This window comes from Mesorhizobium sp. WSM4828 (genome assembly GCF_055811175.1).
Map to the genome: position 1 here is coordinate 247 of NZ_JBVVQK010000017.1, position 55,009 is coordinate 55,255.

59 protein-coding genes (1 of these 59 cut by a window edge) are annotated in these 55,009 nt (G+C 62.6%); 19 read left to right on the plus strand and 40 right to left on the minus strand.

Annotated features, from left to right (window positions below; translation table 11 throughout):
- Both AC0L2X_RS19370 and AC0L2X_RS19375 read left to right on the plus strand, forming a co-directional pair.
- Positions 1–200, plus strand: a 200-nt coding sequence (locus AC0L2X_RS19370; RefSeq protein ID WP_473561388.1) for a hypothetical protein, incomplete at its 5' end; no start/stop codon positions are given.
- Positions 201–430: 230 nt separating this feature from the next.
- A complete protein-coding gene (locus AC0L2X_RS19375) occupies positions 431–739 on the plus strand; it encodes a HigA family addiction module antitoxin (RefSeq protein WP_473561390.1) in 309 nt (102 codons plus the stop codon).
- A gap of 42 nt (positions 740–781) precedes the next feature.
- Here the strand turns inward: AC0L2X_RS19375 and AC0L2X_RS19380 are convergent, their stop codons facing one another.
- The gene (locus AC0L2X_RS19380; RefSeq protein ID WP_473600261.1) at positions 782–2,161 is read right to left on the minus strand and encodes a serine hydrolase domain-containing protein; all 1,380 of its coding nucleotides are present in this window, start codon (positions 2,159–2,161) and stop codon (positions 782–784) included.
- 431 nt (positions 2,162–2,592) lie between these two features.
- Between AC0L2X_RS19380 and AC0L2X_RS19385 the strand changes: the two genes are divergently transcribed.
- Positions 2,593–3,390: a glycoside hydrolase family 25 protein gene (locus AC0L2X_RS19385; protein WP_473561393.1), complete on the plus strand. Its 798-nt coding sequence runs from the start codon at positions 2,593–2,595 to the stop codon at positions 3,388–3,390.
- An 80-nt stretch (positions 3,391–3,470) separates the two neighbouring features.
- Positions 3,471–4,643, plus strand: a complete 1,173-nt coding sequence (locus tag AC0L2X_RS19390; protein ID WP_473561395.1) for a lytic murein transglycosylase — start codon at positions 3,471–3,473, stop codon at positions 4,641–4,643.
- A gap of 137 nt (positions 4,644–4,780) precedes the next feature.
- Here AC0L2X_RS19390 and AC0L2X_RS19395 read toward each other — a convergent pair whose 3' ends face one another.
- Positions 4,781–5,674: a LysR family transcriptional regulator gene (locus AC0L2X_RS19395; RefSeq protein ID WP_473561397.1), complete on the minus strand. Its 894-nt coding sequence runs from the start codon at positions 5,672–5,674 to the stop codon at positions 4,781–4,783.
- Positions 5,675–5,797: 123 nt separating this feature from the next.
- On the opposite strand from AC0L2X_RS19395, the gene AC0L2X_RS19400 reads away from it, so the two are divergent.
- Positions 5,798–6,529, plus strand: coding sequence for an SDR family oxidoreductase (locus tag AC0L2X_RS19400; RefSeq protein ID WP_473561399.1), 732 nt, complete (start codon positions 5,798–5,800; stop codon positions 6,527–6,529).
- A gap of 84 nt (positions 6,530–6,613) precedes the next feature.
- On the opposite strand, the gene AC0L2X_RS19405 is transcribed toward AC0L2X_RS19400, so the two are convergent.
- Positions 6,614–7,834 (minus strand): alanine racemase, encoded by a 1,221-nt coding sequence (locus tag AC0L2X_RS19405; protein WP_023721223.1) that lies wholly within the window; start codon positions 7,832–7,834, stop codon positions 6,614–6,616.
- A 225-nt stretch (positions 7,835–8,059) separates the two neighbouring features.
- Between AC0L2X_RS19405 and AC0L2X_RS19410 the strand changes: the two genes are divergently transcribed.
- Entirely contained in the window at positions 8,060–8,977 is a 918-nt protein-coding gene (locus tag AC0L2X_RS19410; RefSeq protein WP_352492722.1) for a DMT family transporter, read from the plus strand.
- Between the two features lie 8 nt (positions 8,978–8,985).
- Here the strand turns inward: AC0L2X_RS19410 and AC0L2X_RS19415 are convergent, their stop codons facing one another.
- The 4 genes from AC0L2X_RS19415 to AC0L2X_RS19430 form a co-directional block, all read right to left on the minus strand.
- Entirely contained in the window at positions 8,986–9,675 is a 690-nt protein-coding gene (locus AC0L2X_RS19415; protein ID WP_473561401.1) for an RES family NAD+ phosphorylase, read from the minus strand.
- Complete coding sequence (locus tag AC0L2X_RS19420; RefSeq protein ID WP_352749581.1) at positions 9,676–10,113, minus strand: MbcA/ParS/Xre antitoxin family protein; 438 nt, start codon at positions 10,111–10,113, stop codon at positions 9,676–9,678.
- Between the two features lie 570 nt (positions 10,114–10,683).
- The gene (metF, locus tag AC0L2X_RS19425; RefSeq protein ID WP_352564450.1) at positions 10,684–11,601 is read right to left on the minus strand and encodes a methylenetetrahydrofolate reductase [NAD(P)H]; all 918 of its coding nucleotides are present in this window, start codon (positions 11,599–11,601) and stop codon (positions 10,684–10,686) included.
- The gene (locus AC0L2X_RS19430) at positions 11,601–12,623 is read right to left on the minus strand and encodes an ArsR/SmtB family transcription factor (protein WP_352564449.1); all 1,023 of its coding nucleotides are present in this window, start codon (positions 12,621–12,623) and stop codon (positions 11,601–11,603) included. The genes metF and AC0L2X_RS19430 overlap by 1 nt, the downstream gene beginning before the upstream one ends.
- Before the next feature lie 142 nt (positions 12,624–12,765).
- Here AC0L2X_RS19430 and tsaA point away from each other — a divergent pair, with 142 nt between their 5' ends.
- Together tsaA and AC0L2X_RS19440 are read left to right on the plus strand one after the other, a co-directional pair.
- Positions 12,766–13,290 (plus strand): tRNA (N6-threonylcarbamoyladenosine(37)-N6)-methyltransferase TrmO, encoded by a 525-nt coding sequence (gene tsaA, locus AC0L2X_RS19435; protein WP_473561448.1) that lies wholly within the window; start codon positions 12,766–12,768, stop codon positions 13,288–13,290.
- Entirely contained in the window at positions 13,287–13,598 is a 312-nt protein-coding gene (locus AC0L2X_RS19440) for a DUF2293 domain-containing protein (protein WP_473561402.1), read from the plus strand. The genes tsaA and AC0L2X_RS19440 overlap by 4 nt, the downstream gene beginning before the upstream one ends.
- A 287-nt stretch (positions 13,599–13,885) precedes the next feature.
- On the opposite strand, the gene AC0L2X_RS19445 is transcribed toward AC0L2X_RS19440, so the two are convergent.
- Positions 13,886–14,503, minus strand: coding sequence for an MOSC domain-containing protein (locus AC0L2X_RS19445; RefSeq protein WP_473561404.1), 618 nt, complete (start codon positions 14,501–14,503; stop codon positions 13,886–13,888).
- A 205-nt stretch (positions 14,504–14,708) separates the two neighbouring features.
- Between AC0L2X_RS19445 and AC0L2X_RS19450 the strand changes: the two genes are divergently transcribed.
- Positions 14,709–15,275, plus strand: coding sequence for a methyltransferase family protein (locus AC0L2X_RS19450; protein WP_473561406.1), 567 nt, complete (start codon positions 14,709–14,711; stop codon positions 15,273–15,275).
- An 84-nt stretch (positions 15,276–15,359) separates the two neighbouring features.
- Here the strand turns inward: AC0L2X_RS19450 and AC0L2X_RS19455 are convergent, their stop codons facing one another.
- The 6 genes from AC0L2X_RS19455 to ettA form a co-directional block, all read right to left on the minus strand.
- A complete protein-coding gene (locus AC0L2X_RS19455; protein ID WP_352709690.1) occupies positions 15,360–16,481 on the minus strand; it encodes a beta-ketoacyl-ACP synthase III in 1,122 nt (373 codons plus the stop codon).
- A 121-nt stretch (positions 16,482–16,602) separates the two neighbouring features.
- The gene (locus AC0L2X_RS19460; protein WP_473600262.1) at positions 16,603–16,941 is read right to left on the minus strand and encodes a hypothetical protein; all 339 of its coding nucleotides are present in this window, start codon (positions 16,939–16,941) and stop codon (positions 16,603–16,605) included.
- A gap of 259 nt (positions 16,942–17,200) precedes the next feature.
- Positions 17,201–17,980: a trans-aconitate 2-methyltransferase gene (gene tam / locus AC0L2X_RS19465; protein WP_473561410.1), complete on the minus strand. Its 780-nt coding sequence runs from the start codon at positions 17,978–17,980 to the stop codon at positions 17,201–17,203.
- Positions 17,977–18,240: a type II toxin-antitoxin system RelE family toxin gene (locus tag AC0L2X_RS19470; protein ID WP_473501666.1), complete on the minus strand. Its 264-nt coding sequence runs from the start codon at positions 18,238–18,240 to the stop codon at positions 17,977–17,979. The genes tam and AC0L2X_RS19470 overlap by 4 nt, the downstream gene beginning before the upstream one ends.
- A 2-nt stretch (positions 18,241–18,242) precedes the next feature.
- Entirely contained in the window at positions 18,243–18,479 is a 237-nt protein-coding gene (gene relB / locus AC0L2X_RS19475; protein ID WP_473561411.1) for a type II toxin-antitoxin system RelB family antitoxin, read from the minus strand.
- Between the two features lie 59 nt (positions 18,480–18,538).
- The gene (ettA, locus tag AC0L2X_RS19480) at positions 18,539–20,188 is read right to left on the minus strand and encodes an energy-dependent translational throttle protein EttA (protein ID WP_352453385.1); all 1,650 of its coding nucleotides are present in this window, start codon (positions 20,186–20,188) and stop codon (positions 18,539–18,541) included.
- A gap of 242 nt (positions 20,189–20,430) precedes the next feature.
- On the opposite strand from ettA, the gene AC0L2X_RS19485 reads away from it, so the two are divergent.
- Entirely contained in the window at positions 20,431–21,726 is a 1,296-nt protein-coding gene (locus AC0L2X_RS19485; RefSeq protein ID WP_473561413.1) for a GGDEF domain-containing protein, read from the plus strand.
- Positions 21,727–21,753: 27 nt separating this feature from the next.
- Here AC0L2X_RS19485 and AC0L2X_RS19490 read toward each other — a convergent pair whose 3' ends face one another.
- The 4 genes from AC0L2X_RS19490 to AC0L2X_RS19505 form a co-directional block, all read right to left on the minus strand.
- Complete coding sequence (locus AC0L2X_RS19490) at positions 21,754–22,365, minus strand: hypothetical protein (RefSeq protein WP_473561415.1); 612 nt, start codon at positions 22,363–22,365, stop codon at positions 21,754–21,756.
- A gap of 73 nt (positions 22,366–22,438) precedes the next feature.
- Positions 22,439–23,452, minus strand: coding sequence for a ribonuclease T2 family protein (locus AC0L2X_RS19495; RefSeq protein ID WP_473561416.1), 1,014 nt, complete (start codon positions 23,450–23,452; stop codon positions 22,439–22,441).
- A 122-nt stretch (positions 23,453–23,574) separates the two neighbouring features.
- Positions 23,575–24,024, minus strand: coding sequence for a MarR family winged helix-turn-helix transcriptional regulator (locus AC0L2X_RS19500; RefSeq protein ID WP_352644767.1), 450 nt, complete (start codon positions 24,022–24,024; stop codon positions 23,575–23,577).
- A complete protein-coding gene (locus AC0L2X_RS19505) occupies positions 24,021–24,806 on the minus strand; it encodes an alpha/beta fold hydrolase (protein ID WP_473600263.1) in 786 nt (261 codons plus the stop codon). Before AC0L2X_RS19505 ends, AC0L2X_RS19500 begins: the two co-directional genes overlap by 4 nt.
- Positions 24,807–25,072: 266 nt before the next feature.
- Between AC0L2X_RS19505 and AC0L2X_RS19510 the strand changes: the two genes are divergently transcribed.
- From AC0L2X_RS19510 to AC0L2X_RS19520, 3 genes are read left to right on the plus strand one after another with little or no spacing between them, the layout of a single operon-like run.
- Positions 25,073–26,053, plus strand: a complete 981-nt coding sequence (locus AC0L2X_RS19510) for an alpha/beta fold hydrolase (protein ID WP_473561419.1) — start codon at positions 25,073–25,075, stop codon at positions 26,051–26,053.
- 34 nt (positions 26,054–26,087) lie between these two features.
- A complete protein-coding gene (locus AC0L2X_RS19515) occupies positions 26,088–27,263 on the plus strand; it encodes a CaiB/BaiF CoA transferase family protein (protein WP_473561420.1) in 1,176 nt (391 codons plus the stop codon).
- A complete protein-coding gene (locus AC0L2X_RS19520) occupies positions 27,260–28,909 on the plus strand; it encodes a thiamine pyrophosphate-binding protein (RefSeq protein ID WP_473561421.1) in 1,650 nt (549 codons plus the stop codon). The genes AC0L2X_RS19515 and AC0L2X_RS19520 overlap by 4 nt, the downstream gene beginning before the upstream one ends.
- 51 nt (positions 28,910–28,960) lie before the next feature.
- On the opposite strand, the gene AC0L2X_RS19525 is transcribed toward AC0L2X_RS19520, so the two are convergent.
- The 6 genes from AC0L2X_RS19525 to AC0L2X_RS19550 form a co-directional block, all read right to left on the minus strand.
- Positions 28,961–29,413 (minus strand): CHRD domain-containing protein, encoded by a 453-nt coding sequence (locus AC0L2X_RS19525; protein WP_352491109.1) that lies wholly within the window; start codon positions 29,411–29,413, stop codon positions 28,961–28,963.
- Between the two features lie 153 nt (positions 29,414–29,566).
- Positions 29,567–30,538, minus strand: coding sequence for an ABC transporter substrate-binding protein (locus AC0L2X_RS19530; RefSeq protein WP_352491108.1), 972 nt, complete (start codon positions 30,536–30,538; stop codon positions 29,567–29,569).
- A 40-nt stretch (positions 30,539–30,578) separates the two neighbouring features.
- Entirely contained in the window at positions 30,579–31,715 is a 1,137-nt protein-coding gene (locus AC0L2X_RS19535) for an ABC transporter permease (protein WP_352491107.1), read from the minus strand.
- Positions 31,712–32,590, minus strand: a complete 879-nt coding sequence (locus tag AC0L2X_RS19540) for an ABC transporter permease (protein WP_352491106.1) — start codon at positions 32,588–32,590, stop codon at positions 31,712–31,714. Before AC0L2X_RS19540 ends, AC0L2X_RS19535 begins: the two co-directional genes overlap by 4 nt.
- Complete coding sequence (locus AC0L2X_RS19545; RefSeq protein WP_473561423.1) at positions 32,590–33,108, minus strand: endonuclease domain-containing protein; 519 nt, start codon at positions 33,106–33,108, stop codon at positions 32,590–32,592. The genes AC0L2X_RS19540 and AC0L2X_RS19545 overlap by 1 nt, the downstream gene beginning before the upstream one ends.
- Entirely contained in the window at positions 33,098–33,889 is a 792-nt protein-coding gene (locus AC0L2X_RS19550; protein ID WP_352491105.1) for an ABC transporter ATP-binding protein, read from the minus strand. Before AC0L2X_RS19550 ends, AC0L2X_RS19545 begins: the two co-directional genes overlap by 11 nt.
- A gap of 161 nt (positions 33,890–34,050) precedes the next feature.
- Here AC0L2X_RS19550 and AC0L2X_RS19555 point away from each other — a divergent pair, with 161 nt between their 5' ends.
- Positions 34,051–34,455 (plus strand): cupin domain-containing protein, encoded by a 405-nt coding sequence (locus tag AC0L2X_RS19555; protein WP_023720850.1) that lies wholly within the window; start codon positions 34,051–34,053, stop codon positions 34,453–34,455.
- A 35-nt stretch (positions 34,456–34,490) separates the two neighbouring features.
- Here AC0L2X_RS19555 and AC0L2X_RS19560 read toward each other — a convergent pair whose 3' ends face one another.
- From AC0L2X_RS19560 to aptA, 5 genes are all read right to left on the minus strand, one after another.
- Positions 34,491–34,859 carry a hypothetical protein gene (locus AC0L2X_RS19560; protein WP_352491104.1) on the minus strand — a complete coding sequence of 123 codons (369 nt, stop codon included), beginning with the start codon at positions 34,857–34,859 and terminating at the stop codon, positions 34,491–34,493.
- Between the two features lie 2 nt (positions 34,860–34,861).
- A complete protein-coding gene (gene hydA / locus AC0L2X_RS19565) occupies positions 34,862–36,313 on the minus strand; it encodes a dihydropyrimidinase (RefSeq protein ID WP_352491103.1) in 1,452 nt (483 codons plus the stop codon).
- A 58-nt stretch (positions 36,314–36,371) separates the two neighbouring features.
- The gene (locus AC0L2X_RS19570; protein WP_473561426.1) at positions 36,372–37,622 is read right to left on the minus strand and encodes a Zn-dependent hydrolase; all 1,251 of its coding nucleotides are present in this window, start codon (positions 37,620–37,622) and stop codon (positions 36,372–36,374) included.
- 3 nt (positions 37,623–37,625) lie between these two features.
- Positions 37,626–38,066, minus strand: coding sequence for an endonuclease domain-containing protein (locus tag AC0L2X_RS19575; RefSeq protein WP_473561427.1), 441 nt, complete (start codon positions 38,064–38,066; stop codon positions 37,626–37,628).
- A gap of 109 nt (positions 38,067–38,175) precedes the next feature.
- Positions 38,176–39,504 (minus strand): omega-aminotransferase AptA, encoded by a 1,329-nt coding sequence (gene aptA / locus AC0L2X_RS19580; RefSeq protein ID WP_473561429.1) that lies wholly within the window; start codon positions 39,502–39,504, stop codon positions 38,176–38,178.
- Positions 39,505–39,747: 243 nt separating this feature from the next.
- Here aptA and AC0L2X_RS19585 point away from each other — a divergent pair, with 243 nt between their 5' ends.
- Entirely contained in the window at positions 39,748–40,389 is a 642-nt protein-coding gene (locus tag AC0L2X_RS19585; protein ID WP_352491100.1) for a TetR family transcriptional regulator C-terminal domain-containing protein, read from the plus strand.
- A gap of 287 nt (positions 40,390–40,676) precedes the next feature.
- On the opposite strand, the gene AC0L2X_RS19590 is transcribed toward AC0L2X_RS19585, so the two are convergent.
- The gene (locus AC0L2X_RS19590; protein ID WP_352709711.1) at positions 40,677–41,549 is read right to left on the minus strand and encodes a helix-turn-helix transcriptional regulator; all 873 of its coding nucleotides are present in this window, start codon (positions 41,547–41,549) and stop codon (positions 40,677–40,679) included.
- A gap of 103 nt (positions 41,550–41,652) precedes the next feature.
- On the opposite strand from AC0L2X_RS19590, the gene AC0L2X_RS19595 reads away from it, so the two are divergent.
- Together AC0L2X_RS19595 and AC0L2X_RS19600 are read left to right on the plus strand one after the other, a co-directional pair.
- The gene (locus AC0L2X_RS19595) at positions 41,653–42,504 is read left to right on the plus strand and encodes an SDR family NAD(P)-dependent oxidoreductase (RefSeq protein WP_473561431.1); all 852 of its coding nucleotides are present in this window, start codon (positions 41,653–41,655) and stop codon (positions 42,502–42,504) included.
- Positions 42,501–43,223, plus strand: a complete 723-nt coding sequence (locus tag AC0L2X_RS19600) for an SDR family oxidoreductase (protein ID WP_473561432.1) — start codon at positions 42,501–42,503, stop codon at positions 43,221–43,223. Before AC0L2X_RS19595 ends, AC0L2X_RS19600 begins: the two co-directional genes overlap by 4 nt.
- Before the next feature lie 27 nt (positions 43,224–43,250).
- On the opposite strand, the gene AC0L2X_RS19605 is transcribed toward AC0L2X_RS19600, so the two are convergent.
- The 6 genes from AC0L2X_RS19605 to AC0L2X_RS19630 form a co-directional block, all read right to left on the minus strand.
- Positions 43,251–43,628 (minus strand): DoxX family protein, encoded by a 378-nt coding sequence (locus AC0L2X_RS19605; protein ID WP_473561433.1) that lies wholly within the window; start codon positions 43,626–43,628, stop codon positions 43,251–43,253.
- A 61-nt stretch (positions 43,629–43,689) separates the two neighbouring features.
- The gene (locus AC0L2X_RS19610) at positions 43,690–44,148 is read right to left on the minus strand and encodes a carboxymuconolactone decarboxylase family protein (RefSeq protein ID WP_352505556.1); all 459 of its coding nucleotides are present in this window, start codon (positions 44,146–44,148) and stop codon (positions 43,690–43,692) included.
- Between the two features lie 14 nt (positions 44,149–44,162).
- A complete protein-coding gene (locus tag AC0L2X_RS19615; protein ID WP_473561435.1) occupies positions 44,163–44,681 on the minus strand; it encodes an RrF2 family transcriptional regulator in 519 nt (172 codons plus the stop codon).
- Positions 44,682–44,781: 100 nt separating this feature from the next.
- Entirely contained in the window at positions 44,782–46,095 is a 1,314-nt protein-coding gene (gene preA, locus AC0L2X_RS19620; protein WP_473561437.1) for an NAD-dependent dihydropyrimidine dehydrogenase subunit PreA, read from the minus strand.
- A gap of 65 nt (positions 46,096–46,160) precedes the next feature.
- On the minus strand, positions 46,161–46,520 hold the full coding sequence (locus AC0L2X_RS19625) for a hypothetical protein (RefSeq protein WP_473600264.1): 360 nt from the start codon (positions 46,518–46,520) through the stop codon (positions 46,161–46,163).
- On the minus strand, positions 46,517–47,866 hold the full coding sequence (locus AC0L2X_RS19630) for an NAD(P)-dependent oxidoreductase (protein ID WP_473561441.1): 1,350 nt from the start codon (positions 47,864–47,866) through the stop codon (positions 46,517–46,519). Before AC0L2X_RS19630 ends, AC0L2X_RS19625 begins: the two co-directional genes overlap by 4 nt.
- Positions 47,867–48,254: 388 nt before the next feature.
- On the opposite strand from AC0L2X_RS19630, the gene AC0L2X_RS19635 reads away from it, so the two are divergent.
- Positions 48,255–49,031: a VOC family protein gene (locus AC0L2X_RS19635; protein WP_473561442.1), complete on the plus strand. Its 777-nt coding sequence runs from the start codon at positions 48,255–48,257 to the stop codon at positions 49,029–49,031.
- A gap of 117 nt (positions 49,032–49,148) precedes the next feature.
- On the opposite strand, the gene AC0L2X_RS19640 is transcribed toward AC0L2X_RS19635, so the two are convergent.
- The gene (locus AC0L2X_RS19640; RefSeq protein ID WP_352491127.1) at positions 49,149–49,655 is read right to left on the minus strand and encodes a hypothetical protein; all 507 of its coding nucleotides are present in this window, start codon (positions 49,653–49,655) and stop codon (positions 49,149–49,151) included.
- A gap of 180 nt (positions 49,656–49,835) precedes the next feature.
- Between AC0L2X_RS19640 and AC0L2X_RS19645 the strand changes: the two genes are divergently transcribed.
- Positions 49,836–50,228, plus strand: a complete 393-nt coding sequence (locus AC0L2X_RS19645; RefSeq protein ID WP_473561443.1) for a DoxX family protein — start codon at positions 49,836–49,838, stop codon at positions 50,226–50,228.
- Here AC0L2X_RS19645 and AC0L2X_RS19650 read toward each other — a convergent pair whose 3' ends face one another.
- The 3 genes from AC0L2X_RS19650 to AC0L2X_RS19660 all read right to left on the minus strand — a co-directional run.
- The gene (locus tag AC0L2X_RS19650) at positions 50,229–51,044 is read right to left on the minus strand and encodes a methyltransferase domain-containing protein (RefSeq protein ID WP_473600265.1); all 816 of its coding nucleotides are present in this window, start codon (positions 51,042–51,044) and stop codon (positions 50,229–50,231) included.
- 152 nt (positions 51,045–51,196) lie between these two features.
- Positions 51,197–53,638 carry a GcvT family protein gene (locus tag AC0L2X_RS19655; RefSeq protein ID WP_473600266.1) on the minus strand — a complete coding sequence of 814 codons (2,442 nt, stop codon included), beginning with the start codon at positions 53,636–53,638 and terminating at the stop codon, positions 51,197–51,199.
- 221 nt (positions 53,639–53,859) lie between these two features.
- Positions 53,860–55,009: the 3' portion of a trimethylamine methyltransferase family protein gene (locus AC0L2X_RS19660; protein WP_473559812.1), read on the minus strand. Its footprint extends 389 nt past the window's final position; 1,150 of the gene's 1,539 nt are visible here — the last part of the coding sequence; the start codon falls outside the window, past its right edge; its stop codon occupies positions 53,860–53,862.

Consider the following 55,009-nt stretch of genomic DNA (forward strand, 5'->3'; position numbering starts at 1 on the left):
AGGTTTCCGCCGGCCGGATGGGCTACAGCTGGAACCAGCTAAATCCACGTTGCCATATGTCCAAAGGAATGGTGCATGCCGTAACGTCAAAGCGCTGCTGCGGTGCAGAATTCCGCTCTGCTGCATTCTTCGACCAAGGTTACGGCATGGATCCCAAGGTCTCCGCGACGGAGCTTCGCTCCTGCTTCGCCCAGGGATGACGAAATCCGGGAGGTTTCCGCCGGCCGGATGGGCTACAGCTGGAACCAGCTAAATCCACGTTGCCATATGTCCAAAGGAATGGTGCATTATCTACGCGCTGAACGCATGTGATGATCATCGGCTTAGAGACGGAATGGCTGCGAGCCCTTCGTGGACGACACCCACTTCCTCAATGTCCGCCCAATTTACAAGCCGCTTGTTTCCGTTAACTTCATAAGTGAGGTGAGACATGTTGATGACCGCACGCAAGCCAGCAACGGTTGGCGAAATTCTTACTGAAGAATTCATGCAGCCACTCGGCCTGACACAGGCGGCTTTGGCCGAAGCCATGGGCGTCCAGCGCAAGCATGTCAACGAATTGTGCAACGGCCGCCGCAACGTAACGGCAGCGACCGCGCTCATTCTGGCGCGGGTGTTTGGCAACAGCCCGGATTTCTGGCTGAACGTCCAGCGCCGCAGCGATCTTTGGACGGTTATGAATTCGCCCGACGAGCGGGCGCGTGTTGATCGCGCCAAGCCTTTGGCGACAGCCGCATAGACAAGACTGCGACCGCCGCATTCCTCTAACGGAGCGCCCCTCTTAGTGTAGTGCCTTGACCAGCGCCGCCACCATCGCCTGCGGCCGGTAGCCGAGCCTGGCCGGCGTCAGGCCGAGCCGGACCACAACCAGCTGCTCCGAGGGGATGATGGCAACCGTTTGTCCGTCATGCCCCTCCATCCAGTAGGTGTCCTTGGGCAGGCCCGCGGCAATGCCGGCGCCGGGTCTTTCTTCGTCGCCCGGTCCTTCGATCCATAATTGCCCCTTGCCGTAGACCTTCGACGCAGTTGCCGGTTCCCGCATCCAGTCGACGAAGCCGGCGGGCAGGATCTCCTTGCCGTTCCAGACGCCGCCCTGCAGCAGGAACTGGCCGAAGCGCGCCCAGTCGCGTGCCGTGGCATAGAGATAGGATGAGCCGACGAAGGTGCCGTGCTCGTCGGCCTCTAGCACCGCGCTGTGCATGCCGAGCGGATCGAACAGCGCGGTCGTCGGCCAGGCCAGCGCCTTGTCCTTGTCGCCGATCGCGTCCTGCCACAATCGGGACAGCATCACCGCCGTGCCGCTCGAATAGGAAAACACCTTGCCGACCTCGCCGGTCAGCGGCTTGGATCCGGCAAAGCCCGCCATGTCCGGTTCGAGATAGAGCATGCGGGTTACGTCGGCGACGTCGCCATAATCCTCGTTGAATTCCAGCCCGCTCGACATCGCCATCATGTCGGCGAGGCTGATCACGGCGCGGCCATCTCCCTTCCAGGGACCGAACAGGCCCTGGTTGGTCATCGCCAGCTTGCCGTCCTTCACCAGCGTGCCGACAATCGCCGCATTCACCGTCTTGGTCATCGACCAGCCCAATAGCGGCGTCTTTTCGGAAAAGCCTTCGCCATAGCGCTCAGCGACGATGCGGCCGTTCTTGACCACCACGACCGCCCGCATGCCGACACCGGTCATTGCTGGATCGTCGAGGACTTTCGCGAGGTCTGGATCCTGCGAGGCATCGGCCTTGTCGCCCTCCGGCCAGATCGCATCGGGCAGTGGCGCCGGCGTCGGTGCAGCTCCGGCGACAGCCTCGGCGGCGGCAATATCGCCGTCGGGAACCGAGGCGCAGCCGAGCCCGTCGCGCGCAACCGCGACACTCTTGCCGAGCACACCGAACAGGCCCGCCGAAACCGTTCCCTTCTCCTTGTCGACCGACACTCTCATCAGCTTCAGCAGCGGATGACCCGGCGCCTGCACATCGACGGCAAGCACATCGTCGGCATCTCGCCCAGCGATGAAGACGTTCGAACAGACGATCTTGGCTGCGTAACCGGAGCCGACGCGGATCAGTTCCGGCGGGGCGAAATACAGCCAGGCGGCGAGTATCGCGGCGGCCAGCACAGCCAGACCGAGCAGCCATTTGACGAACTTCAAAAGGATCTGCATTTTGAGTTCCCCCGGCGCGCTCGATCTATGTCATCGATTTGCCGCCATTGTTTCGGCAAAATCGCGGCTCTTGTCGAGCGCCGTCAACCGAATATCAACCATGATCGGCGATCACAGGTGTATGTCGCCCAAAAGCATGCCCTTGGGCCTGACCCGAGGGTGCGCAGCGGTTCTGGGACAACGACATGCACAGACAAAAGAGCTAAGCGCGTCGAAACGATGCGCTTAGGACAGACCGGGCGATCCTGTGGGGTGACCGTCCGGCGGGGCTTGAATGCATGCGTCCCAAAACTGCGCAACGGTTTGGGAATGCATGAAACGAAGATCAAGGCGCATCGCGTAAGTCGGTTTCAGACACGCCGCGCCCGGTCGAGGGGCCACCCGCGGAAAGACCCATCAGCGGCCGGCTGAAACCGGCTCGGGAAGTAGCGATGCGCCGTTTCGCGGTTCTCATCACGCTGACGCTGCTTGGTGCCTGCTCGACGGTCGAGGATCTGACGCCATCGCTGTCGTCATCCAGCGCCCCGACGGTTGCGGTACGCGCGCCGCGTTTTGCCGATTCCGACCCGCATGAATGGGACAGCGGCGCACCGTGGAGCTATGCCGTCCACGGCACCGACGTCTCCAAATACCAGACCTCGATCGACTGGCCGGCGGCCAGGGCCAGCGGCATCTCCTTCGCCTTCATCAAGGCAACTGAAGGCGGAGACCGGTTCGATGAAGCTTTCAACGAGCATTGGAGCCGCACCAAGGCGTCGGGCATTCCCCGCGCCGCCTATCACTTCTTCTACTTTTGCACGCCGGCCGCTAGCCAGGCGCGCTGGTTCATCCAGAATGTGCCCAAAGACAGCTCGGCCATGCCGCCGGTTCTCGACATGGAATGGAACCCGAAATCGCCGACCTGCAAGCTGCGGCCCGATCCCGCCACGGTACGCAGCGAGATGAGCACATTCCTCGAAATCGTCGAAAAACACTACGGCAAGAAGCCGATCATCTACACCTCGGTCGACTTCTTCGAAGATAATGGTTTATCGGGCTTCCGCAATTACCCCTACTGGCTGCGCTCCGTCGCCGGGCACCCGCGCCAGAAATACGGCAGCCATCCCTTCACCTTCTGGCAGTATACCGGAACGGGCGTCGTGCCGGGCATGGCCGGAAACGCCGACATCAGCGTCTTCAACGGCTCCGAAGCCGCCTGGAAGAAGTGGTTGCGGCAGAACACCCGTTGACACCGGGCCTGTCGCCTGCTTTTCGACACAGCCAATGACGAATGCCTGCAACCGCCGGTAATCTTCTTGGAAGGATAGCGATGCGATTGCGCTTTGGACTTCTCGCGGCGCTGCTCCTGTGCGCCGTACCGGCCGCGGCAGAGCAATGCGGCGGCGATTTCGAGGCATGGAAGCAGGGTGTGGCGGCGGAGGCCAGGGCGGCTGGCGTCGGCGCTGCCGGCCTTGATGCGCTGGAAAACGCCACCCTCGATGAGAAGGCATTGGCACGCGACCGCGCCCAAGGCGTCTTCACCCAGACCTTCATCGAATTCTCGAACCGCATGATCTCGTCGCATCGGCTGAAGCAAGGTGCGGCCAACCTGCAAAAATATGCCGAGGTCTTTGCCCGCGCCGATCGCCAATTCGGCGTGCAGGCGCCGGTCATCGCCGCCTTCTGGGCCCTGGAAACCGATTTTGGTGCCGTGCAAGGCGATTTCCACACACTGAACGCGCTGGTGAGCCTCTCACATGACTGCCGCCGCCCGCAGCTGTTCCGGCCACAGATCGTGCCGCTGCTGATGTTGATCGATCGCGGCGTGGTGCCGGCCGACGTCACCGGTGCCTGGGCCGGCGAGATCGGCCAGACGCAGATGTTGCCCTCCGACTATCTCGGTCACGGCGTCGACGGCGACGGCGACGGCCTGGTCGACCTGCGCGGCAGCGCGCCTGATGTGATCATGAGCACGGCCAGCAAGATCCAGTCGCGCGGCTGGAAGCGCGATCAGCCCTGGATCGAGGAAGTCCGCGTGCCCGACGATTTGCCTTGGGAGCAGACGGGACGCACCAACAAGCTGCCGTTGACGCAGTGGGCGCAGTGGGGCGTTACCAGGCCCGACGGTACGCCGCTTCTCGACAACGGCATGAAGGCCGGCCTGGCACTGCCTATGGGCCGCAAGGGGCCAGCCTTCCTGACCTACGACAATTTCGACGTCTATCTCGAGTGGAATCAGTCCTTCACCTATGCCCTGACCGCGGCAAATCTTGCCGCCCGGCTGGGGGGCGCGCCGCGCTTCGATCCGCGCAACCCCGAACCCGGCCTCAACGGCGACCAGATGAAGGCGCTGCAGACCAAGCTCGAGGCGAAAGGCTATGACGTCGGCACCGTCGACGGCATACTGGGCAGCAACACCCGCGAAGCGATCCGCAAGGAGCAGATGCGGCTGGGCCTGCCGGTCGACGGCTGGCCGACGCCCGAGCTGCTGGCCAGGCTGTGACGGTGGTGAATGGTGAAAAGGAATAGCACCGGAGCCGCACAGAGCACCAGAGCTACTACTATTCACTATTCACTATTCACTATTCACTATTCACTATTCACTATTCACTATTCACTATTCACTATTCACTATTCACATCACTCCCTCGCCAGCAGGAAATCGATAAAGGCTCGCAGCGGCGCGGGAACCTGCCGGGAACTCGCGTGATATAGATAAAAACCCGGAAATCTCGGCGACCAGGCTTCGAGAAAGCGGATTAGCTTTCCCGCTTCGATCCACGGCCGGACCTGATATTCCATCATGTACGCCACGCCGACCCCATCCAGAACTGCCCCGATCATCAGTTCCGTATCGTTGACCGTCAGGCCGCCGCTGACGGCCACTTCCAAGGCACGTTGGCCCCGGGCGAACTCCCATCGATAAAGATTGCCGCCGCTCGGCCACTGGAAATTGATGCACTGGTGCTGATGCAGGTCCGCGGGGTGACGGGGTATCGGGTGATGCTCGAGATAGCTCGGCGCCGCCACTGCGGCCATTTCGAGTTCCTCGCTGAGTTTCACCGCCACCATGTCCTTGTGCAGCCGCTCACCCAGTCTGATCCCGGCATCGAAGCGGCCCTCGACGATGTCGGTGAGCATGTCGTCGACGATGATTGTGAGGGCGATATCGGGATAGGCGCGGCGGAAATCGCCCAGGATCGGCGCGATGAAACGCGTGGCGGCGATGCGCGGAACATTGATGCGCAGCGAGCCTGCCGGCCGGCCGCGTGACGCATGCGCGTCGGCAACGGCCCCTTCCAGTTCGCCGAACGCCGGTGCGATGCGGGCAAACAGCTTCTCGCCCTCGGCGGTCGGCGACATGCTGCGCGTGGTGCGGTTGAGCAGGCGGACACCGAGACGCTCTTCCAGCCCGCGTATCGTCTGGCTGAGTGCTGGAGGCGAAATCCTGAGCTTGGCCGCGGCGCGGACGAAGCTGCCCTCTTCGATGATTGCTGCAAACGCCGTGAGTTCGGAAAACTCGCTTCCTCGCATTATGTACCCCAGGCTTAACAGGTCAGTTAGATAATAGGCTATTCTCTGAGCAATAGCATGCCCCTAGCTTTCCCTGGAACGCCGCTCGATCGAGGCGGCCGTCATCAGACGGAAGGAGAAGCCATGCATCGTCCACTCGAAGGCAAAACCGCACTTGTGACCGGCAGTTCGCGCGGCATCGGACGCGCCATCGCGGAGGGGCTCGCGGCCAAGGGTGCTGCCGTGGTCGTCAACTATGTCGGCAACGAGAAGGCAGCCAGGGAGGTCGTTGCCGCCATTGAGGGAAATAGCGGAAAAGCGATCGCCATCCAGGCGGACGTCTCCGGCATCCCTGATATTCGCAGGCTGTTCGAGGAAACCGAACGGCAGATGGGGCCGATTGACATCGTCGTCGCCAATGTCGGTGTCGCGGTCATAAAGCCGCTCGTCGAGGCCACCGAAGCGGACTTCGATCACGTCTTCGGCGCCAATGCCAAGGGCACCTTCTTCACGCTTCAGGAGGCGGCGCGCCGCGTTCGCGACGGTGGCCGTATCATTGCCGTCTCCACCGGTGGAACCAGGATGTTCTTCACGCACACGGCGCTCTATCTCGGCAGCAAGGGAGCCGTCGAGCAGTTCGTCCGCGTCCTCTCGCGCGAACTCGGCCCGCGCGCCGTTACCGTGAATGCGCTTTCGCCAGGCTTCACCGACACCGACTTGCTCCCCGAACGGGACCGCGCCGTGGCCGCCGGCATGTCGCCCTTCGGCCGGATCGGAGCGCCGCGCGACGTCGCCGATGTCGCGGCTTTCCTCGCCTCGGACGAAGCTCGCTGGCTGACTGGCGCGAATATCCAGGCCGGCGGCGGGGTAGCCTGAGTAGTAAGTAGTAAGTAGTAAGTAGTAAGTAGTGAGTAACGAACTGCTTCTACTCACTACTCACTACTCACTACTCACTATTCCCTAATCCGCCATCGTCTCCAGGCTGGCAAACCCCTGCGGCGCATCGCCTTCGTCGAATGGCGTCGCCACCTCGACGAAAGTATCGGGATAGAAGCCGTTGAACCGTGTTCGGAGCGACAGCGAATAGGCGCCGATATGGCCGATCTCGATCCAATCGCCGGTATCGACGGTTTCGGGCAACCAGAACGGCCGCGACAATATATCGACGGAATCGCAGGTCGCGCCGCAGACCTTGAACGGCACGATGGTCTTGTCCTCGCCATTGCGCGAGCGGATCGCCGGATCGGGGATGAAGCGCGCCGGCAGCGTGATCTTGCCGGTCCATGAATCCGACAGCGACGCCCAGATGCCGTCATTGATGTAGAGCCTTTTGCCCTTGCGCAGCAGCACACGCACAATCAGCGACAGGCAGCGCGCCACGATCACCCGGCCGGGCTCGGCCACCAGCGGCATCTGGTCGAACTGGTACTCCTGCAGGTCGCCCGACAGGCGCGACATGATCTGGCCGAGCGACGGCATTTCCGGTTTGCGGCTGTTCGGATCATGACCGTATTCGGCCGGAAAGCCGCCGCCGACATCGAGCCCGGCAATGTCGAAACCGACGCGGTTGCGCACCCAGTCGGCGGAGGCCAGCGCCCGCTCATAGGTGTCGGGATCCTCGATCTGGCTGCCGACGTGAAAGCACAGCCCGACCTTGTAGCCGGTCCGGTTCAGCCGTTCGGCGAGTTCCACCGCATTGGCAGGCCCGGCGCCGAACTTCTTCGACAGCTCGTAGGCCGCCGAGCCTTTCGTCTGGATGCGGACGAACACGGTGATGGCGCCCGGATCGATGTCGAGCGCCCGCACCACCCTGGTCAGCTTGGTGATCTCGTCCTCATGGTCGAGCGAAATGACGCGGATGGCGTATTTTTCCAGCGCCAGCCTGATGTCCGACTGCGCCTTGACCGGGTGCATGTAGAGCATCTCGGCGTCGGGCGAGACGGCGCGCACGGCGGCGAATTCGCCGGGCGAGGCCACATCGAAGGCGCTGACGCCGGCCTCGACCAGGGCGTTGAGCACGATCTGCTCGCCATTGGTCTTGACCGCATAGGCGGTCTTGCCGGGAAACATGCCCATGAACTGTTTGGCGTCCGCCTTCAGCACTTGCGGGCGGAAGCAATAGATCGGATCGTCCGGGCGAAGCGCCAGCGCTGCCTCGCGGGCATTTTCGAATCGCTGCATGGATGAATCCCTTGACTGAGGCTGCGCACAATTAATCGAAGCTAGCGGCTAATGAAAACAATTCTATGTCTCGCCGCCCCGGCTTCGCGGCGCTACGCCGTTCTGTACCGCCGGTTATGGGCGAGCCAGGCCATCGCTCAGGTTTCGGGTGGCCCTTGCGGCCGGATCGGATATGGCGTGAACAGACGCCTGACGAGCAAGGCATCTCGTCTGGGAGGACGACCAATGGCGATAGCTGCCACCACCACGATGCGCGGGCCGATGGTGCTCAAAGACTGGGCGCAGCTTCTGCTGCTCGGCGCCATCTGGGGCGGTTCGTTCTTCTTTGCCCGCATTGCCGTGGCGGAACTTCCGCCGCTGGTGCTGGTGCTGTTCCGCGTCACCATCGCGGCGGCGGCACTGCAGCTCTATCTTGCGGTCCGCGGCCCGTCCTTTCGCCTCGCTTTGCCGCATGCCGGCCTGTTCTTCCTGCTGGCGCTCGCCAACAATGTCATCCCCTTCTCGCTGATCTTTGCTGGCCAGACCGAGCTTGGCGCCGGCGTCGCCTCGGTGCTCAATTCGACGACGCCGTTCTGGACGCTGATCCTCGCCAACGCCCTGACCAGCGACGAAAAGCTGTCATGGAACAAGCTCGCCGGCATCGCCCTCGGTATCGCGGGAACGGCGGTGATGATCGGTCCCGGCCTGATTGCCGGGCTCGGCGGCCCGGTCTGGGCGAAATTCGCGCTGATCGGCGCCTCGGTTTCCTATGCGGTGGCGCTGATGATTGCCCGCCGCTTCAAGGGTGTGCCGTCACCGGTCATTGCCACCGGCCAATTGACTTGCTCGACCATCATCATGGTCCCGGTCGTGCTGCTTAGCCATGGCACTGCCAATCTGTTTTCGGCCTCGCCGCCGGTCTGGGCGGCGGTGCTGGCGCTGGCGCTGCTGTCGACGGCCTTCGCCTATATCCTCTATTTCAACCTGGTCGCTTCGGCCGGCGCCACCAACGCCTCGCTGGTCACGCTCATCGTGCCGGCCAGTGCCATCCTGCTCGGCTTCCTGTTCCTGGGCGAGCGGCTCGAACTGTTCGAACTCGGTGGCATGGCGCTGATCGCGCTCGGCCTCGTCACTATCGACGGTCGCCTGTTCGGGCGGCGCTAAAGATGGCGCTATATGGGCGTGATCGCGGGAACAGATGAACCCTGCCATTCCAGACGCCAGATACCGCCTTGCCGGAGATTCTGAACGAGATCGGGAAGGAAGGCGGCAAGGCAGGTCCCGCCAACATGTCTCACGGAAGGATACACAAGACCGGTCGCGGCGTCTTGCTTGCGGAGTTGTTTCGCCAGCGCCTGACCGGCCGGATAGGCTAAGGCGGTATCCGGATCGAGCACCGGGTCCTTGCTGAACTCAGCACCGCGCAGATCGTGAAACGAGCCTATGAAGTCGGCAACGAGCTCCGCATAGTCGGTGGCGTTTTCGAACCGTTCGATCGCGGCAAGCTCGCGCGTCAGATGAAACGAGACCTCGCCGAGCGCGGTTTTTACATCGAATGCACAGTACCAGGCGCCCCTGGCATCATCGTTGAAACGATTGCCGCCCGGACGGGTGTAAGCGAACGCCGCATTGATGAAGGTGTAGCCCGGCCTCCCGAACACCAGTTCGCGCGGATCGAGGTCGGGCAATCCCCCTTGCTGCGCCTGAAGACGGCCGCCGGTGGCTCCTTCGAGCTCCGCAAGGTCCTCCAAATCCCCATGATTCCTGGCCAACGGCATCAGGACCGGCTCCTTGAGCCTGCCTGTCGAAATCAGCCGGATCGTGTCGCGCTGGGAAATATCAGCGCGCGGCGGGATCTGCATTCAAAGTCCACCGCGCAAGGCGTCGATGTGTTGGCGAACCTGCAGCAGTTTCGGAATGCCGCCCTCGATCATCACGTCCAGGGGGCGCCGGCCACCATAAAGAGGCCCTTTGTTCGGCAACCGCACCCATTCATCGGCAAGCGCCTCGGAAAACAGAAGCCGCAGTCCCTTGAAGATGCCGATCAGGGCGCTGATGCGTGTCAGCGAATCCTGGGAGAGAACGCCCTCCCACTCGCCTTTCTTCATGCGGAACCAGGTTCTCTCCGATACGTCGCCGATCAAGGTACAGATCTCGGTGCTGGTCAGATGCCAGATGTCTGCGAGCCTGACGATGCCGGCAACAGCAGCTGGCGTGATCCGCGCCCGTGCCGAGGCATCCGCCAGATTTGCCGGCAAAGCCTGATTTGCAGGATCGCGAACCGCATAAGCGACACTCATTCCGACCTCCATCACTTGGCAGGCTATATACTGCCAATTGGCAGCCTATTCAAGTCCCGGGCTATCCTCACAACGCGCTGCTGGTCGCCCTTCGCTTCATGTAGCGTCCGGCATCCGGCTGGACGTGCAAAGGATGCCTCGAATCTTCGGTTCGGTGCGAAAATCGATTTCCGATCTCTGCGGCGGTAGCGCTGCCATTCTCGTTGCTGCCCCGGCTTTGCCACAAATTATTCACAGGTCCCGAGCCGGCTTTTGACAAAGAGTTTCAATGCCTAACGGCAAACGGCAGGTCGCAAATTCCACAATCTCGTCGCATTGCAGCAAAGTTTCTGCTTGCCTGTGGCACAAATGACCCTAGACTCTCGCCATAGCTCTTTAAGAGGAGGCTATGACATGGGACTGACGAGGCCGATCAACGCATTGATGATTTGTGCTGCGTTTGCATTCATCGGCGCCCTCATTATGGGCGTCCTTCCATAAGGCCGCTGAGCGGGGGAAGACCAGCACCGAATACTCCAAATCATTGAAAAGGCCGGGCATTTTGCCCGGCCTTTTGCATTTGGGACGGGCCTACGCCGCGGCGGATCCCGCCGCCTCGACTTCGTGCGACCTGATGCCGATCATGTGGCAGATGGCAAAGACCAGATCGGCCCGGTTCATCGTGTAGAAGTGGAAATCGCCGACGCCGCGCTCGACAAGGTCCAGCACCTGCTCGGCCGCCACGGCAGACGCCACCAGCGCATGCGTTTGCGGGTCGTTCTGCAGCCCATCGAAGCGCTCGGCCAGCCATGCCGGCACCAAGGCGCCGCACCGCGCCGAGAAGTTGGCGACCTGGGTGAAATTGTGCACCGGCAATATGCCCGGCACGATTGGTATGTAAATGCCGGCCCGCCGTGCCCGCTCGACGTAGCGCTCATAGAGATCGTTGTCGAAGAAGAACTGCGTGATCGCCCGCGTCGCTCCGTTGTCGGCCTTGCGCTTCAGCATGTCGAAGTCGGTGGCGAAATCCGGGCTTTCCGGATGTTTTTCCGGATAGGCCGAGACCGATATGTCGAAATCGCCGGCGCCCTTCAGCGCATCGACCAGTTCGGCGCCATTGGCATAGCCTTCCGGATGCGGCCGGTAGGCCGCGCCGACGCCCTCGGCCGGATCGCCGCGCAGTGCTACGAAACGCTTGACGCCCATATCGGCGAACTCCCGGATCACCGCATCGACCTCGTGGCGCGCCGCATCGACGCAGGTCATGTGCGCCGCCGGCGTCAGCGTCGTTTCGTTGAGGATACGCTTGACGGTGCGGGCCGTGCGCTCGCGGGTCGAACCACCGGCGCCGTAGGTGACCGAAACGAATTTCGGCCTGAGCGGCTCAAGCCGGGTGACCGTGTCCCACAGCCTTGCTTCCATGTCGTCGTTCTTCGGTGGAAAGAACTCGAACGAAACCCTGACCTTGTCGCCGATGTCGGGGCGGCGGGAGAAGCGGAACTGGTTCATCAGGCGGTTTCCCCTATCGGATACGCATTGGCCGGTTGTCTGTCGTTGGAAGGCTCGGCAATCAGCATGCGCCGATCGCGGCCGAGCCAGAGTTTGACGGTGAGCTTGGCCTCGTTGCCGCCGCGCGGCTCGAATTCCTGGCTGTCCTCGAGGTCGAGGCCCGCCTCGGAAAACCAGTCGCCAATTTGCCGGTCGGAAAAGCCGAGGCGCATATGCGCGTGCTCCTCGCGCAAGAACTCCAGCGTGTGCGGCGCGAAATCGACGATCACCAGCCGGCCGGCCGGGCGCAACAGCCGCGCCGCCTCGCGGATGGCGCGGGCGGGATCGTCGAGATAGTGCAGCACCTGATGGATGGTAACGAGGTCGAAGGCGTCGCGCTCGACCGGCGGCGCAAAAATGTCGCCCTGGCGCACCTGCGCATTCGAAACGCCCGCCTTGTCGAGATTGGCGCGCGCCACAGTTAGCATCTCGCGCGACATGTCGATGCCGACGCCGCGCCGATAGAGCGGCGAAAAGATCTCGAGCAGCCGTCCGGTGCCGGTGCCGAGATCGAGCATCGACTGGAACGGCCGCTTGCCGACGACTTTGATGAGGGCTGCCTCGACCGCGCGGTCCGGCACATGCAGCGAGCGGATATGGTCCCAGCTTGCGGCGTTTACCGAGAAATATTCGGCAGCCCGGTCCTGCCGCTTGCGCTTGACCGCGGCCAGCCGTTCGAGATCACGCTCGACCTGCGGATCGGCGCCGCGGATGCCGGAAACCAGCCTCAGCACGAAATCGCGCGAGGAGTCGGAATCCGATAGCCGGAAGAACGCCCACGAGCCCTCCTGGTAGCGGCCGATCAGCCCTGCCTCCAGCAGCAATTTCAAATGGCGCGAGACGCGCGGCTGCGATTGGCCGAGGATTTCGGTGAGATCGGACACGGTCAGATCGCCGCGCGACAGCAGCGCCAATATGCGCAGCCGGCTGGATTCGGCAGCCGCCTTCAATGTATCTACCATCGTGTCGAGAGCGACATGCATGCGAGCATTCTCTTTGAAAAGATATAAACATATGTTTATGTCGGTTTTGATAGGCTTGCAAGCGCTATGTCGCTTCCGGACAAGAAAATGACGCATGCGTGGCGGACCGCGCAAGGCCGCAGGCATGATCGAGGCGAGACCCATGTTCGAAACGCGCAGCGGCGAAAAGCTTCTGGAAACCGACCCGGCAACGATGCCGCCGGATGGCCATGTCGTCTTCATCGGCCGCATCGCTTCGCCTTGGGTCACGCGGGAGACCTGCCCCAAGAACATGAAGGCAGCGCGGGAGACGGGACAGCCGGCGGTTCTCACGATCGATCCGCTCTATCGGGGCGGCCTGCTTGGGCTGGAACGCGCCAGCCACGTGATCGTCCTGTCCTGGCTGCACCATGCGCCGCGGCAACTGATTATCCAGAAACCCCGCCATGCCACGGAGCCGAAAGGCGCCTTTTCGCTGCGCTCCCCTGCCCGGCCGAATCCTGTCGGACTGCATGTCGCCAAGCTCGTCGCACTCGACATCGACACCGGCCGCGTCGAGCTTGACGCCATCGACGTGCTCGATGGCACGCCGGTCATCGACATCAAGCCCTATTTCGCCTCGACCGATGCCTTCGCCGAGGCGACCATGGCTGGGCGGAACGAGACGTCCAGATCGGACGAGCAGTGAGCGCCCCGACCGGCCGCCGCCGCGCCATCGCCAAGACGCTGACAGCGCTTCTGCCGCTGGCGCCTTATGCCGACATGGAAAAGATCCGTGCCGATGCCGGCGCCGTGCACATGAAGAGCTTGCCGCCGAGCATTGCCGTGTGGCTGGCGACGATTGCGCATATTCGTCACGCCCACACCGACTACGAAAAGCTGCTGGCCGACGGCTATGACCGCGATTCCGCGCGCTTCTTCGTCATCGAACAAACCAACATCGTGCTGACCCGCTGGCGTGCCACCCGTCTGCTCGACGATGAGGATGAGGCGTAGAGGATGGGTTCTGCGGCGCCCCCTCTGTCCCGCCGACGTCAGGTCGGCAACAAAAAACCCGCCTCGGGAGGCGGGTCGTTGGAGCCAATTGGCACCATACGTAAATTAGTAGCATAGCTGCCGGCACAAAGCAAGAACAAAGTTTGCTCGCCTTCAGCGTTGAATCGCGACTTCGTTTCAGCTTGGGTTTTGAGAGGTCGAGGGACAGTGCCCCTCTGCCCTGCAGGATATAGGGGTACGAAGGAACGCGGCTTCGACTGGCAACACCGCCTTGCCTGGACTCACCTTCAGGCCCGGTAAATCCACTGCTCGGGCACGCGCACCGATATCTCCTCGCCGGCGGCGATCGTGCCGGGCTTCTCGACCCAGGCGACGAGGCCGCGCAAGCGCTTCGCCGCTTTCGGGAACAGCAGCGCGCCGGCCTCGTGGTCGGCCATCCCGGCATTTTCGGCGACCGATCGCCCGGCGATCCTGCAAGGCCCATTCTGCGCGTCGATCTTGACGGTCGTGCCGCCTTTGAAGAACAGCAGCGAGCCGGATGGCAGCATCGAGAGGTGCGGCAGGCCTTCGATCAGGAGATTGGCGCCGATCCATTCCGGCTTGATCGCGGTAATGCCCATCCGTTCGGCAACGATTGCGAGTTCGTCCGCTGCCACGATCGACAATTGCCGCTCGTTGCGTATCTCGGTGCCGCGCGGATACCAGGGTTCCCGCCCGCCGGAGCGCCGCGTCGTGCCGGCATGGAAATCGCCCTCGATACCGTCGAAACCGAGCTGCAGTGCATCCACCGCTCGCGTCTCAAAACGATCGAATGGTGCGAGATAGAGCGCCGTCACCCTGGCGGCGAGTTTTCGCGCCGGCACGATCTCGACCGGATTTTCGGTTGCGGGAAACAGATCCGGCATTGGTTTCATTCCTAGCGACGGGATGCAATTAGCCGAAGTCGATTTATGGGGTCCAGTCGAAAGCGTTGATGCTCCAATCAAGGCGGCTGATACGGGGCGGCACCACCAGCTTCCTGGTTGAATCAGCCCTTGCAAAAGCGTGCCGCATTGCTGCCGCGCTGCATCGGTTGATAATATCGATCAGGTCAAGCCTGCAGAGGTTATCATGCATCCCGCATCGGCAATCGCACAGCTCTGGCTGCTCTGGGTTATCTCATGGGCCGCGGCCGCCTTCTGGGCCGACCGGGTGAAAAAACGCGCCGGCTTTAGGGCGGAACTGCCCTACCGGGCGGTGCTGGTGGTCGGCACGATCCTGCTCTTCATCCCGGCGCACGGTTATGCCGGCTCGCTGAGGCTTTGGACGCCGAACCTTGCCGAAGCGTGGATCTGCGTCGCCCTGATTGCCGCCGGCCTGGCATTTGCCTGGTGGGCGCGGCTGCATCTCGGCCGCCTGTGGTCGGGCACGGTCACCGCCAAGGCAGAGCACCGCGTCATCGACAGCGGCCCCTACCGGCTGGTCCGCCACCCGATCTACACCGGGCTGCTTCTGGCAATCCTCGCCACCATGGCGGCGAAAGGCACCCTCTGGGGCGTTGCCGGTGCCATCGTTCTCACCGCCGGCATCGTCATGAAGGCAAGGCTGGAGGAACGTTTTCTGCGCGGCGAACTGGGTAGCTCTTACGACGACTATGCCAGGCGCGTTCCGATGCTGGTGCCGTTCGCGCCGAGCTAATGCATGTCGCCCAAAAGCATGCCCTCGGGCTTGAACCGAGGGTGCACAGCGGTTTTGGGACAACGACATGCATAAAACAAAAATCTAAAGCATGCGTAACAGCGCGCCGCCGATCGAGTAGCCGGCGCCGAAGGCGCAGAGCAGGCCGTAGTCGCCGGCCTTCATATCGGCATGGTTCTCCGACAGGGCGATGATGGCACCGGCGGCGGCGGTGTTGCCGAGGCGCTCCAGCACCATCGGCGCGCGGTCATGGTCGACGTCATGGCCGAACGACAGTTTCAGGATCATGGCGTTCATCCGCGCATTGGCCTGATGCAGCCAGAAGCGCCGGATCGCTTGCGGCGTCAGCCCGTGCTCGGCCAGGAATTCGACGATGAACTTGTGGCCGGCGACGGTGACTTCCTTGAACACCTTGTTGCCGATCTGCTTGATCAGATTGCCTTCCAGATCGATCATGTATGGATCGTCCTGGGTGGCGCGGGTGTAATAACCGAGATTGGTGCGGATGCTGTTCGACATCTGCGTCCAGGTGCGCGTGTCGAGCACCTCGAAGCGCCCCGGCCGCTTCTCGCCCTGCGCGAGCCCCTCGACGATCATCGACACGGAAGCGTCGCCGAAGATGAAATGCGTCTGCCGGTCGCGAAAATTGAGATGCCCGGTGATGATCTCCGGCGTCGTCACCAGCACGCGTTTATGCGCCCCTGCCCGCACCAGATTGACCGCGATGTGCAACGCCGCCGCCGCCGAAGAGCAGCCAAGCCCCATATCGAAGCCGGCGCCTTTCGTCCCTAGCGCCTGCTGCATTTCGATGGCGATCGCCGGATAGGGCCGCTGATGGTGCGAGGCCGAGCAGATCACCAGGTCGATATCCCCAGGTTTCAGCCCGGCATGATCGAGCGCCTTGCTGGCCGAGGCGATGCCGAACTCGGCCTCCAGCGACAGCGCATCGTCGGGCCGCGCCGGGAAACGCGGCGCCATACGGGTCGGGTCGAGGATGCCCTCCCGTTCGATGACATGGCGGGTCTGGACGCCCGAGGCATGGACGATGAAGGCACTGTCCGATTTCTGCAGCAGCGGCTCGCCCGAGACCTCGCGGCGGACGTTCTCCATGTCCACCCAGCTGTTGAAGCTGGCGACGAGTTCCTCATTGGTGATCGAAGCTTCGGGGATCTCAACGCCGATGCCGCTGATGATGACGCGATGCATTTCCAGTTCGTCCCGTGCGCAGGCGTTGCGGCTTCATGTCGACGCCGCAAAAAGCTCGGCGCAACCTCTTTTGCACCTAGCCAGTTTATGCCGGCTTAAATCAAGTCCCTGGAAACAGTCTTTACCAGGCGCAGAGCTTGGTATTGGTCTGCGGGTTGTTCCAGCAGGCACCGTCATCGCGGCTGCGCACGAATTGCCCGGGCAGCGGCACGTTGCGGCGGCCGAGATTGACATAGCCATAGGCAAAACCCGGCCCGTCGATCTCCAGGACGTAAGTTGGATAGCCCGGCGCCGAGATGCGAAAGCTGCCGGCATCGTCCAGCGCCCGGTAGCTGCAGGAGAAATAGCCGTCGTCGCTGGTGAAGCAGCGCGCTCGCTTGGCCTGCGCCGATATCGAAAAGGCAAGCACAGCGGCCGCACAAATACTGCCGCCGAAAACTATCTTTTTCAGTGTCATCATCCACCCCCCATGGCCCATGAAGGGCCGTTATCCCTGCCCCAGCGAGATGCGCATGACGGCCAAAGCCGGTCAAGCATCCGCCATGCACTGTTTTTGGGTGTGACCAAAACTTTCTAAGAGACTGTTTCGAAATTCGTTCTGGCGAGTCATATGGTGGTGGTTTCGAGAACCGGAGCGCAGCGGACATTTAGGTCCGTGAGCACCGGAAGCGCAGAAAACGCCATCAGATGGCCGCCAGAGTAGAATTTCCAAACGGTCTCTACGCCACGATGAAGATACGGGGAAAGCGCAGCAATACCTTGCCGCTTGCCGTTTTCGGATAGGCTTCGCTGATCCTGGCCGTGTAGCGCTTCAGGAAAAGGAGCCGCTCGTTCTCGTCGAGCGGATCGAGGAACGGCTTCAACCCGGTCGACTTCACCCATTCGACGATCGCCTCGGCATCGGCCAGCGGATGGTTGTAGATCGTGTGCCAGATATCGAGCCGATCCGAGAATGGCGACAAAAGGTCGTAGTAGAACGCGACCGGCGGCAGCGGCGCGCGGGCCGCGCGCTCGAGCTTTTCGGCAAACGGCATCTCGGCCGCGGTCTCCCGCATCAGCCGGTGCGAAGGCTCGGCCATATTGTCCGGCATCTGCACGGCAAGCGCGCCGCCGGGCGCCAGAAATCCCATCAGCCGCTGGAAGACCGCCGGATGCTCCGGCAGCCACTGAAACACCGCATTTGCAAAGATCACGTCGACCGGTTCGGCCGGCTGCCACGTCGCCGCATCCGCCAAGCCAAAGCTGACGCCGGGAAGGCGCGCCTTGGCCTTCTCGATCATGTCGGGCGAGGTATCGAAGCCGCTGATCTGCGCCTGCGGCCAGCGCTCGACCAGCAATTCGGTCGAATTGCCCGGCCCGCAGCCAATATCGACAACCCGGCGCGGTTCCTGAACCGGCACCTGCGCAAGGAGATCGCGCGCTGGGCGAGTGCGCTCATCCTCGAATTTGAGATATTGGGCGGCGGACCAGTCTGGTCTCACCTTCGCGACGGTATTCATCGATAGACCTCGCGACGGTCGCCGACTTGAACCACCCAAATTGCGACGGCGCTATCGTCGATCCTTGTCAGAATTCGGAATGAACCCACACGATATTTCCAGAGGCCCGCAAGCGGTCCTGTTAGCGCTTCGCCAAGTTCGCGTGGATTATCGCGCGGGGCGAGCCTGTTTTCCAGGAAGTCGACAATCCGACGCTGATCGGACCTTTGCAATCTGGAGATATCCTTCAGTGCGCGCTTCTCGACACGAATTGTCCACACGATCAACCGTCACTGCGGTCGCTTGCATCGTCCAATCCCAGTCGTTCCTTAACTTCGGCCAGAGAAAGCCATTCACCTTCACCATCGTTAAGGCGCTCGAGGGCGATTAGTCCGTCCTCCAAATCCTGAATTTGCTCGACAATGGCCTCAACGACTACGTCGTGTTTTGTCCGGCCAGTTTTCCTTGCCACGATCTCGAGGCGTTTTTCCAGCGCGGTCGGAAGTTCCACATTAAGCATGTTTGTCTCCTTCCGGTAATTCTACGAGCAGCCTGGAATGCTTGCAACCAATCCGTTCCCTACCTCGTCAGCCGCTTATACGTCATCCTGTGCGGGTTGACCGCTTCTGGGCCGAGGCGGCGGATCTTGTCCTGCTCGTAATCCTCGAAATTGCCTTCGAACCATTCGACATGGCTGTCGCCCTCGAAGGCGAGGATGTGCGTCGCCAGGCGATCGAGGAACATGCGATCGTGCGAGATGATGACGGCGCAGCCGGCGAAACTCTCGAGCGCGTCTTCAAGTGCGGCCAGCGTTTCGGTATCGAGATCGTTGGTCGGTTCGTCGAGCAGCAGCACGTTGCCGCCGGTCTTCAGCATCTTGGCCAGATGCACGCGGTTGCGCTGCCCGCCGGACAGGTTGCCGACCTTTTGCTGCTGGTCGCCGCCGCGGAAATTGAACGACGCGCAATAGGCGCGGGTATTGGCTTCGAACTTGCCGAGCTTGACCACTTCGGCGCCGCCCGAAATCTCTTCCCAGACGGTCTTGGTCGGGTCGAGTGCGTCGCGGCTCTGATCGACATAACCGAGCTTGACCGTCTCGCCGACGCGGATGGTGCCGGCGTCCGGCTTTTCCTGGCCGGTGATCATGCGGAACAGCGTCGTCTTGCCAGCGCCGTTCGGGCCGATGACGCCGACGATGCCGCCCGGCGGCAGCTTAAATTCGAGATCGTCGATCAAAAGCGTGTCGCCAAAGCCCTTCGACAGGCCCTCGACCTCGATCACCACATTGCCGAGCCGTTCGCCATGCGGAATGACGATCTGGGTGTCGCTCGGACGCCGCTTGTCGGCTGCATCCAGCAGATCCTGGAACGCCTGGATACGGGCTTTCGACTTGGTCTGCCTTGCCTTCGGGCTGGACTGGATCCACTCGCGCTCGCGGCCGATCGCCCGCTGGCGCGCATCGTCCTCGCGGCCCTCCTGCTTGAGGCGCTTGGCCTTGGCTTCGAGATATTTGGTGTAGTTGCCTTCGTACGGGATACCGCGGCCGCGATCGAGCTCGAGGATCCAGCCGGTGACGTTGTCGAGGAAGTAGCGATCGTGGGTGATGATCATCACCGCGCCCGGATAGGCGCGCAGATGCTTTTCCAGCCACGCCGTCGTCTCGGCGTCGAGATGGTTGGTCGGCTCGTCAAGCAGCAGAAGGTCGGGCTGGCGCAGCAGTAGCTGGCAGAGCGCGACGCGGCGGCGCTCGCCGCCCGACAGCTTGGTGACATCGGCCTCCTTGGGCGGGCAGCCGAGCGCCTCCATCGCCATCTCGACCTGCTGTTCGAGATCCCACAGGTTGAGCCGGTCCATCTCGTCCTGCAGCTTGGCCGACTCGTCCGCCGTCTCGTCGGAATAGTTCATCATCAATTCGTTGTAGCGCTCGATGATGGCGGTCTTGGCGGCGACGCCTTCCATGACGTTCTCGAACACGTTCTTGTTCGGATCGAGCGCCGGCTCCTGCGCCAGGTAACCGACGGTAGCGCCTTCGGCCAGCCAGGCCTCGCCGCTCCACTCCTTGTCGATGCCGGCCATGATCTTGAGGATCGTCGACTTGCCGGCGCCGTTGGGGCCGAGGATGCCGATCTTGGCGTCCGGGTAGAAGGACAGATGAATGTTCTCGAGCACCTTCTTGGTGCCGTAGGCCTTGTTGAGGCCGGCCATGTGATAGATGAACTGGCGTGCCACGCGCGCTTTCCCTGAAAAGTCGACTGATGTCGGATTGAATGGAAGTTGGGCGCTATGTAAGCGATGCGGCCCCGAACGGCAAACAGTTTTGGTCCCAAGCGGTTTTGGTCGCACCCGCAAACGCTTAGCCGCTTCATTTCGTGCCGGCGCCCGGGCGAAAGCTCCGGTTAACCATTCCGCGTCAAAACAGTGTTGGATGGGAAATCGCTGGCAGCCGCGATTTCGGGGAGAGAGATCGGGCCGTGCTGAACAGTTTCCTGCTTTTTGCCGAAGCGGTTCTCTATTTCGGCATCATGGTCACGCTTTTCCGGTTCAGGGGCCGCATCGGCCTCGGCGTCTTTGTTTGCGCCCTTGGCGTCATGCATTTCCTGGAAACCTATCTCGCCAGCGTCTTCTACGTCGCGCTGCCGTTCGGCATGGTGTCGCCGGGTTCGGCCGTGCTGTTTTCCGGCAAGCTGGTCATGCTTCTCCTGCTCTACATCAAGGAGGACGCGGCAACCGTCCGCCAGCCGATCTACGGCCTGCTGCTCGGCAATACTCTGATGATCGGGCTCGTGCTGATCCTGCGCCTGCACGACATCGCACCGCTGCCCGACGGCAAGCTTCCCGACATCGGCTTTATCGACGAGATGGGCTGGCTGATGGTGTGGGGCACGACGCTGCTGTTCGTCGACGCCATCCTGATCATCCTGCTCTATGAAAAGCTCGGTAAATATCTGCGCAAGGCGCTTTTCACCCGCATCCTGGTCTCCGTCGCCTGCGTGCTCACCTTCGACCAGGCAGGTTTTTTCACGGCGCTGCATTTCGTCACCGGTGCGCCGGTCGCAGTGTTCTTCGGCGGCTGGTTCGCCAAGATGGCAGCGGCCTTGGTCTACAGCACCATGCTGGTCGCCTATATCAGGTGGTTCGAGGCGCGGCAGGTGCCGGCGCCGCGCGGGCTTTCCGACATTTTCGACACGCTGACCTATCGCGAGCGCTATGAGGCGCTGGTCGAGCATGTCGGTCGCGACGGCCTCACCGGCCTGCTGCACAGGGGGCGCTTCGACAGCGATGGCGAGGCCGCCGTTGCTGCCAGTCTGCGCACCGCCAGGCCGCTCAGCCTGCTGATCATTGATGTCGACCACTTCAAATCGATCAACGACCGCTTCGGCCATGCCGAGGGCGACAAGGTGCTGAAAGCCCTGGCGATTTTGCTTGGCGAACTTGTCGGGACCGAAGATCAATTGTTCAGGATCGGCGGTGAGGAATTCGCCATCCTTGGCTGGCGTCCGCAGCCGCTTGCCAGACTGCTGGGCGAAACCGTCAGGCAAGCGGTCAAGACGTCCGCAAGCACCAGCCGGTTCGACATCACCATCAGCGCCGGCATCTCGACGGTCAGCGAGACCACCCGTTGCCTTGCCGATCTCTTCGCGCTGGCCGACCAGCGTCTCTACAAGGCCAAATCGACGGGGCGCGATCGCGTTGTCGGCGAACCGGGCGGCAACGAAGCAGACGGGCGCAACACGTGGACCAGGCCGGAGCGCAGCGCCGGCGCGTAACGCTACTCTGGCCTTTGCTTGGGGCAATCAGGATTTGCGCCGCTGCCATGCGCCGATCGCAACCGAAACCGCCATCAGCGCGATCGCCAGCCATTTCAACGCGGTAATAATCGGACCAGCATCGATGTCGTAGGCAATGAACAGAAGGATGCCCGGCACCAGCAGGCCGCAGAGCACGAGCGTGATCCGGTTGATCTGCCATGACACTTTTGCGGCAAGCGCCTGGTCGCCGGGCACGGCGACAAGCGCGGCGTGCAGCGACTTCGGCGCGACCAGCGCGGTCGAAAGACGCAGCGAAACCGGCAGGCCTATGCCGATGATCAGCAAGGCGCATGCCGCCAGGAGCAGCGAAAACTTGAGCGCACTGGTTTCGGCCGGTACCGGGAACAGCAGCTCCGCCATCGGCAGGAAGACACAGAAGATCCCGAGCGCCGCAATGGCGATGAAGATCGCCGCGTTGACCAGCGTGAACAATTGGTACGTGCCGCCGCCGACGGGTTTGGCGAGCGTGGTCATGCGCACCCACTCGACTTCGGTGTAGGAAAAGCCCGGCCACTCCATATGGCCGTCGCGGATCGCCGTCATGCCCTTGGCCCAGAACGCCAGCCGCGCCAGCGCGCCGCCCGTCATGCCACTCATCGCCACCCCCCTGCGAATGATACCCAGGGATCATACCATCCCCGGTGCAAAGCGACAGTCGCGTTCGGCCTGTTTACTGGAACCCGACGGCATCGACCGTGCCCTTCGGGCAGCCGGCCTTGGTTGTTGGCGCCGAGGCTAGCAGCAGGGCACCTAGCGAAGCGTTCGAAGCGATCGGGCCGGTAAGGCCGAGCGTCAGCTCGCCGATCAGCCGCCTGCCGTTCGAAGGATCGACCACGCAGGACACACGGACCCGGTCGCCCGCGCCTTTGCCGAAGGCGCTGTCGAAGGTGCTGCGGATCTGATCGGACGTGAGCTGCTTGCCGATGTTCTTGGTGAAGAGATCGCGCACCGGCGACGCGTTCACCGCGCGCATCAGGTTCAAGGCGTCGGCGAAATACTCCTGCTGGCTCTTGCCGTAGCAGGTGCCGTGCTTGATCCATTCATGCCTTTCGAGGGCGGATGCGGTGCCCGGCATCACCTGGTCGAGTTCCGCTCGCGTTTTCGGGTCAAGGGTGACCACCGGCAAGTCTCGCCAGTGCGCAGGATCGTCGTTCGCCTTGTCGCTTGCCGCGACCTGGCAATAGAAATTTCCGTTCGGCTGCGGCCACAATCCATGCAAGGTGAAGTGGGTCGCATCGAAACCGGCGGCGGTCTGCGTCCGGCATTCAGTCTTGCCGGATTTGGTCTCGCAGAAAGCCGGCTGCCAGCTCAGCGCGAAGACATATTCCGGCTTTCCGGACGCCGATGGCTTGTTCGGCTCGGCAGGCGCCGGTGCAGCCGGCATCGTCGACGCGCTGCCGCCCGAAACATGGCCGCAGCTGATCTTGACCCAGCGGCGCTCCGGATCGGCGCCCGGCACGCGGATGAGATAGTGCGTTGGTGCGTCCTTGTTGCCGGCCAGGAGATCATAGCTCTGGCCAGCCGCGGTCGAGACATTGCCGGGGTTCTTGCCGTTCTTGATCGCCTGCGTCGCCGGACAGGCGAAATCAGCAACGAAAGAGCCGGTCATCTTCACATCGGCCCGCGCCACGCTTGTGCCAGCAAACGCAAGAAACACCGCCCCCCATATCGCCCAAATCCGCATTCCGGCACTCCTCATGATTCACGCCGCAAGCTAGAAACTTGCGACATGTCAGAATTACGATTTGTTTCGCCGGCCGCAAAAAAACAATCGCCAGCGCATTGAGACGGGTCCCGCGTGGTCGATCAGGATCCGCCCGCCTCCACCCGTTCTGTCAGGGTGCGCAGCAGATCAAGCGAGGCTTTTAGCGCGTCGGCGTCCATACCCTCCGAAACGCGGTTCGCCCAAACATGCTGGCGTGTGCCGATATTCTTGACCGCTGCCCGGCCGGCATCGGTTATCGACAACAGCTTGGCGCGGCGATGCGCGGGGTTGTCGGCGTAGGCGGCAAGCCCCTCCGCAGCCAGTATGTCGGCCAGCCGCTGTACGCTCTGACGGGCGAGGCCCATGTCGCGAGCGATGTCGGCCACGGATTTCGGCTCCTTCAAAACCGCACCCAAAACCTGCCAGCGCGCTGCCGTCAGCCCGGTTGGAGCGGCCAGCCGGTCGGCCGCATCCAGAAAACTGCCGTTCATCCTGAACACGGCAAGCACCAGATCGGTGAGCACATTTGCGGCTTCGGTCCTGGTCGTCATTTCTGGCCGGCCTCGATGGTCGCGACGAAATTGTTGACGGCTTCGGCTACCACCTCGGGCTTGTCAAGCATCACCCAATGGCCGCTGACTGCCACGATCTGGCGCGGAATGTCCGTGCGCAGCCGGTAGAGCGCGGCTGGAGTGTCACTGGCCTCGGTAGCCAATACGAACATCGGCCCGCGATACGCATTGAGTGCCGGCTCCGGGTTCCATTCGGCCAGTGCCTTGCCGACACCTGCCCTCGCCGCCGGATCGACCACTGCCGCATCGGCCAGAACACGCTGGCGAACAGCCGCGTTAGGGCCGGCAATCGACGTGTAATAGGCGTTCAGGACATCGCGGCCTTGCGGACCGGCCAGATCGCGGACAAAGCCGTCACGAATCGCCTGCGGCAGCGCACGAGGATCGGTCGCCGGGTCGACGAGCAAGACACCGGCGACCCGGTCGGCATGGCTGGCGGCATAAGCGAGCGCCACGCCACCGCCGCCGCTGTGCGCGACAATGAGAAACCGCTTCAGGCCAAACGCGTCGGCCACGGCACCGACATCCATTGCACGGCCGTCATAGCCATAGTCACCGTCCTGCGCCGGCGCGGAGGCGCCATGGCCGCGAAAATCGAAGGCTACCGCCTCGCGGCCTTCGACGGAGAGCTGCATTACCCGGTCCCAGTGGGAAGCGCGGCTGCAATCTCCATGCAGGAACATGATCGGCAGGCCATTGCCGGAGTTGATCCTATAAGTGGCAAGCTTGCCTTGTGGGCCCGGAACGGTGGACGTCATCATGGTCATCTCCCTGGTTTCCTGACTGAACGCAGCAATCCCTGGCAGCAGGGTGGCCGTCGTAAAGGCGAGGCTCGCCAGCAAGATTGCACGCCGCGAAATGGCCCGGTGGTTTTCATAGTCATACCCCCAATCTGCTGCCGATCATTTGACAGTATGCTGTCATATAATCACATTGACAGCATACTGTCAACTACCGTCGAATGGGTACACTACGTCCCTTGACGTCGATCGCTGCGTCGCCCAACAGTCGCCGACGGGAGCGAGACATGCCATTTGACGAGCAGAGGATGCTGGCATCGCCGACCGGCGCCGGGCTGAACCTCTATGTGAAAAACGCCGTCGGCGAGCCGCGGGCAGTCATCCAGATCAATCACGGGCTGGCCGAACACGCCGCGCGCTATGCCCGCTTCGCCGATTTCCTCGGCGCGCGCGGCTACCAGGTCTACGCGCACGACCACCGTGGCCACGGCGCTACCAAGGCACCCGACGCGCCACCTGGCAGGTTCGCCGATGCGGATGGCGGTGCCAAGGTCATCGCCGATGTCGCCGCCGTCCACGATCTGATCGCCAGGGAACGGCCTAGCCTGCCGGTCATCGTCTTCGGCCATTCCTTGGGCGCGTCGGTCGCGCTGAACTTTGTCCTCCGCCACTCGGCGCGCATCCATGCCGCCGCAATCTGGAACGGCAATTTCTCGGCCGGCCTGCTCGGCCAAATCGCGCTGGGCATGCTTGGCTGGGAAAAGTTCCGGCTTGGCTCAGACGTGCCGTCGCGCCTGCTGCCCCAGCTGACATTCCGGGCCTGGGGCAAGGCCGTGCCCAATCACCGGACGCCGTTCGATTGGCTGTCGCGCGATGCCGTTGAAGTCGAGAAATACATCGCCGACCCGCTTTGCGGCTGGGATGCGTCGGTGTCGATGTGGCAGGACATCGTCAAGATGACGCTGCATTGCGGCAGCGACCGCAATTTTTCCGGCGTGCGGCGCGACCTGTCCGTCAACCTGGTCGGAGGCGAGCAGGATCCGGCCTCGGATGGCGGCAAGGCGGTCAGCCATCTTGCCGGCCGGATGCACATGATGGGTTTTTCGAATCTCGTTTCAAAGGTTTACGCCGAAACCCGCCACGAAAGCCTGAACGAGATCAACCGAGACATCATCATGGAGGATTTTGCCGCCTGGGCCGACCGCGTGCTGAGGGCACAGCGATACTTGGCCCATTGCAAGGGCCGTGACAGCGGCGCGCGGGGTTGATAGAGGCTGCGCTTTCGATCAACCATGGTGATCCATGACTGAGCCTCCGCTCAAAGGCATTCGCGTCATCGAACTCGCACGCATCCTCGCCGGGCCATGGGCCGGGCAGCTGCTTGCCGACCTCGGCGCAGACGTGATCAAGGTCGAGAGCCCGGACGGCGGCGACGACACCCGCAAATGGGGACCGCCCTTCGTCATCGGCCATGACGGCGAGAACCTGTCGGCCGCTTATTACCATTCCTGCAACCGCGGCAAGCGCTCCATCGCCATCGATTTCTCGACGCCCGAGCGCGCCGAGACGGTGCGCCGGCTGGTCGCGACATCGGACGTGCTGATCGAAAACTTCAAGGTCGGCGGACTGAAGAAATACGGCCTCGACTATGACAGCCTGAAGAAAATCAACCCGCGGCTGATCTATTGCTCGATCACCGGTTTTGGCCAGTCGGGACCGTATGCGCCGCGCGCCGGCTATGATTTCATCATCCAGGCCATGGCCGGCATGATGTCGATCACCGGCGAAGCCGGCCGCGAACCGCAAAAGGCGGGCGTCGCTATTTCAGATGTTTTCACCGGGCTTTATTCGGTCATCGCCATCCAGGCGGCGCTTCGCCATGCCGAGAAGACCGGCGAAGGCCAGCATATCGACATGGCGCTCTACGACACCCAGATCTCGACGCTCGGCAACCAGAACCTCAACTATCTCGTCTCCGGACAGTCGCCAGTGCAGATGGGCAATGCGCATATGAACATCGCGCCCTACGAAGTGGTGCCGGTGAAAAATGGCCACATCATCCTGGCGGTCGGCAATGACGGCCAGTTCGCAAAGTTCTGCGCTGCCGTCGGCCTCGACGAGCTCGCGTCGAACCCTGACTTCGCCACCAATCCCGCCCGCGTCGCCAACCGGGCAAAGCTGCGCGGGCATATAATCGAGGCGCTGAAGACCTTCGATCGCGACCCGCTGCTGGCCAGGCTCGAAGCCGCCGGCGTCCCAGCCAGCCCGATCAACAACATCGGCCAGATGTTTGCCGACCCGCAGACGATCGCGCGCGGCATGCGGCTCGACCTCGATGACGGCCATGGCAATCTCTTGCCCTCGGTGCGGGCGCCGATGGTCATGTCCGGCACGCCGCTGGTCTATGAGCGTCCGTCACCGCGTCTCGGCGAACACACCGAAGAAATCCTTGCCGAACTGGAGAGGTCAGGAAAATGAAGACCGGCGGACAACTCATCGTCGATGCGCTCGAAGCCAACGGAACGGACCGTATCTATTGCGTACCTGGCGAATCCTATCTGGCGGTGCTCGACGCGCTGCATGATTCACCGATCCGCACCATCGTCTGCCGCCAGGAGGGCGGTGCCGCGATGATGGCCGACTGCCATGGCCGCCTGACCGGCAAGCCCGGCATCTGCTTCGTCACCCGCGGCCCAGGCGCCACCAATGCCTCGGCCGGCATCCACATCGCCATGCAGGATTCGGTCCCCCTCATCCTGTTCATCGGCCAGGTCGCCAGCCACGCCAAGGGGCGCGAGGCCTTCCAGGAGGTCGACTATGTCAGGTTCTTCGGCGACATCGCCAAATGGGTGATCGAGATCGACGACGCCGCACGCATCCCCGAATTCGTCACACGCGCCTTTGCGGTGGCGACGTCCGGCCGCCCGGGCCCGGTCGTCATCTCGCTGCCCGAGGACATGCTGACCAGCCTCGCCGAGGCACCGGAAGCCCGGCATTACACCCCTGTCGAGACGCGGCCTGGCGAAGCCGAGCTCGACGCGCTGGACGAGCTGCTCAACAAGGCAAAGCGGCCCTTCGTCATCCTTGGTGGTACGCGCTGGGATGCGCAGGCCGTTGCACAGATGCGGACGATAGCCGAAGCGTGGTCGCTGCCGGTCGGCTGCTCCTTCCGCCGCCAGATGCTGTTCGACCATCTCCACCCGAACTATGCCGGCGATGTCGGCATCGGCATCAATCCCAAAGTAGCAACCGCCATCAAGCAGGCCGATCTTGTACTGCTGATCGGCGGCCGCATGGGCGAGATGCCGTCATCCGACTACACGCTGCTGAAGAGCCCCTACCCCGACCAAACGCTGGTCCATATCCATGCCGACGCCGGCGAACTCGGCCGCGTCTACCGGCCGGCGCTGGCGATCAATGCCTCGCCTGCCGCTTTCGTCGAAGCCTTTGCCAAACACAAGCCGACCGCAACGCCGGTGTGGGCGGCGGAGGCAGCGAAGCTGCACGCCGCCTATCTCGACTGGTCGACGCCTCCGGAGAGCGGCCCCGGCGCCGTGCAGATGGGGCCGATCATGAATTATCTGGAAACGATGCTGCCGGACGACGCCATCCTCGCCAACGGCGCCGGCAACTACGCCACCTGGGTACATCGTTACCATCGCTTCCGGCGTTTCGGCACGCAGGCAGCACCCACGTCAGGCTCAATGGGTTACGGCACGCCGGCGGCGGTCGCCGCCAAGCAGCTTTTCCCCGACCGCGACGTGATCGCCTTCGCCGGTGACGGCTGTTTCCTGATGAACGGCCAGGAATTCGCCACCGCCGTGCAATACGGGCTGCCGATCATCGTCATCGTCGTCAACAATGGCATCTACGGTACAATCCGCATGCATCAGGAGCGCGAATATCCCGGCCGTGTCGTCGCCACCGATCTGCGGAATCCCGATTTTGCGGCGTTGGCCCGCGCCTATGGCGGTCATGGCGAAACGGTCGAGACGACAGCCGACTTCGCGCCGGCCTTCGAACGCGCGCGCGCCAGCGGCAAGCCGTCGATTGTCGAGATCAGGCTCGACCCCGAGGCCATTACGCCGACCCGGACGATGACGCAAATACGCGACAAGTCGTAATCCAACGGAAAGGGCGGTCGTCCGCCCCTTCCGTCGGCGGAATGGCTTGCGCTACATCGTCGCCGCCGCCTTCTCGATCTGCCCGCGGATCTCCCCGTCCGGATTTTTCTTGGTATGGATGTTGACGTAGTATTTGCCGGCCTCAAGATCGGTGGCCTGGGCATCGGTCAATGTCGCCGAACCCTTGATCGGGCTCTTCAGCTTGCCTTCGAACGGCACCACCGGATCGGCGCTTTGACCCTTTGCCGCCGGGCCGTGAATATGTGCGGCCGTCGCCGGCCCGCTGAGGCCGGAATATCTCACCGTCCAGCTGAGTTTCTTGGTGGCGGTGTTGAACCTGAGCGTGGCGGTGCCCTTGCCCTTCGTGGTGACGGGCGGGCTCTGCTGAGCACCATCGAGCGTCGCCGTCATCTTTATAGTTTCGGCCAGGGCCGGTGAAGCAGAGAAGATGGCTGCAGAAATGGCCAGCGCCGAAAGCATCGGCGTGAAGGACTGGATGCGCATGGAAAACCTCCGTTGTGACACCCTTGAGGCGGATGCACTGGCACAACGATTTTGCGAGCGGATGTTTCCGCCGGTAACGTTCATTTTACATCCCACTAAAAAGGGGCGGTCGCCCGCCCCTTTTCGTCTTCCAGCAGAGCCTGCTTGATAGCTCTATTTGATGGCCTTATCGGTGATCGCCGTCGTGTAGGCGCCGGTAGGCTCCTTGCTGATGATCTTCTGGTCAAGCAGCGCCTTGGCGGTGCGCTCGTAGGTCGCCGGATCGAGCTTGCCATCGGCATTGTCGATCAGCTTGGCGACTTCGCCCATCATCCGCTTCTGGTGGTTCTCGTCCTGGCCGCCATTGTCCATGACGATGCCCGCCGCCTCGTCGGAATTGTCGACGGCGTATTTCCAGCCCTTCATCGAAGCGCGCACGAAACGCACCATCTTGTCCTCGAAGGCCGGATCCTTGAGCTTGTCCTCCAATGCATAGAGCCCGTCTTCGAGCAGATCGTTGCCCATGGCGGAATAGTTGAAGACGGTCAGCTCTTCCGGCTTGTAGCCGGCGTCGATGAGCTGCCAGTACTCGTTATAGGTCATGACCGAAATGCAATCCGCCTGCTTCTGGATCAGCGGCTGCACGTCGAAGCTCTGCTTGAGCACGGTGACACCGTCCGGCCCGCCGTCGGTCTTGAGGCCAAGCTTGTTCATCCAGGCATAGAACGGATATTCATTGCCGAAGAACCAGACGCCCAGCGTGTGGCCCTTGAAGTCGGCTTCCGTCTTGATCGGGCCGTCCTTCGGGCAGACCAGCTCCATGCCGGCCTTCTTGAACGGCTGGGCGATGTTGACCAGCGGCACGCCCTTTTCGCGCGCAGCCAGCGCACCGCCCATCCAGTCGACGATGACGTCGGCGCCGCCGCCGGCAATAACCTGCTCGGGTGCGATGTCCGGGCCGCCGGGCTTGATGTCGACGTCGAGGCCCTCGGCTTCATAGAAGCCCTTGGCCTTGGCGACATAGTAGCCGGCGAACTGTGCCTGGGTGACCCATTTCAGCTGCAGCGTCACCTTGTCCGCGGCCATCGCCTGGAACGCGACAAGCGACATCGCGCCGGCCAGCATCGAAACAACAAGTCTTTTCATGTTTTTACCCTCTGAAGTTAGCGCCCTAAACCCACCGCCCCTATCCACCACGGACAGAGGGATGCCAAAACGTGATTGCTCTCTCGAAAAGAGCGACCACGCCATAAAAGACCGAACCCGCAAGTGCTGCAACTGCGATTTCGGCCCACACCATGTCGATGTTCATCCGCCCGACTTCCGTCGAAATGCGGAATCCCATGCCGACCACCGGGGTGCCGAAGAACTCGGCGACGATGGCGCCGATCAGCGCCAGCGTCGAATTGATCTTCAACGCATTGAAGATGAAGGGTGCCGCCGCCGGCAGCCGCAGCTTGAACAGCGTCTGCCAGTAGCTCGAGGCATAGGTGCGCATCAGGTCGCGCTCCATATGGCCGGAGGCGGCAAGCCCGGCGACGGTGTTCACCAGCATCGGGAAGAAGGTCATGATGATGACCACCGCTGCCTTCGACTGCCAGTCGAAGCCGAACCACATGACCATGATCGGCGCGACGCCGATGATCGGCAGCGCCGACACCATATTGCCGATCGGCAAAAGCCCGCGCCGCAGGAACGGCACGCGGTCGGCGGCTATGGCAACGAGGAAGCCGGCGCTGCTGCCCACCACATAGCCGAAGATGACCGCCTTGAAGATGGTCTGCCTGACATCGGCCCCCAGCACCGGCAGCGAGCCGACGATGCGTGCACCGATGGCGCTTGGCGGCGGCAACAGGATGAAGGGAATGCCGGCACCACGCGTCACCGCTTCCCAGATGATCAGGATCCAGGCGCCAAAGATGGCCGGAATGATCAGGCGCAGGGCGGTTGACGCCCAGCGCGACGTCGGGCGAAACGACGACAAGACCGTTACGCAGCGCCAGGCCAAAAACCACGCAGCGACGAGCAGCAGATAGAAGGATGCGCGAGCGCTGCCCTCATTGCCGGTTATGCCGGCGAGCAGCATCCACGCCGCGCCGTGCGCGCCAAGGAACAGCAACACCACCCCGATCATCGGTGGAAAGTTGTCGGCCTCGATTGCCACGAGCAGCAAAATGAAAATCAAAACCGTAGCCGCCATGCCGTAACCGGCCGTAGCACTGACGAGCGGCCAAAGAAGCAGCGCGCCGACAAGCAGGACAAGCGCGGCATAACCTTGCCAGGATCGGGGGGTGATTGAGGAAAGGCTCAGGAGCGCGCTCATGCCGGCCTCCCGCCCATGGCGCGGTCGACTAGGCGCCCGGCAATGCCGACCAGCATAACCAGCAGCGCCGCCACCACGGAGCCGGCAACCAGAGCCGACCAGATGTCGATGGTCTGGCTGTAATAGGCGCCGGCGAGCAGTTTGGCACCGATGCCGGCGACCGCACCGGTCGGCAGCTCGCCGACAATGGCGCCAACCAGGCTGGCGGCGACAGCCACCTTCATCGAGGTGAACAGGAACGGCACCGAGGCCGGCACCCGCAATTTCCAGAAGGTCTGCGAGGGGCTGGCATAATAGGTGTGCATCAGGTCGAGATGGGTGAGCTCGGGCGAGCGTAGTCCCTTCACCATGCCAACCGCCACTGGGAAGAACGACAGATACGTCGAGATCAGCGCTTTCGGAATCAGCCCGGTGATGCCAACCGCCGCCAGCACGACAATGATCATCGGCGCCACCGCCAGGATCGGAATGGTCTGCGAGGCGATGATCCACGGCATCAGGCTGCGGTCGAGCGTCGCCACATGTACGATGCCGACGGCAATGACGATGCCGAGCGCCGTGCCGAAGGCGAAGCCGAGCAGCGTCGACGACAGCGTCACCCAGGCGTTGTAGACAAGGCTGCGGTTCGAGGTGATGCTGCGCAGAAAGGTGTTTTCGAAAAAATTCACCGCCACCTGATGCGGCGCCGGCAGCGTCGGCTTCGGCTGTGCCAGCGTCTTGCCGATGAATTCCACAACGCCCGGCGTCTGATTGGCGCGGCGGTCGAGATCGCGCTGGAACGGCGCGTTGAGGATGACAGCCATGACGTACCAGACGACGACCACGCCCAGGAGGATCGAGGTCACCGGAACGAGCTTGTCGCGGAAGGAGTCCATCAGCGGCTCTCTCCTCCTCTCCCCAACGGGGAGAGGGTGGCCGGAGCGAAGCGGAGGCCGGGTGAGGGGGTAGAAATCTTTCCGTCGAGGCAAGCCAAAATCGTATCAAGGACCGCTCGACGTTCGGCCAGAACTTCATGGTTCCAGAACCGAAGAACGGAATAGCCATGGCCATTCAGCCAGGCAGTTCTCGCCGGATCGGTTGGAGAATCTGCGTGCTGGCTGCCGTCGACTTCAACAATCAGACCCCTTTCGCGACAAACGAAGTCTGCGACGAAAGGCCCAAGCGGCACTTGCCTCACAAATTTGTAACCGTTGAGATGACGTCCTCTCAGTTCCCCCCAAAGCCGGTACTCAGCTTCGGTCTCGTCAAACCGGAGCTTTCGGGCAAGAGCGGTTGCCCCGACATTTCTTTTGGTCGGATCTGTCGGCGCCGCCCCCTCACCCGACCTCCGCTTCGCTCCGGCCACCCTCTCCCCGCTGGGGAGAGGAGGGAGTTCATCCCCCTCAATCATCATAGCTGTGCCCTGCCCTCAGCCCGTCGCGCACCCGTGCCGCGATGGCCAGGAACTCCGGCGTCTCGCGGATATCGAGCGGCCGTTTTTTCGGCAGCGTCGATTCTATGACGTCGCTGACGCGGCCCGGGCGCGGCGACATGACGATGATGCGCGTCGACAGATAAACCGCCTCGGGGATCGAATGGGTGACGAAGCAGATGGTCTTGTTGGTCCGCTCCCAAAGCTCCAGCAGCTGTTCGTTGAGGTGATCGCGCACGATCTCGTCGAGCGCGCCGAACGGCTCGTCCATCAACAAAAGGTCGGCGTCGAAGGCGAGCGCCCGCGCGATCGAGGCGCGCTGCTGCATGCCGCCCGAGAGCTGCCAGGGGTATTTCTTCTCGAAGCCGCTGAGGTTGACGAGGTCGAGGGTTCGCTTGATGCGCGCCGCCTGCTCCGCCCTGGACAGGCCCATGATCTCCAGCGGCAGCGCCACATTGCGCTCGATCGTGCGCCACGGATAAAGTGCGGCCGCCTGGAAGACATAGCCATAGGCGCGGCTCTGGCGCGCCTCCTCGGGCGTCATGCCGTTGACGGAGATGGCTCCTGATGTCGGCTTCTCCAGATCGGCGATGACGCGCAGCAAGGTCGTCTTGCCGCAGCCGGAAGGCCCGATGAAGGATACGAATTCGCCCTTGCCGATGGTCAGGTCGACATTCGACAGCGCCTGCACCGGACCATCATTGGTCTGGAAGGTCAGGCCAAGCTTGCTTGCCGAAACAACGGCTGGCGATGCTCCCGTCATCGGCCGTAGCCTGCCGCTTCCGGCCACTGCGGCGCCGGCCGGAATCCCATTGATTTTACCCCGATGTTGCTTTCCACTCGCCCAGTCCTACTCGCCCCGGTTTTACTCGCCCCAGTTCTACGCGCCCTTGTCCCATCAGATAGACGCCCGGAGTTGCCCCGATGTCGCCGAAACCGACTTGCCATCTTATCCGCCCTGAAAGCTCTTATGAAGGCAAGCAGGGCCTGAGTTATTTCGCCGGTATCGCCGCCGAAACAGTCGGCTCGTCCGGCATCTGCATGCATCTGCTGACCATGCCGCCGGGTGCCCGCGCCAAGGCGCATATGCACGAAAACCATGAAACCGCGATCTATGTGCTCTCCGGCGAGGTCCATACCTGGTATGGCGACCGGCTCGAACAGCATATCGTGGTCAAGGCCGGCGATCTTTTCTATATTCCCCCCGGCGTGCCGCATCTGCCGGCCAATCTGAGCGACAGCCCCGCCTCGGCGGTCATTGCCCGCACCGATCCCAACGAACAGGAAAGCGTTGTCCTGCTGCCGGAACTGGACGGGTTGGTCGCCTGACGCCGGCATCGAGGCGGCGGTCGTCATCGGCACCGTCACGAACATGATTTCAGCGGCCCTATCTCCTCAAGGCCGGGAATGGTCACGAAGAAACCGTCCGCTCCTCTGTTGATGACCTTGACGACTTCCGTGGTCGTGCCCTCCTCGCCCTCGGCGAAACAGGTGGAGCTCAACAACAGGGTGCCAGGCGCCGTCGTCAATCGCTGTGCGAACTGGCAGCCGCCGCCATAGGTTTCGATGCCCTCGGCAGTCAGCACGACATAATCGTCGCTGTCCTGATAACCGAGCCGTACACCAACGCAACCGACCTCATTGCCAAAGGAACCGGCAAGGACGTCAGCCGCCGCCGGCCCGGCGGCAAGGATCACCGCGGCCATCGAGATAATCGCTGTCTGGCTCGCCAAGCTCAAACGCCCGTCGCCGGGATGCCCGTCCGTTCCACCTTGCGCGGCGCGGAAATTTCCTTCCAGGTCGACAGTGCCCGGTTGACCGCCGCGTTCGGCTCGCGAGCGACGAACTCGCCATGGCCGGGCTTTGCCTTGATCTCGTTTTCCTCGATCGACAGTTCGCCGCGCGAGAAGACGAAGCGCGGCAGGCCGGTCACCTCAAAACCTTCGAAGACGTTGTAGTCGATCACCGACTGCTGCTTCTTGGCCGTGATCTTCTTCTTGCGCTTTGGGTCCCAGACGAGGATGTCGGCGTCCGCGCCTTCAACGATGGCGCCCTTCTTCGGATACATGTTGAGGATCTTGGCGATGTTGGTCGAGGTCACCGCGACGAACTCGTTCATCGTCAGCCGGCCGGTTTTGACGCCCGTCGTCCACAGCACCGGCAAACGATCCTCGAGCCCGCCCGTGCCGTTCGGGATCTTGGTGAAATCGCCGACGCCGTTGCGCTTCTGTTTGGTGGTGAAGGCACAATGGTCGGTCGCCACCACTTGCAGCGACCCGGCCTGCAGGCCGGCCCACAGCGAATCCTGGTGCCATTTGTTGCGGAAGGGCGGGCTCATGACGCGCCGCGCCGCATGGTCCCAGTCCTTGTTGAAATATTCGCTCTCGTCCAGCGTCAGGTGCTGGATCAGCGGCTCGCCGAATACCCGCATGCCTTTCTGGCGCGCCCGGCGAATGGCCTCGTGCGCCTGCTCGCAGGAGACATGCACGACATAGAGCGGCACGCCGGCCATGTCGGCGATCATGATGGCGCGGTTGGTCGCCTCGCCTTCCACTTCCGGCGGTCGCGAATAGGCGTGTCCTTCGGGGCCGTTGTTGCCGGCAGCCAGCAGCTTCTGCGACAGGGCGGCCACCACGTCGCCATTCTCGGCATGGACCAGCGGCAGCGCGCCAAGATCGGCGCAGCGCTGGAACGACGAGTAAAGCTCGTCGTCATCGACCATCAGCGCGCCCTTGTAGGCCATGAAATGCTTGAACGAGGTAATGCCCCTGTCGACGACGGTGGCCATCTCGTCGAACACCTGCTTGCCCCACCAGGTGATCGCCATGTGGAAGGAATAGTCGCAGGACGCCTTCGAGGTCTTGTTGTCCCACATCTGCAGGGCCTCGAGCAGCGATTGCTGCGGTGCCGGCAGACAGAAATCGACGACCATCGTCGTGCCGCCGGCAAGGGCGGCGCGTGTACCGCTCTCGAAATCGTCGGCCGAATAGGTACCCATGAACGGCATTTCGAGATGGGTATGCGGGTCGATGCCGCCCGGCATCACATAGCAGCCGCTGGCGTCGAACTCATGGTCGCCATGAAGGTTCGAACCGATGGCAACGATCTGGCCGTGCTGCATCAGCACATCGGCCTTCCAGGTGCGGTCGGCGGTGACGACGGTGCCGTTTCGGATGACTTTGGACATTTTCTTGTTCCCTTATTCTCTTCGCGCTTCTTGCGAGCGGCGTTGCGAGGCTATCCCATCATTCGACAATGACCGCCGTGTCCACCACCGCATGGAACAGCACGTCGGCGCCGGCCGCTGCCCATTCCTTGGTGATTTCCTCGGCCTCGTTGTGGCTGAGACCGTCGACGCAGGGGCACATCACCATTGCCGTCGGCGCGACGCGGTTGATCCAGCAGGCGTCATGGCCGGCGCCCGAGACGATATTGCGATGCGTATACCCCAGGCGCTCCGCCGCATCCCGCACAGCCTTGACGCAGCCCGCGTCGAAGGTGACCGGGTCGAAATGGCCGACCTGCTCGATTTGATATTTGATGTCGAGCGCGTCGCAGATCGTGTCGATGCCTTCGCGGATGCGGCCGTCCATGGCGTCCAGCACCTCCTTTTCCGGCGAGCGGATGTCGATGGTGAAGACGGTGCGCCCGGCGATGATGTTGCGCGAGTTCGGATAGACCTCCATATGGCCGACCGCGCCGACGGCGTCGGGTTGGTAGTCCATGGCGATCTCGTGCACCAGCTCGATCACCCGCGCCATGCCGAGCCCGGCATTGCGCCGCTTCGGCATCGGCGTCGAGCCGGTATGCGCCTCCCTGCCGGTCAGCGTCACCTGCAGCCATTTCAGTCCCTGGCCATGAGTAACGACACCGATGTCGATGCCCTCGTCCTCGAGGATCGGGCCCTGTTCGATATGCAATTCGAAGAAGGCATGGATCTTGCGCTCACCGACTTTCTCGGTGCCCTTCCAGCCGATCCGTTCGAGCTCCTCGCCGAATTTCTTGCCGTCCTTGTCGACATGCGAATAAACGTCGGCCTGATCGAGCACGCCGGCGAAAACGCCGGACGCCATCATCGCCGGCGCAAAGCGCGCGCCTTCCTCATTGGTCCAGTTGGTGACGACGACCGGGTGCTTTGTCTTGATGCCGAGATCGTTGAGCGAGCGCACGACCTCCAGGCCGCCGAGCACGCCGAGCACGCCGTCATACTTGCCGCCGGTCGGCTGGGTGTCGAGATGGCTGCCGACATAGACCGGCGGCAGGCTGGGATCGGTGCCTTCGCGGCGGGCAAACATCGTGCCCATCTCGTCGACGCCCATTTCGAGCCCCGCCTCATCGCACCAGCGCTTGAACAGGTGCCGCCCTTCGCCGTCCTCGTCGGTCACGGTCTGGCGATTGTTGCCGCCGGCAACGCCGGGGCCGATCTTCGCCATCTCCATTATCGAATCCCACAAACGGTCTGAATTGATTCGCAGATTCTCGCCGGGGGCGGCCATATTCTAAAACCTCATCGGTTGCGCGGCGTCCCCCTCCCCCTCGAGGGGAGGGTGGCCGCGAAGCGGTCGGGTGGGGTCGGCTGACATGCGCGCGACCTTCTCCTTGACCACCTGTGCGACATGCCAAGCGCTGTTTATGACATCGGGCTCATCGACGCGAAAGATATCGAACCCGAGCGATCGCAGATAGGCATCACGGACGGCGTCGTGCCGTTTGCCCTTCTCCTGTTCGTGCAGATCACCATCGACTTCAACGACCAGCTTTACCGCAAGGCAAGTAAAGTCGACGATATAAGGCCCGATCGGACACTGGCGGCGGAATTTCATGCCGGCCGATTTCAATTCGCGCAGTTCATACCAAAGCAGCGATTCGCCTTTGGTCGCATGAACCCGAAGCGCGCGCGCCTTTTGGCGCATTTCGAAGCTCACGCGGGTCCGGGGCATCACAGGCACCTATACGGCCGAAGGTCAGGTTGGCGCACTGCCGCACCGACCCCACCCGGCCGCTTCGCGGCCACCCTCCCCTCGAGGGGGAGGGAAAGCTGCACCTGGTTCAATCCACAGCCCTCAGCACTTCGCGCACGTGGTCGATCAATTCGTTGATCTGACCCTTGGTGATAATCAGCGGCGGCGATAGCGCGATGATGTCGCCGGTGGTGCGGATCAACGCACCGCGCTCGAACGCCTTCACAAAGGCCGAGAAGGCCCGCTTCGTCGGCTGGCCGGCGATCGGCGCCAGCTCGATTGCACCGATCAGGCCGATGTTTCTGATATCGATGACGTTCGGCTCACCCTTCAGCGAGTGCAGCGCGTCCTCCCAGTACGGCGCCAGTTCCTCGCCGCGCGACAGCAGCCCCTCTTCCTTGTAGGTGTCGAGCGTGCCCAGCGCCGCCGCGCAGGCGATCGGATTGCCCGAATAGGTGTAGCCGTGGAAGAACTCGATCATGTGCTCGGGGCCGGTCATGAAGGCGTCGTGGATTTCCTTCTTCACGAACACCGCGCCCATCGGGATGACGCCGTTAGAGACGCCCTTGGCCGTGGTCATGATGTCCGGCGTGACGCCGAAATAGTCGGCGGCAAACGGCGTACCGAGACGGCCGAAACCGGTGATGACCTCATCGAAAATCAGCAAGATGCCATGCTTGGTGCAGATCTCACGAAGCTTCTGCAAATAGCCCTTCGGCGGCAGGATGACGCCGGTGGAACCGGCAACCGGCTCGACGATGACGGCGGCAATGGTCGAGGCGTCGTGCAAGGCGACGATACGCTCCAACTCGTTCGCCAGTTCCGCGCCATGCTCGGGCACGCCCTTGGTGAAGGAGTTCTTTTCCGGCAGATGCGTGTGTGGCATGTGATCGACGCCGCCGAGCAGCGTGCCGAACATCTTGCGGTTGGTGACGATGCCGCCGACCGAAATGCCGCCGAAATTGACGCCGTGATAGCCGCGTTCGCGGCCGATCAAGCGGGTACGCGAGCCCTCGCCTTTTACGCGGTGATAGGCGATCGCCATCTTCAGCGCGGTCTCGACCGATTCCGATCCGGAATTGGTGAAGAACACATGGTCCATGCCCTTCGGCGCGATATCGACCAGCCGGTTCGCCAGCTCGAACACGATCGGGTGGCCCATCTGGAAGGCCGGCGCATAGTCGAGCTCTGCCGCTTGGCTCTGGATCGCCTCGGTGATCTTCGGACGGCAGTGGCCGGCATTGACGCACCACAGGCCGGCGGTGCCGTCGAGAACCTTGCGCCCGTCGCTGGTCGTGTAATGCATGTCCTTGGCCGACACCATCATGCGCGGCGCCTGCTTGAACTGCCGGTTTGCCGTGAACGGCATCCAGAATGCACTGAGATCGTTCGGCGTGACTTTCAGCCGGTTGGACATGACCAAGACTTCCCCTTGTAACCTGTTTCGGTGCGGCTAACGCCTGGTCTTTCCAACACTTTGTCTTCGCGACGTTTTCGTGCTACGCAAATTTTTGACCGGTTGGACAAACGTTAGCACCGCTCTATCAGCGGTCAAGGGATTACTAGCGGAAATGCGGCTTTCGAAGTGCGCTCCACAGGGCGGAGAAAAACTGGTCCAGAGAATTGGTCCAGACGCTCCTCGCGGCGAAGGTTTTTCGACGTGACGGGAGCGGTCGAAAGCTCCGCTCCTCGCCGCACCCGCATCCAGCTGGAAAAGCGCGAGCTCATCCTCGAGGCGGCGCTCGAAGTCTTCTCCACCAACGGTTTTCGCGGCTCGACCATCGACCAGATCGCCGAAGCCGCCGGCATGTCGAAGCCGAACCTGCTCTATTATTTCCGCCGCAAGGAGGACATCCACAAGACGCTGATGCAGCGGCTTCTCGACACCTGGCTGGCGCCGCTGCGCGAACTCGACGATATCGGCGACCCCTTGACCGAACTGCGCAGCTACATCAGGCGCAAGCTCGAAATGGCGCGCGATTTCCCGCGCGAGAGCCGGCTGTTCGCCAACGAGATCCTGCAGGGCGCGCCGCGCATCATGCCGATGCTGGAAGGCGAGTTGAAGACGCTGGTCGACGAGAAAGCCAATGTCATCAAGGGCTGGATGCGCGCCGGTAAGATTGCCCGCACCGACCCCTGGCACCTGATCTTCTCGATCTGGGCGACGACGCAGCATTATGCCGATTTCGACGTCCAGGTCCGCGCCGTGCTCGGCCCCGACCGCGGTGGCGACGGCCGCTTCGAAGATGCCGCAAGGTTTCTCGAACAGCTGTTTATCGACGGGCTGAAGCCGAAGGGCTGAGGCAACTGGTGGAGGGCCGGTTGCAGTCAATATTCGCGTTCGTTCCAGTCGGCCGTCGCAGACTGTGGAGATTAGCCGAAACTCCTCAGCTTCGTCATCCCAGGGCGGAGCAGCCGCGGAGCGGCGTCGCGGAGACCCTGGGATCCATGCCGTGAAATAAACCGAGAAATGCGACGAAACAGAATTCTGAACCGCTGCAACGCCTTGACGTCACGGCATGGATCCTGGGGTCTGCGCCGCGTCGCTTCGCTCCTTGCTTCGCCCCAGGATGACGAAGTTGAGGGGCCTCACGCGCTGCGCCGCTCGGCCGGAAGCGTCTCCAGCAGCTGTTCGAGCTTGGCGATCGAGTTCTGCTCGGCGAGCGGCGTGTAGACGATCAGCTTCATGTCCGAGCCGTCGTCGATCGACAGGCTCATATGCTCGAACGCCATGGCGCCCGCTATCGGGTGCCGGACATGCTTCACTCCCGATAGGTTGCGGGCCACATCGCGCAGCGGCCACCAGGCGCGAAACTCCGGACTTGAACGCGTCATCAGCACAATCAACCGCTCGAAATCCGGATCGCCGACATACTTCGCGCTTTCTGCCCGGAATGACGCCAGCACGGCACGCGCCAATTCCTCCCAGTCGACGAGCAGGCGCCGATGCTGCGGGCTGGTGAAAACCATGTGGACGATGTTACGGGCATCGCCCTCCAGCAGACCATAGTCGCCGAACACGGCTGCCGCGGCAGAATTCCAGGCCAGCACGTCCCAGCGCCGCCCAAGGACATAGGCCGGCTGCAGGACCAGGCTCTGCAGCATGTGCAGCAACGAACTATCGACCTTTTCCGGCGCGTCGACGCGACGCTCCGGCTGCGGTCGGCCGGCAAGGATGAACAGATGCCGTTGCTCGGCCGCGTCCAGGCGCAGCGCCCGGCTGAGTGCGGTCAGCACTTCCACCGACGGCCGAACGTCGCGCCCTTGCTCCAGCCAGGTGTACCAGGTCGTGCCGACGCCGGCGATCATCGCCACCTCCTCACGCCGCAGCCCGGGTGTGCGCCGGCGCAACCCCGTCGAGATGCCCGTGGCCGAAGGCGTCAGCCTCTCACGCCGCGAGCGCAGAAAGGCGCCAAGCTCGCGGCGGCGGCTGTCTTCGGCGGAATGCGTGGTGGAATCCATACGCTATTATAGCAGTATCGATACCAGGATAAAGTTTGAACTGTTTGGCAAGTGGCCGGTGCCCCATGTTTCCCCTCAGAGCGATGAGATGGAGGCTCTGAACATGGAACTGAAAGACAAGACAATCCTCATCACCGGGTCGACCGATGGCGTCGGCCGCGTCGTCGCGCAAAGGCTCGGCGCCGGCGGCGCCCGCATCCTGGTGCATGGCCGCGACGCGACAAGGGGCAAGGCGACCGTGGCCGAAATCGAAGCCGCCGGCGGCAAGGCCGAGTTGCTGGTCGCCGATCTCTCCTCCCTGGCGGAAGTCCGCCGCCTCGCCGAGGCTGTGCGTGCAAAAACCAGCCGGCTCGAAATCCTCATCAACAATGCTGGCGTCGGCACTGCCGGTCCCAACGCGAAACGACAGATCAGCGCCGACGGCTACGAACTGCGCTTTGCCGTCAACTATCTCGCCGGCTTCCTGCTCACCATGGAGCTGCTGCCGCTGCTCAAGGCCAGCGCGCCGGCGCGCATCGTCAACGTCGCCTCGGCCGGCCAGCAGGCGATCGATTTCGACGACGTCATGCTGACCCGCTCCTATGACGGCGTCCGTGCCTACTGCCAGAGCAAGCTGGCGCAGATCATGTTCACCATCGATCTGGCGGAGCAGCTGAACGGCACCAATGTGATCGTCAACAGCCTGCATCCGGCAAGCTACATGAACACTACTATGGTGCGGCAGGCGGGCATCACGCCGTGGAGCTCAGTCGAAACCGGCGCCGAAGCCATCATCAACCTCGCCACATCGCCGGCACTCGAAGGGCGAAGCGGCCTCTATTTCGACGGCCAGAGAGAATCCCGCGCCGATGCGCAAGCCTATGACGCGAAGGCGAGGCAGCAGTTGCGCGAATTGAGCCTCGGCCTTGTCGGGCTCGCACCCGCTTCCGCAACATCGAAGAAAGAAAATTCATGACCGAGAAAACCAGTCACACCGTCGTCGTCGGCGGCTCCTCCGGCATCGGCCTCGCCACCGCGAAAAAGCTGCTCGGCCCGGGTATGAAGGTGACGATCACCGGGCGCAACCAGGAAAGGCTCGACAAGGCGTGGCAAAGCCTTGGCGGCGCCGTCGAAAAAGCGGCCTTCGATGCCGCGAAGCCGGACGAGGTTCGCCGGTTCTTCAACGACCTCGGCCCTTTCGATCACCTGGTGCTGGCCGCCAGCGGCGGCAAGGGGCTCGGCCCGTTCGAAACACTTGACCTGACCGACATCGGCGGCGGCGTCGACGAGAAGGTCCGGCCACAGCTCTCCTGCCTGCAGGCCGCCTTGCCGACGTTGAACAAGAGCGGCTCGGTGACTTTCATCTCGGCGGTGTCGGCGCAATTGTCGGCGCCGGGTGTCGCCGGCATCGCCGCCGTCAACGGCATGCTGCTGACCGTGGTGCCGATCCTGGCGATGGAGCTGAAGCCGTTACGCGTCAATGTCGTGGCACCGGGTGTCATCGACACGCCCTGGTGGGATTTCCTGCCCGATGAACAGCGCCGTGCGGTGTTTGCCGAGTATGCCGGCACGACGCCGGTCGGCCGTATCGGCCGTGCCGAGGACGTCGCCGAGGCGATTGCGTTCTTGGTTTCGAACAGCTTCGTCACCGGCCAGGTCCTGACCTGTGATGGCGGCTTGCGGTACGCGGCGTGAGCCGGCTGCCCCAGGCGAGGGTCATTGTCAAAGCAAGTGCGCGATCAGCGCCAGAAATCCTCCGGTCAGCGCGACGTTGCCGACAAAACCGTTGATGCGGGACGCGCGCTCCGGGCCTTGATGATCCCAGAAGTTATGGAACATCGGCGTGGCGACGATCAGGAACAGGATCAGGCACAGAGCGGCGGCAGCGGTCCAGATGCCCACAATCACCAGTGCTCCGGCGACCATCTGCAGGACGATCCCCAGCCACAGCACGAGCCGTGCCTGCGGCACGCCGCGCGTCGTCATCAATTGGCTCACCAATGCCGCGTTCTGAACGTTGCGCAGGCCGGCAAAGACAAAGGCGCCGCCAAGCAGCAAGCGGGCGGCGAATAGGATCTCACTATCAAAGTTTGAAAACATGCTGTCGGGTCCTTGGGCAGAAAAGAGGCGCGCGGCGCAAGGCCGCGCGCCTGGTCCATGCTCAAGCGGCCAAGACCGCTGGCATCGGATGGATTGCATGGAACGGAACGCAAAGCCGGTTCCAGGTGTTGATCATGCCGAGCGCAACCGAGAGCTTGACCAGCTCCTCTTCCGAGAAATATTCGAGCGTCCTTGCATAGAGTTCGTCCGATACTCCGTTGTCGGCAATCCTGGTCAGCGCGTCGGTCCAGGCCAAGGCTGCGCGTTCGCGCTCTGAAAACAGCGGCGATTCCTTCCAGGCGGAGACCAGATAGAGCCGCTGCTCGCTTTCGCCGTCGCGGCGCGCTTCGCGGCTGTGCATCTCGACACAATACGAGCAGCCGTTGATCTGCGACGCCCTGAGCTTGATCAGATGCAACAGGCTTTTTTCGAGCCCGCATTCGTCGACTGCCTTGTTGAGCGCCGACACCGCCTTCATGATCTCCGGCGCCGCGCCGAAAAATTGCAGCCTCTGTTTCATCGTCTGTAGCCCTTTCATGCTTGCTTGGTTGAACCTGATTTCTGCGGCCGCTGGTGGCGCTCGACGAAGGCGCAGTTGGCGGCGACCGAACGGGGATCGGCATCGGCCGTGTAGTCCGCCACGATGTCGGACAGCCGGGCGTCGGCGAGCGCTGCGCGATAGGCGCGCTCGGCCTTCAGCATCGCCACGTTGATGCCGCAAGGTTTGACATACACCGAGGCATCGAGCTTCGCCGGGCCGCGCTGGCGGATTTCGGCGCAGCGGAAGGCCGGTTCGCGACCCTCGACGGCCAGCACGATATCGAGCAGCGTTATGCGTTCCGCCGGCCGCGCCAGCCGGTAGCCGCCGGACGGCCCCGACACCGATTCCAGAATGCCCGACGCAGTCAGCGCGTTGAGATGCTTAATCAGATAGCTCGGCGATAGCCCGAACGCTTCGGCCATGGCAGCACCCGGCAAGGTCGCGGCGCCATCAACCCCGGCAAGCATCGTGGCGCAATGAATGGCCGCTTCGACGCCTTCGCCCAGCTTCATTCCACTCTCCTGTTCATGGATATAGATTATCGTGGATAACTTTTATCCGCAATAGGAAAATTAAAAAGCGGCGCCCGTGAACGCCGCTTTTTTCGCAATGCTATTCCGCCGCCACCTTGGCCATCGGATTGTTCGGGTGCGTCGTCCAGTTGGCATAGATCGGCGATACCGGCTTGCCGGTGCGCTGATCCATCACGCCGACCGCCAGCGGCTCCATGGTGATGCAGTTCTCGACCGGACAGACATTGACGCAGAGATTGCAGCCGACGCATTCGGCCTCGATCACCTCGAAATGCCTGACGCCGTCGACCATGCTGGTGATCGCCTGGTGTGAGGTGTCCTCGCAGGCGATGTGGCAGCGGCCGCATTTTATGCAGGCGTCCTGGTCGATGCGCGCCTTGGCGATGTAGTTGAGGTTGAGATACTGCCAGTCGGTGACGTTGGGCGTGGCCCGGCCGATGATGTCGTCGAGAGAGGCATGGCCCTTCTGGTCCATCCAGTTTTCCAGGCCGGCGATCATCTCCTGCACGATCTTGAAGCCATAGGTCATCGCCGCCGTGCACACCTGCACGTTGCCCGCGCCGAGCGCCATGAATTCGGCGGCGTCACGCCAGGTGGTGATGCCGCCGATACCGGAGATCGGCAGGCCCTTCGTTTCCGGGTCGCGCGCGATCTCGGCCACCATGTTCATGGCGATCGGCTTCACCGCCGGGCCGCAATAGCCGCCATGCGAACCCTTGCCGTCGATCGTTGGCTCCGGTGCGAAACTATCGAGATTGACGCCGGTAATCGAATTGATGGTGTTGATCAGCGACACCGCATCGGTGCCGCCGGCAAGGGCAGCGCGTGCCGGCTTGCGTATGTCGGTGATGTTGGGCGTCAGCTTGGTGATAACAGGCATGCGGGTGTTGGCCTTGCACCAGCGCACCACCATTTCGATGTATTCCGGCACCTGGCCGACCGCCGCACCCATGCCGCGTTCCGACATGCCATGCGGGCAGCCGAAATTGAGCTCGATGCCGTCGGCGCCGGTCTCCTCGACTACCGGCAGGATCGCCTTCCAGGCATGCTCCTCGCACGGCACCATCAGCGAGACGACGATCGCCCGGTCGGGCCAGTCCATCTTGACCTGCTTGATCTCGCGCAGGTTGACTTGGAGGTCGCGGTCGGTGATCAGCTCGATATTGTTCAGGCCAAGCAGACGACGGTCGGCGCCCCAGATCGCGCCATAGCGTGGCCCGTTGACGTTGACCACCGGTGGGCCCTCTTCGCCGAGCGTCTTCCACACCACGCCGCCCCAGCCCGCCTTGAAGGCGCGAATGACGTTGTAAGCCTTATCGGTCGGCGGCGCCGACGCCAGCCAGAACGGGTTCGGCGACTTGATGCCGACGAAATTGTTGCGGATGTCTGCCATGGGTCTTTCTCCTCTGGCTGCGGCGGGCTCACCGCCGCCTTACAGCGTTGACTATCGTACCCGGATCATTCCTCGCATCGAAGAAAAACCGCCGGTGGTTCGCCTTCGACCGTAACTGTGATCCTGTCCGGATCGCCCTTGCGCGCCTCCAGCTTGACCATGCTTTCGTCCATGCGCACGGTCTCGTCTCCGTTGGGATAGACGTTCGCGCATGAAACCGCTGTCACAACCAAGTCGCCAGCTGGCGGCCCGGATGTCCATTGGCAGATCGTGTGCTCGTTGAAGCCGACGCCGGACGCTTCTACGAACATCCGCTCGTCACCCTTCTCGTCACACCATTGCGTGTACAGCCAATAGTCTGGTGAAACCGCCTGCATTGCCGCAGCGCCGATGACGACAGCGACAGCGAGTACCGGCGCCATCATCGCAGAGCCCGGTTGATGCTCTCCGCCGCGTCCCGGCCTTGCGCGACGGCCGAGACAGTCAGGTCGTCGCCGCCAAAGATGCAGTCGCCGCCGGCCCAGACGTTTGGCAACGAGGTGCGGCCTTCGGCGTCGACCTTGATGCGGCCGGCTTCCAGGGCAAGCAAGGCTCCGCTGCCGTTGAGCGCAGCCGGGACAAAGCTCTGGCCGATCGCCTTGAACACCTGATCGGCGGTCAGCGTCAGCCGCTCGCCGGTGCCGACGAGCCGGTCGCCGTCCATCGCGGTGTATTCGAGCTCGATCGCCGACACTTTGCCGGCGTCGGCAATGACCCGCTTCGGCTGCAACCAGTGCCGGATGGTGACGCCGTTGGCGGCAGCCAGATCCTGCTCGAATTCGGAGGCATTCATGTGCTCCGGGCCGCGCCGATAGCAGATCGTCACCTCTTCGGCTCCGAGCAGCTTCGATTGCACCGCCGCGTCGATCGCCGTCATGCCGCCGCCGATGACGACAACACGCCGGCCGACCGGCAGGCTGGCCAGATCACTGGCCTGACGAAGCTCGGCAATGAACTCGACGGCATTGGTGACGCCTTGCGCCTCCTCGCCATCCGCTCGCAAGGCATTGACGCCGGCAAGCCCCATGCCGAGGAACACCGCATCGTAATTCCTGGTCAGGTCCGACAGCTGGTAGTCACGGCCGAGCGCCTTGCCGTTCTGGATGTCGATGCCGCCGATGGAGGTGACATAGTCGACTTCGGCCTGGGCGAAATTGTCGACGCTCTTATAGGCGGCGATACCGTACTCATTGAGGCCGCCGGGCTTCGGCCGGGCTTCCAGGATGGTCACGTCGTGGCCGTGGCGGGCAAGCCGATGCGCGGCCGCAAGCCCGGCCGGTCCGGCGCCGACCACGGCGACCGTCTTGCCGGTCGGTTCGGAGCGCTTATAGAACTGCTTGTTTTCGGCCATGGCGACATCGGTGGCGTAGCGCTGAAGGCGACCAATCTGCACCGGCTTGCCTTCTGCCACCTCGCGCACGCAGACCTCTTCGCACAACGTCTCGGTCGGGCAGACGCGGGCGCACATGCCGCCCAAAATGTTCTGGTCGAAAATAGTCTTGGCTGAACCGATCGGATTGCCGGTCGAAATCTGGCGGATGAACAGCGGGATGTCGATCGAGGTCGGGCATGCATTCATGCACGGCGCGTCATAGCAGAAATAGCAGCGGTCGGACTCGACCAGCGCCTCGTGATGATCGAGCGGCGGGTGCAGGTCGGCGAAATTATCGGCATATTGCTCCGGCGAGAGCCGCCCGCCGGCAATGCCTTGCTTGAACTGGCCTTCTGGCATCGTCAGTTCCCCATGTTCTTGTTTTGGGGAAGGCTAGCACGTTTTATTTTTTTATCAATTGGTCAATTTTCGCCGCAACTCGCTGAAAACCTTCACAAACATGATTATAATAGTCATGTTTTCCGAAACGGCCATGCGCGTCACGAAGCAGGTACGGATCGGCTCTCTCGATGGCACAGCGCGACAAGTTCGGAAGTGAGCGACATCCGGCGCATGGATTAACAACCCCTCGTTGACTGCAAGCAAGGTCGAAAACCGCAGGGCGCGCAACCCGGCAACATTTCCAGTTTGCCGCTGTCTTTTTTGGTTGGCTGTCGGATTTTCGTCGTGAAGATCGTCCTAGAATGGATCGCGCATGATCGATGTACAAACCGCAAGGAGTACGACAATGCCACAGTCCCCGATGCCCTTCTTCTGGTACGAGTTGATGACCACCGATCTCGACGCCGCCGAGGCGTTTTACACCTCCGTGGTGGGCTGGAGGGGGCAGCCTTTCGAAGGGGCCTCTGGCATGCCGCGCTATATCGTGATGAATGTCGGCGAGCGCGGCGTCGGCGGGCTGATGACGCTGCCCGAGGACGCGCGCAAGATGGGCATGCCGCCGGCCTGGATCGGTTATATCCTCACCAGGGACATCGATGCCGCAACGGCGTCCCTCAAGAAGGCTGGTGGCGCGGTTCACCGCGAGCCCGACGAAATTCCTGGCGTCGGCCGCTTCGCCGTCGTTGCCGATCCGCAAGGTGCGATGTTCAACTTCTTGCAGCCCAGCGGCCCCGACCAGCCGCCGCTGCCGTTGACGACACCCGGCAACATCGGCTGGCATGAGCTCTACACGTCAGACTGGAAGGCGGCGTTCGATTTCTATTCCAGCCAGTTCGGCTGGGAGAAGGGCGACGCCATGGACATGGGTCCGATGGGCGTCTACCAGCTTTTCGCCTTCGGCGCCGAGCCCGTTGGCGGCATAATGAACAAGCCCGAGCAGATCCCGGTGCCGGTCTGGCAGTTCTATTTCAACGTGCCCGGCATCGACGCGGCAGCCAAGCGCGTCACCGACAATGGCGGCAAGATCCTGATGGGTCCGATGGAGGTCCCCGGCGGCAGCTGGATCGTGCAGTGCACGGACCCGCAAGGCGCCCATTTCGCGCTAATGGCACCGGTGCGGTAGCAACGTCGCGTCGCGATTGGCGAAACCGGCAGCAAAAACCGATCTCCCCCCTCGTGGGGGAGATGTCCGGCAGGACAGAGAGGGGCGCTGTCCCTCCAACCTTACGCTCTTTGAGAACTATTCCGGCGTCAGCACGGAAACTTTGAGATCGGGCTTCTTGGCGCCGCTGAGCTGGATGGTCGCCGGGCCGGCGGCTAGCTTGAAGCGCACGCTCTTGCGGATCCCCGGACAGGTTTTTATACCACTGAAAGCCGCCGACTTCACGGCTTTGCCGTCCTGAACGACATCGATCCAGGCCTCATCAGACAGGCTGATCTGGAGCTCTCCCTCCGGGGGCACGGCTACGCTCGCCGTCGCGCCGAATGTACCGGCTGCCGGCGCGCGTTCCGGCGGAACGGTGAAGCTGATCGTGCCGACCGGCGCCAACGCCACATCTGCAGCCTCGCCGACCGAAAGGTCAGCGCCGGACTGCGCGGCGGGCGCCGCCGCAAACAGGGCCTCCTCGCGCGTCACCGGCCATTTGAAAGCAGCACAGCCGGCGTCGTCGGCCATGGCGACGCTGGTGCCTGCAAGGATGGCGAATAGGCTGACGACGACTTTTCTCATGGCAAACGGAACCCACATGGCTTGGAGTGTCTGGATCTCAGTACAACTATAGCGGTTTAAATACAACCCTGGAGAGAAAAATATTGAAAGGACGAGGAACATTTCCATCACTGATTGTTTATGGCGGGCCATGCGAAGTGAATGGTTCCCTGCCGGGCGATAATCTATGGCCGGTTCGGGGGTAAAATGGAGTCTTAGATGAAGCTTTTCGACGGCCCTGCCAGATATCAGCCGCAGGCTCTGGCCGCATTGCGCATAATGACGGCACTGCAATTCATCGAACATGGTACGCAAAAGCTGTTCAATTTTCCCGCCGGCGACCATGCCGGCGCCCTGAGCGGGCTATCGCTGACTGCGGCCGTCCTGGAATTCGCCGGCGGCATCCTCCTGGTATTGGGGCTTTTCACCAGGCCGGTGGCATTCCTTCTCAGCGGCGAGATGGCGATCGCCTATTTCATGGCGCACATGCCGCGCGACTTCTTCCCGGTCAACAATGGCGGCGATGCGGCAATATCGTTCTGCTTCATCTTCCTCTATCTGGTGTTCGCCGGCGCCGGCGCCCTGGCGCTGGACAACCGCCGCGCCTCATAATTAGTGCGTCAGCCTCGGCCTGCGCGCAATCAGGCCGGCGAAGGCGATGAAGCCGAAGAACTCTCCGGTTTCGACCCGCCGCCGCGCCTCGTGCTTCAGCCCGTCGGCAAGCGCCTTATCCAGCCGTTTCCGGCCGGCAAGTATATCGCTGCCACGATCAACCAGAGTCAGCATGTAATCAGGCGCGGCGATCGGCGTGTAGCCGTAGCTTTCGAACTTTTCGACGACAAAGCCTGCTGATTTCACCAGCAGGGGCAACCGGCGTGCCAGCCACCGGTCGTTCACCAGCGCCGCAACCGCGGCGTCTACGCAATCCTGCAGCGGATCATGATCGCCGATGGCAACGGTTGTCGTCGCATAGTCGCCATCGAAGATTGCCAGGCAGCCGCCTGGCCGAAGCACGCGCAGCGATTCCTCTAACGCCTTTTCAGGACCGGGCACATGCGTCAGACAGGTGTGAAAGATGACCACGTCGAATGAGGCGTCTTCGTGCTGCAGAGACCGCGCGTCTCCTTCGACGAAGGTGAGGTTAGGGATGGTCGCAGCGAGCTCGCGTGCCTTCGCCAGAAATATCGGCGAAGGATCGAGCCCGACGACTTCACGAACGTTTGACAGCAGTGCGAGCTCGCGACAGATCGCTCCAGTGCCGCAGCCGCCCTCCAGGACGCGTGCGTTTTCAGGAAAATCGATCGACGAGAAGAAGGCCTGGCGGATCGCCTTCTGGCGCGGGTCGGCAGCTCGCAGCTCCAAGGCATTGATCAGCATTGCAACAACTGATGGATCAGCGGTCGTGATCTGCGAATAGACGTCGGGCATCGCGGCTCCTCCAGAGCCATCATCCAGCCGCCCGCCACGCGTCGATAATAAAACGAAAGATCACTGGACGAAAGAATTTCCGGTGTCGCGAGACTTCTTCCTCCCTTTCGCCATGCCACCGGCACGGCGAATTCGCTGCGCGAACCGGTTCCTCACCCACGCATCCGCTCGAAATTCGCGTCGAACAGCGGGGTCGGCTGCATGCGCGCGGCGTGGCGTTTGCCCAATAGCTCGATTTCAAAACCTTCGACGTCGTCGGCGATCTCTTTCGGCACATAGCCGATGGCGACGGACTTTTTTGAGTGATGCGCGTAGCCGCCTGATGTGACCCAGCCGCGCACGGCACCGCCATACCAGATTGGCTCGTCGCCGATGACGTCGGCATCGACGGTATCGACGACAAAGGCCCGCAGCCGCAGTCTGCCGCCTTGCTTGCGCTCGGCCAGCGCCGCCTGCTTGCCGATGAAATCGGCCTGCTTGCCGTAGGCGACGAAGCGGTCGAGCCCGGCTTCCAACGGCCCATAGATCGGCCGGTATTCGCGCGCCCACGAGCCGTAATTCTTCTCCAACCGCAATGCGTTGAGGGCGCGCGAGCCAAACAGGCCGATGCCGAATTCCTCGCCCGCCGCCACCAGCGCCTGATAGGCGGCGCGTTGATATTCCGGCGCCACCCACATTTCATAGCCGAGATCGCCGGTATAGCTGACACGTCCGACCAGGCATGGCGCCATGCCGATATCCATCTTGCTGATGGCCATGAATGGAAACGCGGCATTGGATACGTCCGCCTGCGTAACCTTTTCAAGAAGGTTCCGCGCGCTCGGCCCGGCGATCGACAAGCCGGTCAGTTTTGCGCCGAGCGCCTCGATGCTGACAGAGCCGTCCTTCGGCAGATGCCCCTCGAACCAGCGCATATGGTACTGCTCGGCAACGCCGGAGCCGGCCAGGAACCAATCGTCATCTTCAGAATTTAGACCGCCGAGATTGGCCAGCGTGAAATCGCCGATCAGCCTGCCGTCCTCTTTCAGCATCGGCGCCAGCGTCATGCGGCCGGGCCTTGGCAGCTTGCAGACCAGCAGATGGTCGAGCCAGGCTGCAGCGCCCGCGCCGGTTACCCTGTATTTGGCGAATGACGAGATTTCCGACAGGCCAATGCCTTGCCGAACCGTCTCCACTTCTTTGGCGACATGCTCAAAATCGTTCGAGCGGCGCCAGGAGAATTCGTCCTTGACGCCTTCGGGCGCGTACCAGAGCGGCACCTCCAGCCCATAGGCGACCCCCCATTGCGCGCCCTTGACCGACAACAGATCGTAGACCGGTGTCGTCTTGAGCGGCCGTCCGGCCGGTAGTTCCTCGTTCGGGAAGCGGATCGAAAACCGCCGCGAATAGTTTTCGCGCACCTTGGCGTTGGTGTAGGCCATCGTCGCCCAGTCACCGTAACGCGACACATCCATCGCCCAGATATCGGCGCCGGGATCGCCTTCGATCATCCAGTTCGACAGCGCCAGCCCGACGCCGCCGCCCTGCGAGAACCCCGCCATGACACCACAGGCCACCCAGAACCCCGGCAGGCCGCGCACCGGCCCGACCAGCGGATTGCCGTCCGGTGCGAAGGTGAAGGGTCCGTTGATGATCTGCTTGATGCCGGTGTTCTGGAAGGCCGGGAAATGCCGGAAGCCGACCTCCAGCGATGGCGCGATGCGGTCGATGTCGGGTTCGAGCAGCTCGTGGCCGAAATTCCACGGCGTCTGGAACTCGGACCATGGCTTGTTGGCCTTTTCGTAAGTGCCCATCAGCATGCCGCCGCGCTCCTGGCGCAGATACAGTTCGCCATCGAAGTCGACTGCATGGATGATCTCCGTGCCGGTCTTCTGGTTCCAGGCGGCCACCTCCGGCATGTCCTCGGTGATCAGGTACATGTGCTCCATCGCCAGCACCGGCAGCTCCAGCCCGACCATGCGGCCGACCTCGCGTGCCCACAGGCCGCCGGCGTTGACCACATGCTCGGCCACCACCTCGCCCTTGTTGGTAATGACACGCCACAACCCGTCGGCGCGTCGCACGATGTCCTCGACCTTGGTGAAGCGCTCGACCTCGGCACCAAGCTTCCTCGCGGCCTTGGCGTAGGCGTGGGTAACGCCGGACGGGTCGAGATGACCGTCCTCCTTGTTGCGCACAGCGCCGACGAACTGCTTGGGATCGAGCAGCGGCATCAGCCCGGCCGCCTCATCAGGCGATATCTCCTCGAGATCGATGCCGAGATAGCGGCCCTTGGCGACGACGCCGCGCAGCCAGTCGAGCCGCGCCTCGGTCGCCGCCAGCAAGACGCCGCCAGTCAGATGCACGCCAGTCGCCTGGCCGGACAGCTCCTCGATCTCCTTGTAGAGCGAGATCGTGTATTTCTGCAGCTTGGCGACGTTGGGGTCGCCATTGATGGTGTGCATGCCGCCGGCCGCGTGCCAGGTCGAACCGGAGGTCAATTCATCGCGCTCCAGAAGCACGATGTCGGTCCAGCCGTGACGGGCCAGATGGAACAGCACGGAGCACCCGACGACGCCACCGCCGATAACCACGACCTTTGCATGCGATTTCATGGGATTTTCTCGTTATTTCAAAGAATTGGATGGGTTAGTGGATTCGAGAGGGGAGAGGTCAATTCAGAGTTCCTAAGCTCGGCGCTGCCCCTCATCCGCCTGCCGGCACCTTCTCCCCGTGAAGAACGGGGAGAAGGGTCTAGCTCCAACGCCGACGCCCCCCTCTCCCCGTTCTTCACGGGGAGAGGGTAAGGGTGAGGGGCAGCGCCGACGTTCAACCATCACGGCTCGCTTTGCCCGATCGCTTCCTTGCGCTTGGCCACGTACGCCTCAAGCGCCTCGCGCCTGGAGAGTTCCATCAGCGGCTCGACATAGTCCTCCAGCGCCTTCTTCCACAGCCTCGTCGCACGCGCCGTGGCGTCGAGCCCACCGGCCTCCTGCCAGGCCTCGTAGTTCTGCCAGTTGGACAGCATCGGCTGGTAGAAGGCCGTGGCGTAGCGCTCCAGCGTGTGCGGCTCGCCGAAGAAGTGGCCGCCGGTCGGCACCGCACCCAGAGCCTCGACGGCAAGCTCGGCCTCGTTGACTTCGATCGGGCGCAAAAACTCCATCATGTGCTGGATCATCTCGACGTCGATGATTAACTTTTCGAACGACGCAGTGAGCCCGCCCTCCTGCCAGCCGGCGGCATGGTAGATGAGGTTGCCATGGCCGAGCACCGCGCCCCACAGCGCCATCAGCGTCTCATAAGCGCCTTGCGCGTCGGCGGCATTGGAAGCCGAGCCCGGCGTCGTCCGGTAAGGCAGCCTGTAACGCCGCGCCAACTGTCCGGACGCGATATTCGCCTTGGTGTTTTCAGGCGTTCCGAACGCGGGCGCTCCCGATTTCATATCGACATTGGAGGTGAAGGCGCCATACATCACCGGCGCGCCGGGGCGGACGAGCTGCGTCAGCACCACGCCGAACAGCGCCTCGGCATTCTGCTGGGCGAGCGCGCCGGCAAGCGTCACCGGGCTCATCGCCCCCATCAGCGTGAATGGCGTTACCGCCACCGACTGGCCGAACTCGGCCATCGTCATCAGCCCCTCGGCCATCATCTCATCGAAACGGCGCGGCGAGTTGACCGAAATGATCGTGGTGACGCCGGGATCGTCGCGCATCTCGTCAAGCGTCAGTCCGCGCGCGATTGCCATCATTTCGATGCCGTCGAGCGCCCTGCCGCGGCCAATGGCCGAGACGTGAAAGCTTTTGTCGGTCAGTGTCAGATTGGCGAAATAGGTGTCGAGATGACGGGAATTCGCCGGCAGTTCCATCGGCGCGCAGACCTGGTTACCTAGCATGTGGATGCAGTTGAAATGCTGCGCCAGCCGGACGAGATCGGAATAATCGCGCAAATTGCCGGCACGGCGGCCGCGCTCCATGTCGTGCACATTC

Coding starts and splice junctions, on each gene's coding strand:
- AC0L2X_RS19405 (WP_023721223.1), bottom strand. CDS start 7,834: ATGCAGCGATTCGAAAATGCCCGCGAGGCAGCGCTGGCGCTTCGCCCG.
- AC0L2X_RS19650 (WP_473600265.1), bottom strand. CDS start 51,044: ATGCCCGACGTCTATTCGCAGATCACGACCGCTGATCCATCAGTTGTT.
- AC0L2X_RS19385 (WP_473561393.1), top strand. CDS start 2,593: ATGCGCCGTTTCGCGGTTCTCATCACGCTGACGCTGCTTGGTGCCTGC.
- AC0L2X_RS19420 (WP_352749581.1), bottom strand. CDS start 10,113: ATGAGTGTCGCTTATGCGGTTCGCGATCCTGCAAATCAGGCTTTGCCG.
- AC0L2X_RS19450 (WP_473561406.1), top strand. CDS start 14,709: ATGCATCCCGCATCGGCAATCGCACAGCTCTGGCTGCTCTGGGTTATC.
- hydA (WP_352491103.1), bottom strand. CDS start 36,313: ATGTCCAAAGTCATCCGAAACGGCACCGTCGTCACCGCCGACCGCACC.
- AC0L2X_RS19535 (WP_352491107.1), bottom strand. CDS start 31,715: ATGAGCGCGCTCCTGAGCCTTTCCTCAATCACCCCCCGATCCTGGCAA.
- AC0L2X_RS19460 (WP_473600262.1), bottom strand. CDS start 16,941: ATGATGACACTGAAAAAGATAGTTTTCGGCGGCAGTATTTGTGCGGCC.
- AC0L2X_RS19545 (WP_473561423.1), bottom strand. CDS start 33,108: ATGATGATTGAGGGGGATGAACTCCCTCCTCTCCCCAGCGGGGAGAGG.
- AC0L2X_RS19575 (WP_473561427.1), bottom strand. CDS start 38,066: ATGCCCCGGACCCGCGTGAGCTTCGAAATGCGCCAAAAGGCGCGCGCG.
- AC0L2X_RS19380 (WP_473600261.1), bottom strand. CDS start 2,161: ATGCAGATCCTTTTGAAGTTCGTCAAATGGCTGCTCGGTCTGGCTGTG.
- AC0L2X_RS19490 (WP_473561415.1), bottom strand. CDS start 22,365: ATGAGTGGCATGACGGGCGGCGCGCTGGCGCGGCTGGCGTTCTGGGCC.
- AC0L2X_RS19395 (WP_473561397.1), bottom strand. CDS start 5,674: ATGCGAGGAAGCGAGTTTTCCGAACTCACGGCGTTTGCAGCAATCATC.
- AC0L2X_RS19595 (WP_473561431.1), top strand. CDS start 41,653: ATGGAACTGAAAGACAAGACAATCCTCATCACCGGGTCGACCGATGGC.
- AC0L2X_RS19645 (WP_473561443.1), top strand. CDS start 49,836: ATGAAGCTTTTCGACGGCCCTGCCAGATATCAGCCGCAGGCTCTGGCC.
- relB (WP_473561411.1), bottom strand. CDS start 18,479: ATGCTTAATGTGGAACTTCCGACCGCGCTGGAAAAACGCCTCGAGATC.
- AC0L2X_RS19445 (WP_473561404.1), bottom strand. CDS start 14,503: ATGCCGGATCTGTTTCCCGCAACCGAAAATCCGGTCGAGATCGTGCCG.
- AC0L2X_RS19525 (WP_352491109.1), bottom strand. CDS start 29,413: ATGCGCATCCAGTCCTTCACGCCGATGCTTTCGGCGCTGGCCATTTCT.
- tsaA (WP_473561448.1), top strand. CDS start 12,766: ATGTTCGAAACGCGCAGCGGCGAAAAGCTTCTGGAAACCGACCCGGCA.
- AC0L2X_RS19375 (WP_473561390.1), top strand. CDS start 431: ATGTTGATGACCGCACGCAAGCCAGCAACGGTTGGCGAAATTCTTACT.
- AC0L2X_RS19410 (WP_352492722.1), top strand. CDS start 8,060: ATGGCGATAGCTGCCACCACCACGATGCGCGGGCCGATGGTGCTCAAA.
- AC0L2X_RS19500 (WP_352644767.1), bottom strand. CDS start 24,024: ATGACGACCAGGACCGAAGCCGCAAATGTGCTCACCGATCTGGTGCTT.
- AC0L2X_RS19610 (WP_352505556.1), bottom strand. CDS start 44,148: ATGAAACAGAGGCTGCAATTTTTCGGCGCGGCGCCGGAGATCATGAAG.
- AC0L2X_RS19555 (WP_023720850.1), top strand. CDS start 34,051: ATGTCGCCGAAACCGACTTGCCATCTTATCCGCCCTGAAAGCTCTTAT.
- AC0L2X_RS19455 (WP_352709690.1), bottom strand. CDS start 16,481: ATGCATCGCGTCATCATCAGCGGCATCGGCGTTGAGATCCCCGAAGCT.
- AC0L2X_RS19515 (WP_473561420.1), top strand. CDS start 26,088: ATGACTGAGCCTCCGCTCAAAGGCATTCGCGTCATCGAACTCGCACGC.
- preA (WP_473561437.1), bottom strand. CDS start 46,095: ATGGCAGACATCCGCAACAATTTCGTCGGCATCAAGTCGCCGAACCCG.
- AC0L2X_RS19600 (WP_473561432.1), top strand. CDS start 42,501: ATGACCGAGAAAACCAGTCACACCGTCGTCGTCGGCGGCTCCTCCGGC.
- AC0L2X_RS19530 (WP_352491108.1), bottom strand. CDS start 30,538: ATGAAAAGACTTGTTGTTTCGATGCTGGCCGGCGCGATGTCGCTTGTC.
- AC0L2X_RS19430 (WP_352564449.1), bottom strand. CDS start 12,623: ATGCATGTCGCTCTCGACACGATGGTAGATACATTGAAGGCGGCTGCC.
- AC0L2X_RS19605 (WP_473561433.1), bottom strand. CDS start 43,628: ATGTTTTCAAACTTTGATAGTGAGATCCTATTCGCCGCCCGCTTGCTG.
- AC0L2X_RS19505 (WP_473600263.1), bottom strand. CDS start 24,806: ATGATGACGTCCACCGTTCCGGGCCCACAAGGCAAGCTTGCCACTTAT.
- AC0L2X_RS19540 (WP_352491106.1), bottom strand. CDS start 32,590: ATGGACTCCTTCCGCGACAAGCTCGTTCCGGTGACCTCGATCCTCCTG.
- AC0L2X_RS19640 (WP_352491127.1), bottom strand. CDS start 49,655: ATGTGGGTTCCGTTTGCCATGAGAAAAGTCGTCGTCAGCCTATTCGCC.
- AC0L2X_RS19415 (WP_473561401.1), bottom strand. CDS start 9,675: ATGCAGATCCCGCCGCGCGCTGATATTTCCCAGCGCGACACGATCCGG.
- AC0L2X_RS19570 (WP_473561426.1), bottom strand. CDS start 37,622: ATGGCCGCCCCCGGCGAGAATCTGCGAATCAATTCAGACCGTTTGTGG.
- AC0L2X_RS19550 (WP_352491105.1), bottom strand. CDS start 33,889: ATGACGGGAGCATCGCCAGCCGTTGTTTCGGCAAGCAAGCTTGGCCTG.
- AC0L2X_RS19400 (WP_473561399.1), top strand. CDS start 5,798: ATGCATCGTCCACTCGAAGGCAAAACCGCACTTGTGACCGGCAGTTCG.
- AC0L2X_RS19635 (WP_473561442.1), top strand. CDS start 48,255: ATGCCACAGTCCCCGATGCCCTTCTTCTGGTACGAGTTGATGACCACC.
- metF (WP_352564450.1), bottom strand. CDS start 11,601: ATGAACCAGTTCCGCTTCTCCCGCCGCCCCGACATCGGCGACAAGGTC.
- AC0L2X_RS19655 (WP_473600266.1), bottom strand. CDS start 53,638: ATGAAATCGCATGCAAAGGTCGTGGTTATCGGCGGTGGCGTCGTCGGG.
- aptA (WP_473561429.1), bottom strand. CDS start 39,504: ATGTCCAACCGGCTGAAAGTCACGCCGAACGATCTCAGTGCATTCTGG.
- AC0L2X_RS19495 (WP_473561416.1), bottom strand. CDS start 23,452: ATGCGGATTTGGGCGATATGGGGGGCGGTGTTTCTTGCGTTTGCTGGC.
- AC0L2X_RS19590 (WP_352709711.1), bottom strand. CDS start 41,549: ATGGATTCCACCACGCATTCCGCCGAAGACAGCCGCCGCCGCGAGCTT.
- AC0L2X_RS19510 (WP_473561419.1), top strand. CDS start 25,073: ATGCCATTTGACGAGCAGAGGATGCTGGCATCGCCGACCGGCGCCGGG.
- AC0L2X_RS19625 (WP_473600264.1), bottom strand. CDS start 46,520: ATGATGGCGCCGGTACTCGCTGTCGCTGTCGTCATCGGCGCTGCGGCA.
- AC0L2X_RS19630 (WP_473561441.1), bottom strand. CDS start 47,866: ATGCCAGAAGGCCAGTTCAAGCAAGGCATTGCCGGCGGGCGGCTCTCG.
- AC0L2X_RS19520 (WP_473561421.1), top strand. CDS start 27,260: ATGAAGACCGGCGGACAACTCATCGTCGATGCGCTCGAAGCCAACGGA.
- tam (WP_473561410.1), bottom strand. CDS start 17,980: ATGAATACCGTCGCGAAGGTGAGACCAGACTGGTCCGCCGCCCAATAT.
- AC0L2X_RS19615 (WP_473561435.1), bottom strand. CDS start 44,681: ATGAAGCTGGGCGAAGGCGTCGAAGCGGCCATTCATTGCGCCACGATG.
- AC0L2X_RS19390 (WP_473561395.1), top strand. CDS start 3,471: ATGCGATTGCGCTTTGGACTTCTCGCGGCGCTGCTCCTGTGCGCCGTA.